The organism is Photobacterium angustum, assembly GCF_002954615.1.
GTDB classification, from domain to species: domain Bacteria; phylum Pseudomonadota; class Gammaproteobacteria; order Enterobacterales; family Vibrionaceae; genus Photobacterium; species Photobacterium angustum_A.
In genome coordinates, this window is the sequence record NZ_MSCJ01000002.1 from 173,015 (window position 1) to 230,685 (window position 57,671).

A 57,671-nucleotide genomic window follows, 5' to 3' on the forward strand; every position below is an offset into this window, starting at 1 on the left:
GAAGCTGAGTTAGCAACATTTGAACCCGACTTCGTGATTATGAATGGCTCGAAGTGCACTAACCCTAAATGGCAAGAGCACGGCATGAATTCAGAGAACTTCACGGTATTTAATCTCTCTGAAAAAATGCAACTTATTGGTGGTACATGGTATGGCGGCGAGATGAAAAAAGGAATGTTCGCAATGATGAACTACTTTTTACCTCTCAAAGGAATCGCCTCTATGCATTGCTCGGCCAATAAAGGAGAAAATGGTGATACCGCTATCTTTTTTGGCTTATCTGGTACAGGTAAAACAACCTTATCGACAGATCCTAAACGGGCATTAATTGGTGATGATGAGCATGGCTGGGACGATAATGGTGTGTTTAACTTTGAAGGTGGATGTTATGCAAAAACCATTAACCTTTCACAAGAAGCTGAACCTGATATTTACCATGCAATCCGCCGTGATGCGTTACTGGAAAACGTAACAGTACGTAATGATGGTTCTATCGATTTCAATGATAACTCAAAAACAGAAAACACCCGTGTCTCTTACCCGATTTATCATATCGATAATATTGTAAAACCTATCTCAAAAGGTGGTCATGCCAATAAGGTTATTTTCTTATCGGCAGATGCTTTTGGTGTATTACCTCCAGTATCCAAGCTAACACCCGAGCAAACCAAATATCACTTCTTGTCAGGTTTTACGGCAAAGCTCGCAGGGACGGAACGTGGTATTACAGAGCCGACCCCAACCTTCTCTGCGTGTTTTGGTAATGCCTTCCTTACTTTACACCCAACACAATATGCCGAAGTGTTAGTGAAACGTATGGAAGCAGCGGGAGCTGAAGCCTACTTAGTCAATACAGGCTGGAATGGCACAGGTAAACGTATTTCGATCCAAGATACTCGTGGCATTATCGATGCTATTTTAGATGGATCGATTGATAGCGCACCAACCAAACAAATTCCTATTTTTAATTTAACCGTACCGACGGCATTACCGGGTGTTGACTCTGAGATCCTAGATCCTCGTGATACCTATACCGACCCATTGCAATGGGAAAGTAAAGCCAAAGATCTTGCTAGTCGATTTATCGTAAACTTCGATAAATATACCGACACAGCAGAAGGCGAGTCTTTGGTTAAAGCAGGCCCGCAACTCGATTAACTCTCAAACAATCAAGCCCCTATTTATAGGGGCTTTTTTATATTTCTCATCACTAGGCTAGTGTCAATTCAATAACCATAGCGTGCCTCAAATCCGACTCACATACCTTGCCAAGTACTCATATTTGCGCCAATCTCGTCATATAGATAATAAAATGTGTTAATGGCTTTCAGGGAATGAATTATGCGTTGGGTTGCCAAACTTATTGCTTCTGTATTACTGCTTGGCGGACTGAGTATCGCGGCACTTATCGTCTTGCTGCAAACCCGCTACGCAACTCCCATACTCAACCATACCCTCGCCTTTTTCTCCCACTACCAGTTAGCTGAAACACAATTACACTATGATATAAAACAACCGCTACAAATAACGCTTCAACCGCTAACCGTAAAGAAGGCGGATAAAACCTTATTGTCAGTTCACAGTATCACTCTCGAACTTTCATCACGCTCATTACAAACACAACATCTAATTTTTTCTAACGTCATTATTGATGGGATCAATTTACATCATCAGCAATGGGATAAATTTGAACATCTCTCTGCATTTTCTATTAACCGTTTAGCGATTAATGATCTCTCCATAGCCACTCCAGCGATAACAATCAACCATGCGCAACTTCAAATCGATAATTGGCAATATAGTGATCGTCAACAACCTTGGTGGCAGCAATTTAGTGGACAGTTTCAATTAAGTGTTCCGCAAATAACATGGCGCAATCAAACGCTAGAAAATCTGTTATTAAACGGAACAAAACAAAAGCAACAGTGGCAACTGGCTGGGTTTTCAGGAAAATGGCAACGAGCGAACTTTAATGGCACGGCAAACTATAATAGTGACACCCAGTTATTAACGTTAGATCAACTCACTCTCACTGACCTTCGCATTCAGCAATCACAACCCTTGCAAACATTGCCACAATGGTTAGCTGATTCTACGCCCGTTCGTCATATCATGATTAAACGCGCAGACATTCTAGACAGCAGTATTGAACAACCTAGTTGGGCTGCTGATAATATTAATTTGTCATTAGAGAACTGGTCATGGCCTAACGGTTACTGGCAACAAGATAACGCCCATTTATCTGTCAGTGCCAGTAATGCGAAATGGCACGATATCGTATTTGAACAACCGATCGTTGAGCTGAATTTCATGCCGGAAAAGATCGACAGTCAGGGTATTTCGGCTCAGTTACTCAATGGCTATATGCATATGGATGGAGAAATTGCACCTGATAAGGTCACACTAAAAAAATTGTTGATCTCAGGTATAAAAGGCTTTCTTCCTCCACAGTGGTTCCAAACAACAAAAACATTAACCTCAGGGCTATCAGAGCTAACTATCGATAAGCTTGATATCAATAATATACAGTTAACATCAACAGACACTCAGCTACCGTTTCAACTCGCCGGGATTAATATTGACGGTAACAATGTGGTAGTAAAACATCAGCATCAATGGGGGTTATGGCAAGGCGATCTTGATACCAGCCTTGGCTTTGCTAGTATCAACCAAATTGTTTTTATCGATCCAATTGTAGAAATGAGCAGTTCCAATGGCGATTGGGCGATCAATAAATTTGTCTTACCTTTTACTGATGGCATGCTAACAGCTAATGCGAATATTCAATTAGCGCAACAAGGTCAACCTTGGTCTCTTTCTATCTCCAATGATAGTGTTCCCGCCGCTCTCATTTATCGTTGGTTCAAATTACCACTGCCATTAAACGGTAAAATTGACGGAACATTACACGCACAAGGATTAGCAAGTAACCGCCAAAGCTTCAATTACAGTTTATCTGGACAAACCGCTCTTACCTTTAGAGATATTCATTTAGATAATATTGCACCAACCCAATTACTCGATAATTGGAAAACGAAAAGAAAGTTACTCGGTACGGTATTAGATAACAACCATGAAAACAGCGATAGTACCCCCCAAGCATTAATACTATCACCTCTAAATATCACAGCTGAAAGAGGAAGAGTTACCATTCCTACTTGGCTCGCAAGCAATGATGATTTTAGCCTATCACTCACCAGTCATTGGGATCTAGCGATCCCAACACAACAACAACTGGAGTGGGTATTAAAAGAAAACTGCCAACAAGTCGATCGTCGTTGGCATGCAGATCAAATAGAAGTGAATTCGTTTTCAACGTGTAGCGGCAAGATCAAATAAGTACCGGTAAAACTAGAAGCAACTTTACCGCCACTATACACATTCACATCGACACTAATGCGACCTTTACGACCTTTCGCTAAGCGATCAATATCACCGCGTAAATTTTCTATGGTACTCACCGCTTTAGGTCGCTCTGTCACAGGGGCAGAATAACGAATGTGACTATCAACCAAAATGATATTGCCTTCTAACCCACGCTCTTTAAGCAATAACCAAATAAAGCCCCAGCCCGCTAAGGTTGCCATGGTAAAAATGCTACCCGCAAACATAAACTCATTGGGGTTTAAATTAGCATTAAACAGCGCACTCACTTCAAAGCGATAACCTGTGTATTGGTTGATTTTTATCCCCATTTTATCGCTGATCGGGATCTGTTGTTGCCACAGTGTTTGTAACTCCTGACACCATTCAGGATGACGCACAACTTCATTCAATGGCTCAAGATGTTTCAGCATTTGTTGGTGACGAACAGGGCCTCGCTCATCACTCAATTCACCTTCACTGGCAAAGCCATTTTTTAAATAAAACGGGATCGCATCTTCGCGAGCATTACACACCATGCGCTTAGCACCGTCTTGCCTTGCGAGTGATTCTAGAGCCATTAAAATTAAGCCACCTAAACCATGGTGACGAACATCAGGGTCAACCGCCATGTAACGTACTTGTCCTTCATTATCAGGCGTTAAATATAAACGCCCAATCGCTACCACCTGATCACGATTATTGATGATCATACGATGTTCACTCAGTTCATCATACGCATCACGTTCAGAGCCTTGCGGCATCTGCCAAGGTTCACGCAACATCCGCCAACGAAAATGGTAATAGCTCGCCAACTGCTCATCTGTTTGAGGCGTCACTAATCGAAACATGAATTCCCTCTCTTTCCATTCTCGGTTTATGGTGTATCTCTGATACTAATGTGATTTTCTAGACTTGTAGCCAGAACGTCACTGGACCATCGTTATTTAGTGCTACTTGCATATCGGCAGCAAAGATACCCGTTTCAGTTTGAATTTCTTTTACCTTACATTGTTCGACAAAATATTCATAAAGACGTTCAGCATCAACAGGTGCAGCCCCACTCGAAAAACCTGGGCGCATACCCTTTTTAGTATCCGCAGCTAATGTAAATTGCGATACAACCAATACACTGCCACCCGCCTGCTGTACGTTTAAATTCATTTTGCCATCGTCATCACTAAAGACACGGTAACCGAGCACTTTATCACGCAATTTTTGCGCTTTTGCTTCATCATCACCTTTTTCAACGCCTAACAGCACTAACAAGCCTTTGCCTATAGCGCCAGTGATCTGTCCATCTACCGTCACACTAGCCTCAGTAACTCGTTGGATCAGTGCAATCATTTTTCTTCCTCTTTCATATTCTGCGACGTGTCATCAGGTTTTTTCTCTGTCGGTAATGATAACTGATTCGCCTGCTCCCAAAAACCACGCTCACCTAAACTGGCCGTGATCTCTGCGCCCAGTAAAACAATGCACCAACATAAATAAATCCAGACAAATAAGATAGGAATTGCAGCTAAGGCGCCGTAAATCATCTGATAAGAATGAAAATGCGCGAGGTAAATCGCAAAACCTTTCTTACTTAGCTCAAATAAAATGCTCGCACTTAGACTACCAATCAGTGCATGACGGAACGTCACTTTACAATTCGGTACTAATAAGTAGAGCAATAAAAATGCCAAACTCGACATAAGAGAAGGAAACCAGCGTAAGGACTGCTGTAAAAGACCGTGTAATGCTTGATGTTCAAGTAATGCCAGTGAACCAAGGTAAGAGCTTACCGCAATACTAGAACCTAACAGGATCGGTCCTAACGTTAAAATCATCCAATAGATTGAAAACGAAATAATCCAACGACGTTTCTTTTTAATTCGCCAGATATAATTTAACGAGGTATCTATTGATGAAATCAACATCATGGCAACCACAAATAAAGCCGCAATACCGACAGCAGTCATTTTGCCAGCATTAGAAACAAACTCATTTAAGTAGGTTTTCACGACCGCGCCGGCCGCTGGTACGAAGTTCTCAATCACAAAATTTTGTAGTTGCTCACCAAGCCCAGCAAATACCGGCACTGCTGATAACGCCGAAATAACAACAGTGATAAGCGGCACAAGTGATAATAAAGTGACATAAGCCATTGAGCCTGCGGTAACCGTTAAACGATCATGATTCACTCGCTGGATTAAATACGAAAAATAATCCATCATCAGATGGATTTTGGGACCAAATTGCAACTTCGCCATTGGTTTGTTGTCAGCCTTATAACTTTGTTCTATTAATCTTATACACATTGTGAAAAGGCTTTCATTTTTTGCCTTCTCTCAACTCTTTATTTGCGTCTTATCAATCAATTCTCTCTTGTTAGAACAAACGTTAAGATTGATTTATTTCAGCGCAGCATGTCTTACTAGGAGCATAACATGCCTTATTTTCTTGCTATTTTACTTAGCGTTAGCTTACTTTCCGGCTGCCAATCAGCCTATTACTCAGCGATGGAGCAAGTCGGCGTCCATAAACGTGACATCATGGTTGATCGGGTAGAAGACGCCAACGCGGCCCAAAAAAATGCACAAGAGCAATTTACCAGTGCGCTTGAAGGGCTTAAAGCATTAAATAATTTCAATGGTGGTGAGTTAGAAGCCGCATACAACGACGTTAATGATCAATACAAAGACAGTGAAGCGGCAGTCAATAAAGTAAAAGATCGTATCGCTGCTATTGAAGATGTGGCTGATGCATTGTTTGAAGAATGGAATGACGAGCTTGCGCTTTATAAGAGTGCAACACTGAAACGTGATAGTGCAAACAAGCTACGAGCAACCAAAGTACAGTATCAAAAAATGCTATCTGCGATGAAACGTGCAGAGCAAAAAATGGAGCCTGTGTTAGATACTTTGCGTGATAACACGTTATACCTAAAGCATAATCTAAATGCAGCAGCAATTGGCTCGCTACAAGGTGAGTTCAACTCACTGCAACGCGAGATCCAACAAGCGATCCGCGATATGAACAGCGCCATTGCAGAATCTAACCGCTTTATTGGTCATCTAAAGAAATAAGCTATCGACAAGGTGAGTCAGCACCACGGCTCACCTTTTCTTTGCCCTAACCTCCCAGTCCGACACTTATCTTCAGCCATTCGCCACAATCCCCATATTTCCCCCTTCAGATACAACAATCCCCATATTTCCCCCTTCAGATACAACAATCCCCCGATTGTTACCAACCGAGGGATTGTTTAATAACTAATGAAATTAATCAGTAATTACTTTGCACGACCTGCACGCTTACGATCGTTTTCAGTAAGAAGTTTCTTACGAATACGGATGCTTAAAGGTGTAACTTCTACTAGCTCATCGTTATCGATGAATTCTAGTGCTTGCTCAAGTGTGTACTTGATAGCAGGAGAAAGAGTTTGCGCTTCGTCAGTACCAGAAGCACGAACGTTTGTAAGCTGCTTACCTTTCAGACAGTTAACTGTGAGGTCGTTAGAACGGTTATGAATACCGATGATCTGACCTTCGTAAACTTCGTCTGCGTGCTCAGTGAATAGACGGCCACGCTCTTGTAGGTTAAACAATGCATAAGTCAGTGCTTTACCTGTTGCGTTAGAAATCAATACACCGTTGTTACGTTGACCGATAGTACCGCCCTTGTGAGGACCGTAGTGATCAAACGTATGGTAAAGAAGACCTGAACCTGAAGTCAGTGTCATAAACTCAGTTTGGAAACCGATAAGACCACGAGAAGGCATCATGAAGTCCATGCGAACACGGCCCTTACCATCTGGTGCCATATCAGTTAGCTCACCTTTACGAAGACCGATGTTCTCCATGATACCGCCTTGGTGCTCTTCCACCACGTCGATAGTCACAGTTTCAAACGGTTCCATTAGCTGGCCGTCTTCTTCTTTGATGATAACTTCAGGACGTGATACTGCTAGCTCGTAGCCTTCACGACGCATGTTTTCGATCAGGATCGATAGGTGAAGTTCACCACGACCTGATACGCGGAATTTATCTGGGTCAGTTGTTTCTTCAACACGTAGTGCAACGTTGTGTACTAGTTCTTTTTGAAGACGCTCTAGGATGTTACGTGAAGTAACGAACTTACCTTCTTTACCAGCAAACGGAGAGTTGTTTACTTGGAAAGTCATGGTAACTGTTGGCTCATCAACAGAAAGCGGCGTTAGTGCTTCAACACAGTTCTGATCACAGATAGTGTCAGAAATCTTAAGCTCGCCAAGACCTGTGATTGCAATGATGTCGCCCGCTTTCGCTTCTTCAACTTCATGACGCTCAAGACCTAGGTAACCTAGAACTGTACCTACTTTACCGTTACGCTTAGAACCGTCAGCACCTACGATAGTTACTTGTTGGTTAGCTTTCACTGTACCACGAGTAATACGAGCAACACCGATAACACCAACGTAAGAGCTGTAATCTAGCTGAGAGATTTGCATCTGTAGTGGGCCATCAACGTCCACTGAAGGCGCTGCAACGTTATCAACGATAGATTGGAACAATGGTTCCATGTTCTCGCCAGTTTCGCCTTCTTCTAGTGTTGCCCAACCGTTTAGTGCTGATGCGTAAACCACTTGGAAGTCTAGCTGTTCGTCAGTTGCACCAAGGTTATCGAATAGGTCAAATACTTGATCCATAACCCACTCAGGACGTGCACCTGGACGGTCAATCTTGTTGATTACAACGATTGGCTTAAGACCGTATGCAAACGCTTTTTGCGTTACGAAACGTGTTTGAGGCATAGGGCCGTCAACTGCGTCAACGATAAGCAATACAGAGTCAACCATAGACATGATACGCTCTACTTCACCACCGAAATCGGCGTGTCCAGGGGTATCTACGATGTTGATGCGGTAGTCATTCCAGTTGATTGCTGTGTTCTTAGCAAGAATGGTAATGCCACGCTCTTTCTCGATATCGTTAGAATCCATCACACGTTCTTCGGCTTCGCCGCGACCCTCTAACGTGCCAGACTGCTGTAGAAGTTTATCAACCAGGGTAGTTTTACCGTGGTCAACGTGAGCAATAATTGCGATATTTCTTAATTTATCGATCGATTGATTAGACATTAGTTTCACATTCACTCAGAACATGCAGCATCTTCACTAGAGGCTACTTGATTAAAAAAACGGCTCATAATTTAACAGATTTTACGCCAAAACCCACGAAATATGTGATTTATATCACCAGCTTTTTTATGACCATGCTCTAGAGCCGCATTTTTACTCGCTTTTTGGCCTAATTTTATTTTTTTGAACCCTTCTATTCAGGCCATAAATACCCTCTTAACCTTGCTTTCTCACTCCTTACGGATAAAAAACATCATTAAAGGTACACAGCTCTCATTTAACAATAAAAAAACACTTTTTTAAGGATATTATGAATTGACAATAATTTTTAACATCGCGATAGTAAGCATGTTCTATTATTGTTAATGACACGCCACCGCACCAAAATGGTGCATACGTGCATCAAGATAGTGCAAAAATGGATTAATTAAGCTTTAGCAATGCGTAAAAACCGCATTTTTAAAGCTTTTAAAAATTGGCATGGTTTTCGCTTAAGAACATTCAGATCTGCTCATTCTCAGAAATGAGCAACACTAGATTTGCGGCCATGCCCTTATATAACACCGGAGGTTACTCAAGATGTCAGTAGAAAACGTACTAGCGCTGATCCAGGAAAATGAAGTTAAGTTTATTGACCTACGTTTTACCGATACAAAAGGTAAAGAACAGCATATCTCGATCCCATCTCATCAAATTGATGCTGATTTCTTCGAAGAAGGTAAAATGTTTGATGGCTCTTCAGTTGCAGGTTGGAAGGGTATCAACGAATCAGACATGGTAATGATGCCTGACGCGTCAAGCGCGGTACTAGACCCATTCACTGAAGATGCTACGCTAAATATCCGTTGTGATATTTTAGAGCCAGCAACAATGCAAGGTTACGACCGTGATCCTCGCTCTATCGCGAAGCGTGCAGAAGAGTTCATGCGTTCAACAGGTATCGCAGACACGGTTCTTATCGGTCCTGAGCCAGAATTCTTCCTATTTGACGATGTTAAGTTTAACACTGACATGTCAGGCTCTTTCTTCAAGATTGATGACGTAGAAGCAGCATGGAACACAGGTTCTGATTTCGAAGGCGGTAACAAAGGTCACCGTCCTGGCGTTAAAGGTGGTTACTTCCCAGTAGCACCTGTTGATTCATCACAAGACATCCGTTCTGCTATGTGTTTAATCATGGAAGAAATGGGTCTAGTTGTTGAAGCTCACCACCACGAAGTAGCAACAGCAGGTCAAAACGAAATCGCAACACGTTTCAACACGCTAACAACAAAAGCAGATGAAATTCAGATCTACAAGTATGTAGTTCATAACGTTGCACACGCATTTGGTAAAACAGCAACCTTTATGCCTAAGCCACTAGTAGGTGATAACGGTTCTGGTATGCACGTTCACCAATCACTAGCAAAAGACGGTGTAAACCTATTCTCTGGTGATAAGTACGGCGGCCTTTCTGAAATGGCACTTTACTACATCGGTGGTATTATCAAGCACGCACGTGCAATCAACGCATTTGCTAACCCAGCAACGAACTCATACAAGCGTCTAGTTCCAGGCTTTGAAGCTCCAGTAATGCTAGCTTACTCTGCACGTAACCGTTCAGCGTCGATCCGTATTCCTGTAGTACCAAGCCCTAAAGCACGTCGTATCGAAGTACGTTTCGGTGATCCAGCAGCTAACCCATACCTAGCATTTGCTGCAATGCTAATGGCTGGCCTTGACGGTATCCAGAACAAGATCCACCCAGGCGAAGCGATGGATAAAGACTTGTACGACCTACCAGCAGAAGAAGCGGCTGAAATCCCAACAGTTGCAGAATCGCTACAAGGCGCACTACAAGCACTAAGCGACGACCGTGAGTTCCTAACATCTGGCGGCGTATTCTCTGATGACTTCATCGATTCTTACATCGCACTGAAATCTCAAGACGTTGAGAAAGTAAACATGACAACTCACCCACTAGAGTTTGAACTTTACTACTCTGTTTAAGTAATCATTTAATTACTAAACATTAAATACTTAGGCCTGCTTCACAAGCAGGCCTTTTTGATCTTGTTGTTCGTCACAAAGCAACGACAATAAAGTTTCTTTGATCCCTCCGTCCAGTGCTATCAAACTTGGAGTTAATGGATGAAACTCTCTCGTTTTATAAAAGTAACACCCGCAACAATTGTGGCTATCATATGGGTCACATCAATACCGACACATGCTTCAACTATCTACTCATGGACAGATGAAAATGGCGTGGTGCACTTTACCGATCAACCTCAAACGCCCGATGCCACCGCTTACCCTTTAAGCGTGACAGAAGTCAGTGGCAATATTGAACAAACCGCAGATACTATTGACACTCAAACCACTGATATTACCGTGGTAGAAGAGCCAGCAAAAACCATTACAACCGTCAGTTTAGTTTCGCCAATGCATGAGCAAACCATCCGTAATAACGAAGGTATCATCAATATTCATGCGGTCACCAACAGCAAACTTAACAATCAAACCCAAGCGCAATTAGTATTAGATGGCGTGGTTAAAGGTGAACCTCAAACGGAACTCACTTGGACATTAGATAACATTGATCGTGGCAGCCACCAGCTACAAATTCAACTAGTTAAAGGCGGCAAGGTTATTGCATCGTCAGATAGTATTACCGTTTATCTGCATCGAGCCACAGTGAAGGCAAACAAGCCAAAGCCAGTACAGCCTCGCTAGTCCACAGTTTCATCAATTAACAGTGCCCGATCAGCAATAAACAGGTTACACTCAGATGCACCAATTTGGTGCATTTGACCTAAATAAGCCTATTGATGGTTTAGGTAATCAACAAGGATGCTGATTGTGACTACCGCTTTTACCCCTATAATTATTGATAACCTTGTTACTGCGGTCATACTACTGGATGAGCACTTAACGATTCGTTATGTCAATCCTGCCGCAGAACAACTGTTATCGTCGAGTAAGCGCCGTTTGCTGGGCATTACGTTACCTGAGTTATTACAGTACTCCTCACTTGATCTCGATGTAATCGCAGCTACGTTACAAAGTGGTCAAGGCCTAGCTGATAGTGATGTCGCTTTTGTGATTGATGAACAGCGCCACCTTCTCGCCTTAAATGCCAGCCCTATTTCATGGCAAAAAAATCTTTTCGTGATGCTGGAGCTTAAACCTATCGATCAACAACGTCGTATAAGCCAAGAGCTCTCCCAATTAGCTCAGCAGCAAGCAGCAAAAGAATTAGTACGAGGGTTAGCTCATGAGATAAAAAACCCACTAGGTGGCTTAAGAGGCGCTGCACAGCTACTTGAAAAAGCACTACCCGACCCTAGTTATGTCGAATATACCCAAATGATTATTGAGCAAGCCGACCGATTACGTAATTTGGTTGATAGGCTATTAGGCCCGCAACGCCCAGGCATCAGAAAAACCGATAATATTCATCTCGTATTAGAAAAAGTACGTCAGCTGATCATACTGGAAAACGACAGTAATCTTGTGATTGAGCGCGACTACGATCCAAGTCTGCCTGAGATTGAAATGGATACCGAACAACTCGAGCAAGCCTTACTCAATATTGTCAGTAACGCTGCTCATGTTCTAAAAAAGCAGAATGGCGGAATAATTAAGCTCAAAACCCGTACAGCTCATCAAGCCTTGATCCAAGGTAAATACGCCCGCATCGCCGCAAAAATTGAGATTATCGATAATGGTCCCGGGATCCCAGCCGCGATCCAAGACACCTTATTTTATCCAATGGTAACCGGTAATGCTGATGGTACAGGGTTAGGGCTATCGATCTCACAAAATTTAATAGACCAACATAATGGCAAAATTGAAGTGATTAGCTGGCCAGGACACACCAACTTTACGATCTATTTACCAATACAATAATAACGATTAGGAGAGTAACGTATGAGCAAAGGATTAATTTGGGTTGTCGATGACGACAGCTCTATTCGCTGGGTAATGGAAAAAACACTTATTACCGCTGGCATGAAATGTGAAACATTTGCCAATGCCGATAGTGTGCTTGAAGCGCTAGAGCGTAATGTCCCTGATGTATTGGTCTCTGATATTAAAATGCCGGGAACAGATGGCTTAACGTTACTAAAACTCTTACAACAAGATTACCCACTATTACCTGTGATAATCATGACGGCACATTCAGACTTAGATGCCGCTGTGAACGCCTATCAACGTGGGGCATTTGAATATCTCCCTAAGCCATTTGATATTGATGAAGCTGTGAGTCTTGTTGAGCGCGCGGTCAGTCATAGCCAAGAGCAGAAACGTCAACAACAACCAGAAACGGAAGTAAAAGCGGTACCTGAAATTATCGGTGAAGCCCCTGCCATGCAGGAAGTTTTCCGTGCTATTGGTCGCCTTTCTCGCTCATCCATCTCGGTGTTAATTAACGGCGAATCTGGCACAGGTAAAGAGCTTGTCGCCCACGCTTTACATCGCCATAGTCCACGCAGTAAAAATGCTTTTATTGCCCTGAATATGGCCGCTATTCCCAAAGACTTGATTGAATCAGAACTGTTTGGGCATGAAAAAGGCGCATTTACTGGCGCCAACAGTGTTCGTCAGGGACGATTTGAACAAGCCAACGGTGGAACACTGTTTCTCGATGAAATCGGTGATATGCCATTAGATATTCAAACCCGTTTACTGCGTGTCTTAGCTGATGGGCAGTTTTATCGTGTCGGTGGACACTCTCCCGTTAACGTCGATGTCCGTATTATTGCTGCAACGCACCAAAACCTAGAGCGTCTTGTCGCAAGTGGTGATTTTCGTGAGGATTTGTTTCACCGCTTAAACGTTATTCGGGTGCATTTACCGTCTCTAAAAGATCGTCGCCAAGATATCCCTCAACTGGCGCGCCACTTCCTACAACGCGCGTCGAACGAGTTAGGAGTAGAAGTCAAAACCCTGCACCCTAACACGACCGAACAGCTAGCTGCACTGGATTGGCCGGGTAATGTTCGCCAATTAGAAAATATTTGTCGCTGGCTTACTGTCATGGCAAGCAGCAGCGAGGTCTTACCTAGCGATCTCCCCCCTGAGTTACTTGAAAATACTCAAAACACTTTATCAACTCAGCAAGATAATCGACATTGGCAACAAGGCTTACAGCAATGGGCCAAGCAAGAATTACAGCAAGGTAATGAAAACTTATTGGCAGAAGCCCTACCTGAGTTTGAAAAAATCTTGCTAGAGACTGCGCTACAACATAGCCACGGTCATAAGCAAGAAGCGGCTCGATTATTAGGCTGGGGAAGAAATACCCTTACCAGAAAGCTCAAAGAGCTGGGTATTAACGACTAACTATCACAACATAAATCGGGTTGCAGGTGAAGACGATCACATTTAGCTGCAACGATTATGTTCACGTTATACACTTTGCTTATACTTAACGCTCAGTTTTCATCGGAATAATCATAATGATCAACAAGCATCTTCCTTTAACGGATCTACACCGTCACCTTGATGGCAATATTCGCCCTCAAACTATCTTAGAACTTGGCCAGCAATTTAATATGGCACTACCGGGCCATGATCTAGAAAGTTTACGCCCACACGTTCAGATCGTTGAAGCTGAGCCAAGTCTTGTGGCTTTTTTATCAAAGCTAGACTGGGGTGTTGCAGTATTAGGCGATCTCGATGCTTGTCGTCGTGTCGCTTATGAAAACGTTGAAGATGCCTTGAATGCACAAATTGATTATGCCGAGCTACGTTTCTCACCTTACTACATGGCAATGAAGCACAACTTACCGATCGCTGGTGTAGTTGAAGCCATTATTGATGGAGTAGAAGCTGGTTGTCGTGACTTTGGTATCAAAGCGAATTTGATCGGTATTATGAGTCGTACCTTTGGTGTTGAGGCTTGCCAGCAAGAGCTTGATGGCTTACTCGCTCACAAAGATAAATTGGTCGCTATCGATTTAGCCGGCGATGAATTAGGTCAGCCTGGCGCACAATTTAACGCACACTTTAAACAGGTTCGTGATGCGGGCTTACGTGTAACCGTTCATGCTGGTGAAGCAGCGGGCTCTGAAAGTATGTGGCAAGCCATTAATGAGCTTGGCGCAGTACGTATTGGTCACGGTGTAAAGGCAATTCAAGATCCAAAACTGATGGATTATCTCGCAGAGCATAAAATTGGTATTGAATCGTGCATTACCTCAAACATTCAAACCAGTACTATTAGCAATATCAAAGATCACCCTATCAAACCATTCCTCGAGCATGGTATTTTAGCCTGCCTCAATACTGATGATCCTGCCGTTGAAGGTATTGAATTACCTTACGAATATGAGGTGGCAGCACCCGCTGTTGGATTAAGCCAAGCGCAAATCGAACAAGCACAACGCAATGGCTTAGAGATCGCCTTCTTGAGTGAAAACGAGAAACAAGCTCTTCGCGAGATGGCAGCACAACGCAGCTAATCACTCACGCGATAAAAACCAGATAACAAAAAGCCCCATTCCAGCATTGCTCGAATGGGGCTTATTATTTAATCCAAGAAGATTAAATCACTCGTGAAAACTGCTGTTGGCGAGCGCGATCACGTAAGTATTTATCGAAACACATACAAATATTACGGATCAATAAACGTCCCTTCAGCTCAACGAAGATATATTGCTGATCCACCGATACTAACTCATCATCAATAAAGGTCTTTAAAAGCTCTAAATCTTCAGCAAAGTATTGATCAAAATTGATATTAAATTCCGCTTCAATCGCTTTCTTATCAAGCTGGAAATTACAAATGAGGGCTTTGATCACTTCACGACGCAGTAGGTCGTCCGCATCTAGCGAGACCCCTTTCCACAGTGCGTTTTGTTTTTCTTCAATATCACGGTAGTAATGCTTTAACTCTTTTTGGTTCTGCGCATAGCAATCACCAATCATAGAAATCGCTGATACACCCATTCCTAATAAATCACACTCACCTTGAGTGGTGTAACCTTGGAAATTACGGTGCAGAATCCCTTCACGCTGTGCAATTGCTAATTCATCATCCGGTTTTGCAAAGTGATCCATACCAATAAATTGGTATCCTGCTCCCGTCAACGTCGCAATTGTATCTTGTAAGATACCTAACTTTTCTTTGGCACTCGGTAATAGCTCTTCGCTGATCTTACGCTGTGCCGCAAACAATTTAGGCATGTGGGCGTAGTTAAACACCGATAAACGCCCCGGATTCATCGCCAGTACTTGCTCTAATGTTTTCGCAAACATTTCACGATTTTGTAGCGGTAAACCATAAATCAAATCAAGGTTCGTTGAACGGAATCCCAACTCACGTGCACGCTCAACCATCGCAAAGATAAACGCTTCGTCTTGCTCACGGTTAACCAGTTTTTGCACTTCTTTATTAAAATCTTGCACCCCGATACTTAAGCGATTAAAGCCTTCACTGCGAAGGTGATCAAGAATATCGAGTTCAATTTCACGCGGATCGACTTCAATGCTGATCTCAGCATCATCATCAAAATTAAACGCCGCACGCAAGCTATTCATTAAACGGCTGATCTGCGCTGCAGTAAGAAACGTGGGAGTACCACCGCCCCAGTGCAATTGACTCACTTGGCGATCGCCCAATAAAGTCGCACGTTGTTTAATTTCTTGTTCTAGCTTATCCAAGTAGTCATCCGCTTTATGCTGATGACGGGTAATGATTTTATTACAGCCACAGTAGTAACAAAGCTTATGACAAAATGGGATGTGAATATAAAGCGATAGCTTACGATCAGGGTATTGCTTACATGCCATCTCAAATTCAGCAGACGTGAACGCTTCATTAAACTCTAATGCAGTTGGGTAAGAGGTATAACGCGGACCTGAGTAGTTGTACTTTTCAATCAGGGCCTGATCCCAAATAATCTGCTCATTTGACATGACATATTTCCAATATTGTAGGGAGAATAAAGAGTTAAACGTGTAATGATAGTAAAACGAATAACACTTATAGTTTATAAGACAATACAGCCATCGCCTAATCAGATTAAACGATGACTGTAATAGTTCAGATCAAGTCATTAAGACTTCGTAGACAGGATAGCATCCAGCTCGACCGCAATAGCTTCTTGTAATCGAGTTTCAGCCTTCATTCGCTCCAGATCAAAGCGCATTCGAGCACGTTTCTCTGTTTGTTGACGCGCTTCACCGCGAGGCATATCTTTTACTACCTCATACAGCTCTGTAATAGCTGGATAAGTGGCTGCAAAATCAACACTCTTATCAGCCTGTAGCGCTTCCATCAACTTATACAAACGAATCGCCGCTTCAGACAAATCACATTGTCCTTGCTTGGTCGCTGCGGCAATCACATAAACGCTCTCTAAAATCGTATTATTACGCGTTTCTATCGCCTCTTTTTGCTGTTGTTCAGCACGGGCTAAAAAAACTTTATGGCGTTGATTTTGTTGGTATAGCTTAACAAGTAACGTTCCCGCATAAATACCAAGCGCGGTTACAATTGTGCCACCAATAACAAGCAGAAGCGTCAAATCCTGCAACGGTTACTCCTTACCGAATTTATCTAAATCCATCTTTTCAAATTGATCGAGTAAATCATCATCAGACTTAACCGCTGGGCGGTACTCATCTTCCTCGAACAATTCAACTTCATCTTCTTCCATCAAACCAAGCTGCTTCATAAGCTGCTCAATACGATCAAGTTTTTGGTCGACTTGTTTCTGCAAGCCTGCACCTAACTTTTCACCAGCATCTAAGCGATCAAGAAGAACCATCAGCTGCGCATCATTTTCAAGCATTGCTAATTCTTGCTCTGCTGACATACGACGTTGCTGTTTGGTCATTGGCTTTTTCGGCTCAACGATCAAAGGAATTGGTTTTTTACTACCAAGACGTGGGTCTTTTTTCTGCGCGGCATTACGCTGCTTAGTTTCTTCAACGGCAGAATGGCGACTACCAGTTTTTAAGCCTTTACGCTTTTTCGCTTTCTGGCGCTGGCGAGATTCGATCTCTAATTGGTTCGGCGTTTTATCACGGTATACCGCTGGGCCTTCAGAACCAATCTTACGGCCTCTTTTTTTACGGGTCATTACTGGGTTTTCCTCAGCAAAATCACATCATTTCCAACAAACTCAACTTCTAAGCCATCACGTTGCGCTAAAAAGCGGAACGTATCGCGACTAAAGAAACTGACGTGGGTTGGATCGTTCTTATAATGCCAACGTGTAAACGCTTCGGCATCGGTTGCTAGCTTTGTCATTAACCCTAGCCATCCGCCAGGTTTAATCATACTCAGCAGCAGCCCCCATTCCTTCGCAGGCTGATTAAAATGTTCTATGGCTTCGGTACACGTAACAAAGTCATATTGACGCGTTAATACACTAGGATCAGGTGCAAAATATGGATCATAGATCGCCATATTATATCCCATTTCCTCCAACATAATGGAAAGTGTTGGACCGGGACCGCTGCCAAAGTCTAAAGCATCTAATGGCCCAGCCGGTAAACGTTCCACTAATGGTGTCGCTAAACGACCTAAAAATTGGCGATAACCCATATCATCTGGATTATTTTGATGTTGATCATAAACGGCTTTTTCTTGCTCTGGTGATAACTGAGCCTCAGGATCAGCAAAAATTAACGCACATTGCTGACAACGAAAATAGCAGCGATTTTTATCTTCAACAAATACTCCATGCTGTTCACTATGGCACAGTGGACATGGCTGCATGATCACTTCTCCGGTGTTGCCGATTATTAGCAAAATCGGAACTGGTGTAAAATCGAGCGGGCTATTCTATACCCAATCGCGGTCAAGATGTAGTTTTGCCGACAAATTGTGCAAGTTTATCTGTAAATACGATAAAGATAGATAAAAGATCAACAAGTTAACTTGTTTATAATGCAGATAGAAAAAGAGGGGAAAAGAAAAAAGCGATAGGCTTGCACCTATCGCTCTATATGTAAGCCACTGGCTTATATTCTGTCTAGTCATCCTAACTAGCGTGTAACATCCCGGTTAAGCAACGTTCCCTTTGTTATTAGTGCTTTCCTTGCGAGCTTGTTGTTCGTCATCATCCTGATGAGTTTTGCTCTTCCGTGTTCTGTCCATAGCAATTCAACTCGTCCTGAGTTGGCGTTCCTTTCCGCTTACTATCATCCTGATAATAATGCCACCATCCTTGTGAGCACGTTATCCGTAACGTACCGCTTATTGCGTCGACATCATGTCGTTGCAAAATCTTATCCGTAAGTGTCTTCCTGACAATCCAATACGCTTCTTGCGTCAACCCTAGTCATCCTAACTAGACGTCCTGTGATCCTTCGAGCTCCTGCTCATGCTGTCCTAGCGCTTCCATCCATTGTCGCTCTCCCTGTCGACACGAGATAATCTACAGTAACCAAAGACTGAAACAATGTACCGATATCACATTTTTAAAAACACAAACCACCAATAACAATCAAGTCATTGTTATTAATGGTTATTATATTTTTAGCTACAAAATTTCGAGCTAAAACAACCCTCACAAATGGCAGATCTCTTACAAGCTGCTGAGCAAATAACACAGAAGTAAAAATAGTCTTGCTGAATGAAGAACCAAAAGATATAAAGCAATGATTGTTAGACAATAAAAAAGCAGCCTAAAGGCTGCTTTTTTCTATGGAGAGCGAACTATATTTAATGCAAACCGCCAACATATTGTGACAACGCATTAATTTCATCATCACTTAATTTTGCAGCAACCGAGCGCATCATTGCGTTCATATCATTAGCACGAGCACTTGAACGGAATTCTTCAAGTTGAAGTTTTACGTATTCCGCATTTTGACCAGAGATTTTAGGGAATCCAGATAAACTCGTACCATTGCCACGAGGGCCATGACACGCAATACAGGCAGCGATACCACGTTCAGTATCACCAAAACGGTAAAGTTGTTGCGCGACTTCAACGGATTCTTTTGGGGAAGTATTATCTGAAATAGGCAGGGAAGCATAATATACTGCGATATCTGCTATATCTTGGTCAGAAAGAGCCATGGCCATTCCTCCCATAACAGGATTATTACGTCCTTGTTTTCCGCCGGTAGCCATTGCCAGTTTGTATTCTTTTAATTGCTTTTCAAGATATTTAGGGTGCTGTCCAGCAAGCTTAGGATATTGCTGCATCAACGCTGCATTGCCATCTGTACCATGGCAGGCGGCACATGTTGCAGCTTTCAATTTACCTGCTTCGATGTTGCCTTCTTCAGCCGTGGTCGAATAACTAGCAAGAAGGCTTAATATTAATATTAATTTCTTCATGACATTCCATTTATAATTATAGGGCTTCCACTACCACAAGTAATGCTCACTTACATAGTATACAATACGATCCCAAACCGAGCTCGGTTTAACATATTTTATACATCTTCACATAAAAGCAATCAGTCGACTACTTGAAGACTAGACGGAGTTAACAGTGAATCAACCTCTCAACTACAGAAATACAAGTTTTATCACAAGTGCGCCAGATATTCGTCACTTGCCGCAAGATGCAGGCGTTGAGATTGCATTTGCTGGTCGCTCTAACGCGGGTAAGTCGAGTGCCCTAAACCGCTTAACCGATCAAAAAGGGTTAGCGCGTACTTCAAAAACGCCTGGTCGTACTCAGCTGATCAATATGTTTGAAGTGGTTCAAGGCTGTAACCTTATCGATTTACCGGGTTATGGCTTTGCACAAGTCCCTCTTGAAATGAAATTAAAATGGCAGAAGTCGCTAGGAGAATACCTTCAGCGTCGAGAGTGCTTACAAGGCCTTGTGGTATTAATGGATATCCGTCATCCGATGAAAGATCTTGACCAACAAATGATTAATTGGGCACTTGAAAGCCGTTTACCTGTTCTGGTCTTACTAACTAAAGCTGATAAGCTAAAAAGTGGCGCTCGTAAAGCACAGGTATTAAAAATCCGTCAGATGACTAAAGAGTTAGAAGGTGACGTACAGGTTGAAGCTTTCTCTTCGTTAAAAGGTATTGGCGTCGATCAAGTTCGCCGTAAATTAGATGAGTGGTACGCGCCAGAGCTAGAGCGTCAACGCGTGCTTGCCGGTGGTGATGATGCTTTCCCTGAGCAAGTAGAAGAAGACAACGAGTAAAATACGTTGTTTATATAGCTCTAAGGATTGGAGCTATAAAAGTTCCCCACCATCTCGGTGGGGCAAATTAAGAGAGAAACAGGAGGTATTTTAGTTTTGTGCAACAAACAATAATGATTTCTACTCTTAGCGCAATCCCTTCCCCTTTACATGACTAGATTTACATATTTTTTTGCGACTCCCGACCATATTTCCCTCTAAATGCCGATATAAATATTACTTATCCCTGACTTGCTCAGCACATTATTTCTTTAACAAAATAACAACATAAAATGTTAATAAACCATGTTTCGTTCTGGAAGTTTATTACAACCACATTTAACTAAAAAAGAGCAAAAAAAAACCACTCCCAATAGTTTAGGAATGGTTATTTCATGGATTTGTTGAACGGCTAATAATGTCATCAGCACTGACAGCAAATATGAACAAGAAGCTATTTTTAGTATAGCGGCTGTTTTAATTTTTTAAAGTATTTACTCTAAAAAATAACGTCTAAAGAGAAAATAAAGAGAAAATAAAGAGAAAAACAGGCCAACAGATAGGCCAAAAAGATCAAATAGACCAATGAACGACCATAATTTGATTAGTAATTAGCTAAATAGAGAGAAAACGAAATAAATAATCAACAGATAAAGAGAAAGGTATAAACGGAGAGAAAAAATTTGCTAGCGCACAATAAAAAACGCCCCGGTCCAAAGTGAGACCAGGGCGGCTGAATCAGCCAAATCCAATAACGTGAAACAAAAGGTCTGAAAGATAGAACATCTTACCTCTGTACCCTACACCTGTAACTGTATATCAAACGTTCAGTTTTTGGAACCCCTAAATGTAGTTTTTTTTCACTTTGTTGTAAGTAAATTTTACATATTGGTTTTTATTTGTCGCTTATTTTTAACAAAAAAAATAGCCAGCATCGTGCTGACTATTTATTATTATTCTTATTATTACCAATAAAAATTAGTGCGCTTGATCCCAGTTATCACCGTAACCAGTATCTGCGATAAGCGGTACATCCAGCGTCGCTGCTTGTTCCATTAATGCTTTAACTGATGCTGTTACTGTTTCAAGTGCTGATTCTTTCACTTCAAACACTAATTCATCGTGTACTTGCATTAATAAACGCACATCACCTTCCGGTTGTTGCTGTACCCAACCATCAACCGCAATCATCGCCAGCTTGATGATATCAGCCGCAGTTCCTTGCATTGGCGCATTGATTGCTGCACGCTCCGCTGCTTTTCGACGTAAACCATTACGTGATTTAATGTCTGGAAGATATAGGCGACGGCCAAAGAGAGTTTCAACGTAACCTTGCTCTGAAGCCGCATTACGCGTGCTTTCCATGTATTCTAAAACACCTGGATAACGCTCAAAATACACATTCATGTAGTTTTGCGCTTCATTACGTCCCATATCTAGCTGCTTTGCTAAACCAAACGCACTCATACCATAGATCAAGCCAAAGTTAATCGCTTTAGCACGGCGACGCTGCTCACTGCTCACCTCTTCAATATCCAAACTGAGAATTTCAGCGGCCGTTGCTGCGTGGATATCTTTACCATGACGGAAAGCATCTAATAATGCTTTATCACCAGATAAATGCGCCATAATACGTAGTTCAATTTGAGAGTAATCGACCGCAAGGATCTTATAGCCGCTTTGCGCGACAAACGCTTGGCGAATACGACGACCTTCTTCATTACGTACTGGAATATTCTGCAAATTTGGATCGCTTGATGATAGACGTCCGGTTGCAGTCACGGCCTGATGGTAAGAAGTATGGACTCGACCCGTTGCAGGATTTACCATCTTAGGCAACTTATCGGTGTAAGTAGATTTCAGTTTTGCAAGTCCACGATATTCCAAGAGTAACTTAGGCAGTGGGTAATCAAGCGCAAGCTCTTGCAATACTTCTTCATTCGTTGACGGTGTACCAGATGGCGTTTTCTTTAAAACAGGTAATCCCATTTTTTCAAATAGGATCGCTTGAAGCTGTTTTGGCGAGCTTAAATTAAATTCTTGCTCCGCAATTTCAAACGCTTTTTTCTCAATTTCATCAAGTCGAGCAGCGATCTCTGTTGATTGTGCGCCAAGCAACATACTGTCGACATAAACACCCGTGCGTTCCATACGTGAAAGTACTGGCACTAATGGCATTTCGATAGTTTCAAAGACATGCTTAAGTTTGTCGTCAGCTTCTACTTTAGGATACAACGTATTGTGCAAACGCAAAGTAATGTCAGCATCTTCAGCAGCATAAGGGCCAGCTTGCTCTAAATCGATTTGATTGAACGTTAGCTGTTTTTTACCTTTACCTGCAACTTCTTCAAAGCTGATATTCTTATGCTCTAAATAACGTAGGGCAAGGCTATCCATATCATGACGCCCAATAACGCTATTAAATACATAAGATTCAAGCATTGTATCGAACACAATACCCTGCATTTCAATGCCATAACGAGCAACAATACTGGCATCAAACTTAAGGTTTTGACCAATTTTCGCTTGTTTTGGATCTTCAAGTAGCGGCTTTAACTGCTCTAGCACCCAATCACGGTCAAGCTGCGCTGGCGCATCAAGATAATCGTGAGCCACAGGGACGTAAGCCGCTTTACCTTCTTCAATCGCAAAAGACACACCGACGACATTCGCCGTCATGTAATCTAAACCATCGGTTTCGGTATCAAAGGCAAACGCCTCTGCCGCTTTTAATTGCTCAAGCCATGTTGCAAAACTTTCTTTATCTAAAACCGTTTCATACCCACTACGATCAATCGTTGGTGCAACGGCTTTTTTTTCAGCTGGCACATCACCTGATTTTTCGTCAGCAACAATACGGCCATCGCTTCCATCAAGCATTTCAGTTAACCAACGACGGAACTGTAACTTACCAAAAAGCTCGGTGAGAGCATCTGTATCAGGCACACCTTTACGCAGTTCATCAGGTGTTACATCTAGCTCAACATCCAATTTAATGGTGGCAAGCTTATATGACATGTAAGCCGCTTCTTTATTATCAATCAGCTTTTTCGCCATGGTTTTTGAACCACGGAAACCGAGAGCAGCAATATCATCTAAATTATCGTATAAAGCATCTAACCCACCGATACCGGTCAGCAATGCTTTTGCTGTTTTCTCACCAACCCCAGGTACACCTGGAATGTTATCTACTTTATCGCCCATCAGAGCAAGGTAGTCGATGATCAACTCAGGACCAATCCCAAACTTATCCACAACACCGGCGGGATCCATCACAACATCAGTCATGGTATTGATCAAAGTAACATTTTGATCCACCAGCTGTGCCATATCTTTATCACCTGTACTGATAAGTACAGGCATACCTTGTTGTGATGCTTGTGTGGATAACGTGCCAATCACATCATCCGCTTCAACGCCAGAGATCGCGATCAATGGTAGCCCCATCGCTTTGATCACCGCATGCAATGGTTCGATCTGACTGCGAAGATCGTCCGGCATCGGTGGACGATTGGCTTTATATTCAGGATACATATCATCACGGAAGGTTTTCCCTTTCGCATCAAAGATCACTGCGATATGTTCGGTTGAAAATTGACGTAACATGCTACGTAGCATGTTTACAACACCATAAATTGCGCCTGTCGGCTCACCGTCAGAATTAGTGAAATTCGGTGCAGCATGGTAAGCGCGATACAGGTAAGAGGATCCATCAATCAGGATCAATGGATTTTCTGGAATAGTTGCCATAGGGTTATTCTTATATCCAAGCGTTTGTCGTTCAGGTTAGTAGCTCTATTATCGACCATATTAGGCGTTGAGCGACAGGAAAAATGCAATAACCATAGAATGCCACGCCCTGTCGCAAGTGTTAACCAATGTTTTATTCTATTCTCACTTTTTCTGTGGATAACTTTGTTAGTATTTAATTTACGCCAGTTGATCGTTTTTTGGGTAATTTGGCAAATAAGAAACTATTACAAACACAATCAATAACTTAACTATAAACCTTAATTTCGATCCTCGATCCCTATTTGATCATTAATTGTGGAAAACCTCATAGTGATAAAGCCAAATGCGGTAATAACACCATAAAAATCAGACGATTTGTTTAGTATCAAAACCAAAAATAACTAAACTGCGGTAATTTTAGCCGCTTCTACGCTATTTAATGACAGAGATACCTATCAGTGAAAATTTATCTTCGATAAAAAACTGAAGCATAGAAAGTTGATCTCTTTTTTATCTTAATATTGATCAATAAAGACGCTTCGATCGTCGCATAGTAAAATCACACATAAAGACTATGCATGCCATCGTGAAGGCAATAGAAAAAATAAACGGCTTAACGATAACGGAGCAATGGAGGATAAGAATAAAAAAGGCAGATTTTAAAAAAGAAAAAGCGACGCTACGATGAGTAGCGTCGCTCAGCAGAAGTGGTGTTCGGTTATTAGCCCTACACTAATAACACGCAACCGGAGCTGTAGTACACTGGAAGCAATGTGAGCAATGTCGTGCCATCAAGACGATATGATTATGTTTCATCCCTATCGCCTGAGCGCCTGTTAATAATAACCATTCTCACTTGAGATGCAAGCACTTTATTGAGAATAATTGTCATTTAAAAGATATTTTTTAACCAACTCTTTACGAAAATGTAAACGATAATCCAGCACCCTCTCTTTTTTCTCAATATCTTCAATAAGATAGCCATTGCGCATTAATAATCTCACCATTGCAGGAAAGCGGTTTCTCGATTTAACCGTTAGTCGTTGATAGCCCTGATCAATAACCCACGCTTCTTGCGCTTCTAACAATGCTTGTGCCACCCCGTGACCACGCCCGGCAGGTAATACACCATCGAGCCAGCTATAAAATGTTTGCTTATCTAGCGCATAGCCTATTCTAACTGTTGCTGGTTTTCAGCAACTAAGATCAAAGCAGGCTTGATTGCTAAACGCGCAGTTAACGCCGCCAAAGAAATAGGGGCGGCAAATTCCACAATACGATGGAGCACCTCAAGGGCTTCTTCGAGGTTTGCTTTTCTTATCTGTAGATCCATGTTGTTCTTCTCCATCATTGAGGTGAAAAAAAGCCGATCATGCGATCGGCTATATTATCTTTATTTCATCCCAACCATTATTGATTGGTTTTCGCTGCCACTAACGTTTGCGGTGATAACGTTGTCAGCTTATCAATTAAGTAATTAAGTAATACGCCATAAATAGGCACAAATAGTCCGAGACTAATAATTAACTTAAAGCTGTAATCCACCAACGCAATTTCCGTCCAATTTGCTGCCATAAACGGGTCGGGACTGTGGTAAAACGCAATACCAAAGAACGCAATGGTATCAATCGCATTACCAAAAATAGTGGAGGCCGTTGGGGCTATCCACCATTGTTTTAATTGGCGTAGGCGGTTGAATACCGACACATCTAAAATTTGCCCTAGCAAGTAAGCCATAAAACTGGCAATCGCAATACGAGCAACAAACAAATTAAATTCCGTTAAATGTCCTAGCCCTTGGTATTCACCTTGGAAGAACAAGACCGATAATAAATACGATACGAGCAGCGCAGGCATCATGACACGGAAAATAATTTTACGCGCCATTCCAGCCCCAAAAATACGCACGGTAAGATCGGTAGCTAAAAATATAAACGGAAAAGTAAACGCTCCCCAGGTGGTGTGATAACCAAACACGGTAAAAGGTAACTGTACTAAATAGTTACTCGATGCAATCACGAGTAAATGAAATAGCACTAAATAACCTAGGGCTTTACGTTGCTGTTGCGGAGTAAAAGAGGGTGAAGCTATAGCATTAGATTGAGATAAAGCAGTCGTCATGTGAGACCTTTTTGTCAATGGGGGGAGGGAACCCAAAAATATATGTTGCTCGCCATTTTATATGCCAACAACAACCAGGTCGGCGATTATACAGAAATTCACTTTGTTGCCTAGCTCTTGATAAATCTCAATCTCAATTTAATAAGCCTGCGACAAATGCCAATGTATCAAGATCATCCTCACTCATAGCCTCTAACCATAACGTGCTACTGTAATGTTCACCTTTGAGCAACAAGCGACAACCTTCAAAATCGACTAACCAAATATGCAGATCAGCACTGCACTCTTTTTCAATCACAGTAGCATCGAGTGTCTTTAAAAGTTGTAAAGCAACTGAACCAAAACTATCAAAGTCAAAATCAGGGCTAATAATGGATAAGTAACGTGCATTGAGATCGAGTTGACGAACGCTAAATGGTTGGCTTTCAAGTGGGGTCATTGTCATTCCTTTTTATAACCGGAAGGATAAATAGCGCTTACTCACACCATGATGTAAGTAAGTGTTAATTAAGATTACAAAGATTTAGTACACGCTAGTATTTCGTATTCCATCATGGTTTTATTAGCTCGCTATCAAAGACGTTATCGTGAGTCCCGTCGCGTTAACTTGATGGTCGGTGAAATGAATATTCCACCAAATACGCAAGCTGTTTTGTCGTGGCAAACTCCATAATGGTGTTTCTTAACGCATTCTATACCGAGCTTACCATGAGCTCGGTTTTTTTATATCTATACTAAAATTGCTAGCTTTATATATTAATGCTGCTCTTCAATTGCCAATAAATGATCACGGATCAAGCCTAAAAAAACCTCTCCGTATTTTTCTAGTTTACGCTGCCCTACTCCGTTCACCGCAAGAAAGTCGCCATTTGACGTCGGTAATCGCTCTGCCATTTCCATTAAGCTAGCATCGTTAAACACCACATAAGGCGGTAGATCTTCTTCATCAGCAATCGCTTTTCGCAACTTACGTAACTTGGCAAACAATTTTTTATCGTACTGGCGATTCGCGAGTTTATTCACTTTCATGTTACGGGCAATATTATCAAGTCGTGGAACAGCAAGTTCTAAACCAATTTCAGCACGTAATAGTGGGCGGGCTTTTTCTGTTAATTGCAGCACGGAATTGCGGCTAATATTCTGGGTTAAGTACCCCAAATGAATTAACTGCCGTAATACACTCACCCAATATTCATGACTGTATTCACGCCCAATACCATAAGTACTCAATTTATCATGTCCATGCTCGCGGATACGTTGGTTTTGCATCCCACGAAGTACTTCAACGATATAGGTAATACCGAAACTTTGGTTAACACGGTAGACACAAGACAAGGCTTTTTGCGCGACTTCGACCGCATTAAAACGCTGCGGCGGATCTAAACACACATCGCAATTACCACATGCCTCATCACGGTGCTCACCAAAGTAATGCAACAATACCTGACGACGACAGGTTTGTGCTTCAGCAAACGCACCCATCGCATGCAATTTATGACGTTCGACATCCTTTTGCTGCCCTTCTTCTTTTTCATCTAAACAACGGCGAAGCCATGCTAAATCAGAAGGATCGTAAAACATTACCGCCTCAGCAGGTAAACCATCACGCCCTGCTCGACCGGTTTCTTGGTAATACGATTCAATGTTACGAGGAATATCAAAATGCACGACATAACGCACATTGGGTTTATTGATCCCCATACCAAAGGCAACAGTGGCAACCACGATATGAATATCATCACGTTGAAATGCCTCTTGTACATTGGCTCGCTCAATATGATCTAACCCCGCATGATAGGCCTCTGCACGTATGCCTTTATCTCGCAGTTTTTCACTGATCTGTTCTACTTTCTTACGGCTATTGCAATAAATAATACCGCACTGCCCACGCATACCTTCAACATAACGAATAATTTGTGTTAGCGGTTTATGCTTTTCCCACAACGTATAACGAATATTCGGACGATCAAAACTGCCTAGATACTCATGAGGGGTCTGCAATCCTAGACGGCTAACAATATCATGGCGGGTTGTTTCATCTGCCGTTGCGGTTAATGCCATTATCGGTAGATTTTCAAACGACTGCTTCAATCGTCCTAACGCGGCATATTCTGGTCTAAAGTCATGTCCCCATTGCGAAATACAATGCGCTTCATCAACCGCGACCATCGCCAGCGGTACGTCACGTAAACGATCAATAAAATCATACGTTAATACGCGCTCTGGCGAGACATAAACTAGCTTCACCGTGGCATCTTTCATCGCATCAAACACGGCGAGGATCTCATCACGTTCCATCGTCGAGTTGATATAGGCGGCAGCAACACCATTGGCTTTAAGCTGATCTACCTGATCTTTCATCAATGAAATAAGCGGTGAAATAACTAGCGTGATCCCTTCTTTCAACAAAGCAGGGATCTGATAACACAATGACTTACCACCACCCGTTGGCATAATCACCAAACAATCTTCGTCACGATTGACGGCATCAATCACATCCAGTTGCCCTATACGAAATTGCTGATAACCGAAAACTTCCTGTAAAACAGACTCGCTCGTAGACGCTGATAATACAGAACTGGGTCCATGATGGCAGACGGATGACATGATAAGTCTCTTGGCTAAACGGGGCGTTCATTCTATACCTAAAGCCCCCTTTGATGCGAGGTAGTAACTTGGCTATCAATTAAAAACTCGATGCTCTCACTTTGCACCTTATCTTCAGCGATAAAATAAAGACTGGTAAATCAAACCATCTTATTTATATACTGCCATAGAATAAAAATTAACCAATGTTAGATTTGGAGTTTCATGGAAGATAACAACAATCTCGCTAAACGTGGGATCATTCTCGCTATTTCTGCCTATACCATGTGGGGAATTGCGCCGCTCTACTTCAAATCCATTGCCAGCGTTCCTCCGCTCGAAATATTGAGTCATCGCGTGATTTGGTCGTTTTTCTTCCTTGCACTCATTATTGCATTCAGCCGCCAGTGGGTGCGTGTCAAAGCCGTTTTCACTCAACCAAAAACACTTTTACTACTTACTATCTCTGCGCTACTTGTCGGTTGTAATTGGCTTATTTTCATCTGGGCAGTCAATAACAATCACCTTTTGGATGCCAGTTTAGGCTACTACATTAACCCTTTGTTAAATGTGCTATTAGGCATGCTGTTACTGGGTGAGAGACTACGTCGTTTACAGTGGGGGGCGGTTTTAATCGCTGCGGTCGGTGTTATTGCCGAGCTCATTCAATTTGGGTCATTACCTTGGATTGCCTTTGCACTTGCGACCAGCTTTGGGTTTTATGGCCTATTACGAAAAAAAATCAATATTGATGCTCAAACTGGCTTATTTATTGAAACTTTTGTGTTGTTACCGTTAGCCGCTATTTATCTATTTTTTATCAGTAGCAGCCCTACGGCTAACCTGACGGATAATTCCTTCGATCTCAATTTACTGTTAGTCGCTGCAGGTATTGTCACGACCTTGCCTTTACTGTGTTTTACGGGTGCCGCAACGAAATTAAAGCTGTCTACCTTAGGTTTTCTTCAATATATCGGTCCTAGTTTGATGTTCATATTAGCGACTCTTATTTATAAAGAGCCGTTTAAATTAGAACATGGCATTACCTTTGGCTGTATTTGGTTAGCGCTGTTGTTATTTAGTATTGATGGGATCCGAACTCATCAGCAATCATCGAATAATAAAAATTAGCAGCTAACTTGTTTGCCTTTAGATAATCATTCGACATGTATGATAGAACTCTCATTTTTATTATCTAACTCAAGCAAATAAAAGTATAAAATAGCGTTCAGTTAACGACATTACTCCACTCATAAGGATTGACGATGCCAAGGTTTACCTCCGCTACAGCCTTTTTATTGAGTGTTTGTTGTTTTTCATTTCCAGCACTAGCCAATGAAGTTCAACAAGCCTCTGATCATATTGAACCTGAGCCGAGTATTAACCAACAATCACAACAGTTGGTTTCAGGTACAGAGTGGATGATCGCCACAGCCAATACCTATGCCAGTCAAGCAGGAGCTGATATTTTACGTCAGGGTGGCAGTGCTGTTGATGCAATGATCACCGCGCAGCTAATATTAGGCTTAGTTGAGCCACAATCATCAGGGATCGGTGGTGGCGGATTTTTGGTGTATTGGGATAATGACAATAACCAAATGACGACATTTGATGGTCGAGAAACGGCTCCTTTTGCTGTGACTCCCCGTTTGTTTCAAGATAATCAAGGTCAGCCGCTAAAATTCTATGATGCCGTTGTCGGTGGACGATCTGTAGGTACACCGGGGACGATTAAACTGCTTTGGCGCAGTCATCAGCAATACGGAAAATTGCCGTGGAAAACGCTGTTTCTTCCTGCGATCAAATTAGCCAAAGAAGGGTTCATCGTCAGCCCACGGCTCGCTGCAATGGTTCAAAACGATGCAGAAAATCTTCGTCGCTACCCTACGACTAAAGCCTACTTTTTTGACTCACAAGGCAAACCACTTCAAGCAGGAAGTAAGTTAGTTAATAACGCTTATTCAAACACCTTACGTCAAGTTGCTGATTATGGCCCCAAAGCCTTTTATCAAGGTGATATTGCGCGAGATATTGTTAATACCGTACAGAGCGCAGAAGGTAATCCTGGGGTATTAAACACGATGGATCTCGCAAGCTACAGCGTTAAACAACGTGAGCCTATTTGTGCCCCCTACCGTCAATATCAAATTTGTGGAATGGGACCACCCAGCTCTGGCGCATTAACCTTGGGGCAAATATTAGCCATGCTCAATCATTATCCCTTGGATAAGCTCGGTGCCGATAACGTCAAAAGTTGGCAGTTAATTGGTGATGCCTCACGGTTAGCTTTTGCTGATCGCGGTCGCTATATGGCAGACAGTGATTATGTGCCAATGCCTGTCCGTGGCTTACTCGATCCGAACTACCTTGCCGAGCGTGCTAAATTACTCGATGGACAAAAAGCATTAACCCACGTAAAACCGGGGACACCACCTTGGAATCATGCCAATAACCGCGCCAGTGATGAAGCTATCGAACTGCCTTCCACCAGCCATTTATCCATTGTAGATAAAGAAGGTAATGTGGTCTCACTCACCTCGACGATTGAAAACAGTTTTGGTTCACGGTTAATGGTCAGGGGATTTTTACTCAATAATGAATTAACGGACTTTTCATTCCGTAGCCAAATTGATGGTATTCCTGTTGCTAACCGAATAGAGCCAGGTAAACGACCTCGCTCATCAATGACACCCACGATTGTGATGAAAAACAACCAGCCAGTGCTAACCATCGGCTCACCCGGAGGAAGTCAGATCATTGGTTATCTCGCAAAAACCTTAGTCGCGTATATTGATTGGGGGATGGATTTACAACAAGCGATCAACTTACCGAATATGAATAATCGCTTCGGTACCTTTGAACTTGAAAAAAACACGCCCGCGGCAGAGTGGGCGCCAAAGCTTGAGAAGCTGGGCTATAAAATCCAAATCAAAGATCTGAATTCAGGTATTCAAGCGATAAGTATTGCGCCAAATCAGCTTATTGGGGCAGCCGATCCTCGTCGAGAAGGTAAAGTGATCAGCCAATAACCGCGCTAATACGCAGACAAAAGCAAAAAGCCCAGCACTCAAGATGATTGCTGGGGTTTATTTTTAAGTATTACGATCAATTAAGAATGCATGCAATTACATTGGTGTAAGCTTGGCGTACTGAGTCACCAACCACTTAATACCTTCACCATTAAACGCTACTTGCACACGACTTTGTGCGCCACTGCCTTCAAAGTTAATGATGGTGCCTTCACCAAATTTTGGATGTTCAACACGCTGACCTAGGTTAAAACCTGTCTCATTAAAGTTGTTATTCACCTGTGTTTGGCTAAAACGACCACTGCTTGCTGGACGTGACACTTGCGCTTTCATGCGGACTTCTTCGACGAACTGGTCGGGAATTTCGCGGATAAAGCGTGAAGGTTTGTGGAAGTTATCTTTACCGTATAAACGACGCATTTCAGCATACGTGATATACAGTTTTTGCATTGCACGGGTCATCCCCACGTAACACAAACGACGCTCTTCTTCTAAACGTCCCACTTCCTCTGTGGTACGTGAGCTAGGGAACATCCCCTCTTCTACACCCACCATAAATACTACCGGGAATTCTAGACCTTTAGCACTGTGCATCGTCATCAGCTGCACCGCATCTTCAAAGTCATCCGCCTGACCATCACCCGCTTCTAATGCCGCATGGGCTAAGAAGGCCGCAAGTGGCGTCATGCTTTCTGCTTCTTCTGGGATCTCAAACTGGCGAGTCGCTGTGACCAATTCTTCTAAGTTTTCAATACGGGCTTGGGCTTTTTCGCCTTTTTCTTGCTCGTACATTGCACGTAAACCAGAATTTCGAATGACTTCATCGGTCTGCTGATACATTGGCAAGTCGGCGGTATCATCTTCAAGAGCATTAATCAGCTCGATAAAACGGCGTAATGAATTCGCCGCACGGCCTGCTAAAACTTGCTCTTCAAGCAAGGCAATACTCGATTGCCACATGGTTAAACCACGATCGCGAGCAGCTAAACGAATCGTCTCTAACGTGCGATCGCCCAAACCGCGCGTCGGGGTATTTACCACACGCTCAAACGAGGCATCATCATTACGATTGGAGATTAAGCGCATGTAAGACAACGCATCTTTTATCTCTTGGCGCTCGAAGAATCGCATACCGCCGTAAATTCGGTACGGCAACCCAGCTTGAATTAATGCTTCTTCTAATACGCGTGATTGGGCGTTACTACGGTACAAGAAAGCCGTTTCGTTGAGGCTGCCACCTTGATCGCGCCATTCTTTGATTTTACCCACCGCAAAACGTGCTTCATCGAGCTCGTTAAACGCAGAATAAAGCGAAATCGGCTCTCCTTCACCGCCGTCAGTCCAAAGTTTCTTGCCCATACGTTCGTTGTTATTGGCAATCAACTCATTGGCTGCATTTAGAATATTGCCGGTCGAACGGTAATTTTGCTCAAGGAAAATCGACGATGCATCTTTAAATTCATTTAAGAAACGCTGAATATTTTCGATTTTTGCCCCACGCCAGCCATAAATAGACTGGTCGTCATCACCCACGATCATCACATGGCAATCAGGCCCTGCCATTAAGCGTAACCACGCAAACTGAATACTGTTGGTATCTTGAAACTCGTCGACCAAAATGTGCTTAAAGCGTGCTTGGTAATGTTCACGAATATGCTTGTTATCACGCAATAACTCGTAAGAACGCAGCAATAACTCCGCAAAATCGACCATTCCCGCACGATCGCACGCTTCTTGGTAGGCAGTGTAAATACGCAGCCAAGTTTGTTCTACAGGATCGCTATAGGTTTCAACGTGTTTAGGACGTAAGCCTTCATCTTTCTTGGCATTGATATACCAAGCAGCCTGACGAGCGGGCCAATGCTTTTCATCTAGATTCTGCGCTTTGATCAAGCGACGCAATAAACGCATCTGATCATCAGAATCTAAAATATTAAAATCTTCCGGCAAACGCGCATCAAGGTAATGAGCACGTAGCATGCGGTGACATAGTCCGTGGAAAGTACCGTTCCACATCCCCGCACTTGAGCCGTGCATTAACTCATTAATACGCCCACGCATTTCTGCGGCCGCTTTGTTGGTAAAGGTCACCGACATGATCGAATACGGTGATGCTTGCTCTACCGATAACAACCAAGCAATGCGATGAACCAGCACTCGTGTCTTACCACTACCGGCGCCAGCCAGTACGAGGTGGTTACCCAACGGCGCTGCCACCGCTTCTCTTTGTTTATCATTGAGCCCGTCTAATAGGAGTGAAACGTCCATCGCTATCTACTGGTTATTTATACAATGGTGATGATTATAACAGCACGAAAAAAGATTGCCTCGATATCTTCATCTTTCCTTGGTGCAGAAAATTGTTTTAATTTTAATCATTTTTTTTCGCAATAAATATCAGCCTTCCCCTTTCCTATTAAACAGAGCGTTTTAACGCCACATAAAAATCAGCCAACTAAGTTATATCTCAAGAGGATTTCATCATGAACAACGTAAACAAACTTGCACTCGCATCAGCCATGACAGGTCTTATCGCATTAGCAGGTACAGTAGTCTCAACTTCTGCCGTTGCTGGCGAAGCAAAAGAAAAATGTTATGGGGTGGCGAAAGCAGGAAAAAATGACTGCGCAACGAAAACAACATCATGTGCAGGCTCAGCCAAAGAAGATGGTCAAAAAGATGCCTTCATTGCGATGCCTAAAGGGCTTTGCGATCGCCTTCATGGTGGTTCAACAGAGTCTGCATAATGAGCTATCCATTATTAACGGATATGGTTGGGGTGGGTTTACGCTCACCTCATCACCAACCGATTATCGCGCAACGTCCAGATATTGGCTGGCTTGAAATTCACAGTGAAAACTATTTCAACCGCCATGCGCCTCAATATCAACAACTGTTAGCCATCATCGAGCATTACCCGATGAGTTGTCATGGTATTGGGCTATCCCTTGGCTCAGTCGATCCGATTAACCGTGAGCATTTAAAGCAACTGAAACAACTCATTGACGTTGTTAATCCTTTTGCGGTTTCAGATCACCTCAGTTGGAGTTCAGTTAACGGTCAATACTTTAACGATTTACTGCCTCTGCCTTATACCGAAGAAGCGCTTGATGTTTTCTGTACGCATGTCGAACAAGTGCAAGATTACCTCAACAGACAATTATTAATTGAAAACCCATCGAGCTATCTCAGTTTTAAGCACTCAGTTATACCGGAATGGGAGTTTCTAACTGCCGTTCAACAACGCACAGGATGTGGCTTGTTATTAGATTTAAACAATCTTTACGTCAATAGCTTTAACCATCAGTTTGATTGCCAAACTTATTTAGATGCCATCAATCCCGATACGGTAAAAGAGATCCACCTTGCAGGCTTTACGGTGAAACAATTCCCTGAAGGGGAAATATGGATTGATACCCATAGTAAGCCGGTAAGTGAGCCTGTATGGCAACTTTATCGTCAATGGATACAGCAAAATGGTAAGCATACTCCAACCTTAATAGAGTGGGATGCAGAGTTACCATCATTAGAGATACTCCTTGCTGAAGCGGCTAAAGCGAACGCGTTCCTTCAACGAGAACATCACCATGAAATATGCTGTCAACAATGAACTGCACCAACTCCAAAGCGCCTTTTCCGATGCGCTGCAATATAAACACAGCTATGCGTCTACGACGATAAAAGCCACCACTTTTAGTGCCGAGCAACACCTACAAATTTATCGAAATAATTTTATTTTGAGTTTAACCGATATTCTTTCGGCAACGTATCCCGCAGTTCTGGCGATGATCGGCCATGACTGCTTTGTTCAACTGGCGCGATTACACATACTGCATTCTCCCTTAACGCAAGGCGATGTAAGCCATTACGGTGAAGGGTTTCATCGCACCATTGCAAATAATGAAACCATCAACAAAGCCTTACCGTATTTATCAGATCTCGCTCAACTCGAATGGTACCGAGATATTGTCAGCCGCATGCCGTCACAACAACACGGTTTTCCATTTGAAAAATTACAACACCTTCAAAATTCAGAAAATGCCGATGCCTTTGGACAAAGCTATTTTCATATTCCTACGGCAACCTATGTTTTGACCAGCCAGTATAGTGTCGGGGATTTGTGGCATATTGTAGATGGTGAAAGGCTCAACCATCACGCATCAGAGTTTTCTAGCGCTGATGATCCATTGGCAACACTTGATATTGATCAGCCACAAACCGTGGTTATTCAATTACGTGGAAACGAAATATTAACGCAGGTCATCTCTTCAGATCTCAAGGCGTTAATCATTCACTGCAAACAACAAAAATCACTTCAACAAGCCTCTCCACAGATGCTTGAACAACTACCTTTATTATTTGAATATCAACTCACCGACGATATCGTGGAGGCAAACGATGGATAGTTTTATTCGCCGTATCGACCCTTTTTTCTCACGGCTAACCACCCCTTTTATCCCGCTTGTGTTGCTCTTTACTCGCCTCTGGGTTGCATGGGTATTTTTTCAATCTGGCATGATCAAATACTCAAGTTGGGACAGTACCTTATACCTTTTTGAATACGAGTATCATGTACCTTTATTACCATGGCACTGGGCGGCATATATTGGTACTGCGGTTGAAGTGTTTATCCCTATTTTTCTCACTCTGGGGCTATTTACTCGTCCGATGGCATTCGTACTTTTTGGGTTTAACATCATGGCAGTCGTTTCCTATCCAGCACTTTGGGAAAAAGGATTTTATGATCACCAACTGTGGGGAATGATGCTACTCACTAATGTGATATGGGGGGCGGGAAGTCTCTCTTTTGATCACTTCTTTAATCGTAGACACCTTCATCATTCTTACTGAATATCGATTAAGGCTTAATATGCTATACACAATAAAAAAGCGACCCATGGTCGCTTTTTTTAATTCTCTAATCCGACAATATCAAGCAGCTGCGCCAATTGCGTAATTTCTACATCGGGTAAGATCAACGCCTTCGATTGCTGCTGAATCAATTTTTGTTGATCGTTAAACCAACACGCTTGAAAGCCATGCTGTTTCGCGCCTTTTACATCGGTAATAAGATGATCACCAACATGTAAGATTGTCGCAGCTGGTAAATTTAGGGTATTAACCGCAAGGTTAAATAAATCTGCCTCAGGTTTTGCTAAACCATCTTTACCCGCTTGAAACACCTCGATAAAATATGGCGCTAAGCCAATTTTTTCTGCATCAACATTACCATTGGTGAGCCCGACTAGCGGAAAATGGTCACTTAATTGTTTTAATACTCGATGCGTTTCTGCAGGAACATCGACTTGGTTGCGAACAGCCAGTACAGTATCTACCCCCTGCTGCGCTAAAATTTCTGCCTCTGATAAACGAAACCCTAGCTGCATTAAACCTATTTTAATGGTTTCATATCGCCACGAACTGACATCATGTTTAAGCATTGGATCTAGCATCGCTAATTGCGATTTAAGCGATGACCAAACGGTTTTATCAATCATGATACGTGACGGTAAGATCTGCGTTAACCAGTCAAACATTGCTTGTTCAGCACGAACAATCACCGGACGGTTATCGTATAAGGTATCGTCAAGATCAAAGGTTAAGGCAATAATTGGCGTTAATTGGCGATAAAAATGCATAATCTCTCTGTATTAATACGTCGCAGTCAATGTTATTTATTACGCTTAGCACGAGGATGTGCTTCATCATACACTTTCGCTAAATGCTGAAAATCCAAATGGGTATAGATTTGGGTTGTCGATAAATTCGCGTGACCTAAAAGCTCTTGTACTGCACGTAAATCACCGCTCGACTCCAACATATGTGTCGCAAAACTATGACGTAGTTTATGGGGGTTAATGTGGCTTGATACCGCCTGTTTTTGTCCCCATTCCGCCATTCTTTTCTGTACATTTCGAGTAGAAATACGCGTGCCTAATTTAGACACAAACAGTGCAGGCTCTTCTGCTTGAGCAATATTGTCCCGTAACTTCAGCCATTTCGCTACCCATTCACGAGCAAGGCCAGAGAAAGGAACCACCCTTTCTTTATCGCCCTTACCAATTACCCGTAAGTCGCCTTTGCTTAAACTGATATGACGCACATCAATACCAACCAACTCGGCTAAACGTAACCCTGCACCGTACATCAGCTCCATCATTGCGCGATCACGAATTGCTAATGGATCATCATCGTTAACATCCAGCAATTGATTCATTTCATCCACATCCAAATTCTTGGGTAATGGACGTGCTTTTCGTGGCGCCGCAACGCCTTTTGCTGGGTTGGCTTTTAAAACATTTTGATGGACTAAAAAATCAAAAAAGCTTCGCAAGGCTGATAAGCGCATCGCAAGGCTACTCGCCTTTAAGCCATCTCGCATCCCTTTACTGGCGATTTGACGTACCCAACCGGCATCCACTTGCTGCCAATTATCGACGCTCAATTCGACCAATTGTTCTGCAACACGAGTTAACTGACGCTTATAGTTTTGCTGAGTATGTAAGCTTAGCTCACGTTCACTACGTAAATATTCATAGAAACGTTCAAGTGGTTGTTCCAAGCTGCGGGGCAACATATTAGTCAATAACCTCACGGGTATATTGCCAATGCTCTATCAAGTAACTAATGGTTGTCGCTAACTGCTCAACAAACAAGGTGTCCATTTCTGGTTGAAAGTGTCCACCATCTGCGCTCGCAAAACTCAATACACCATTGGCTGCCGAACGACCTAATGGCAACACAATAAATGATCCTAGCTGTGGCGGATGGGTATATAACAATTCAGCTTCAGGGCGACGTAGACGACCTAAATACGGACGATCTTGAGTTAAACGAGAACGATAAAAATCGTTAAATTGACGACGTTCGAGGTATAACAACTTGTCTTCGCTATCAAACAAACGAAGACAAACGGAAAGATCCAATTGCGCCGCTAAGGCATCAATAATCGTCAGTACCTGATAAATATTATGGCATTGTAATAATTGTACTTGAGCATTAGAGAACAATACTGATAACTCACCACTTTTGGTTGCATTGGCGAGTAACGTGGCATGTTGTTGCTCAAGCTCGGCGATCCGTAGTCGTAGTCTCTCTAATTGAATATCAACCAAAGAGACGGTACCACGCTCTTGATGAGGGATCCGCACGTCACTCAACCACTCCGATTGACGTGAAAAAAAAGTGGGATTATTGCGCAAGTAAGTTACAACTGCTTGCTCATTCAGCACCTCATTCAAGTCATCCCCTGATGAACAAGTTTGCTGAGAATGTGTTGTCATTGAATAAATTGTCCGTCAAAAACGTGAGCGGCAGGGCCGGTCATAAATAATGGCTTACCTTCACCCGCCCAACGAATATATAAATCACCACCAGGTAGAGAAACTTTTACATTTTCATCCAGCAAACCTTGAACTCGCCCAATCGCAACCGCTGCACAGGCACCGCTACCACAAGCTTGCGTTTCACCCGCACCACGCTCATAAACACGCAAACGTACATTATTGCGATCGAGTACTTGCATAAAGCCTGCATTAACACGCTCAGGAAAACGTTCATGGGATTCTAATAACGGGCCTAATGTATCGACATCGGCAGTATCAACATCATCAACCACCGTTACACAATGCGGATTCCCCATACTTGCCGCGCCACAGAAAAGCGTTTGCTCACCTGCGCGTAAGATATAAGTTTTTTCAGCCTGCTTTGCTTTCATTGGGATCTTATTTGGTTCAAAGATCGGCACGCCCATATTCACTGTTACCTGATTATCATTTTCAAGTTTCAGCAGCATTTTTCCCGCTTTGGTACTCACCGAAATATGGTATTTATTGGTTAACCCTTTCATTGAAACAAAACGGGCAAAACAACGGGCACCGTTACCACATTGTTCGACTTCACTACCATCAGCATTAAAAATACGGTAATGAAAATCCGTTTCAGGATCATAAGGCGGTTCAACCACTAACAATTGGTCAAAGCCGATACCACGATGTCGATCCGCCAAACGGCGGATCGCATCAGGTGAAAAAAATACATTTTGTGTCACGCAGTCAACAACAACAAAGTCATTGCCTAACCCATGCATTTTGGAAAAGTTAATCTGCATGATGTTCCTTAATTTTTTTCATTTCATCGCAGCCATGATCACTGAATAATCTGTTCTAGTTGCCACAGTTGCGTTAGTGTTTCTCGCTCACGAACAACATGAGCCTGTTCACCGTCGACCATAATTTCAGCCGCACGAGCACGGGTATTGTAGTTCGATGCCATCACAAAGCCATAAGCGCCTGCTGAACGAACTGCTAATAGATCACCTTGCGCTAAACATAAACTGCGATCTTTACCGATAAAGTCACCGGTTTCACAAATAGGTCCAACTAAATCGTAGACATGTGCTTCACCCTGACGCGGGCTAACCGGCACAATGTCTTGCCACGCTGAATATAACGTCGGACGAATTAAATCATTCATTGCCGCATCAACAATGGCGAAGTTTTTATGTTCAGTATGCTTTAGAAACTCAACTTTTGTCAGTAATACACCCGCATTCGCAGCAATAGCGCGTCCTGGCTCAAAAATCAGCTCTAAATCAGGGTAATTTTCTAACCGCGCGAGTAATGCCGAAGCATAATCTGCAGGTTGTGGTGGTTGCTCATCATTGTAAGTCACCCCAAGACCGCCGCCTAAATCAAGGTGCTGAATATGAATACCTTCGGCTTTTAACTCATCAACCAACGCCAATAAACGATCGGTGGCATCAATAAATGGAGTAATATCAGTTAGCTGAGAACCGATATGACAATCCATACCAACAACCTGTAAATGTGGCAAGCTATGCGCTAGGCGATACACTTCCACCGCGCGATCAAACACAATACCGAACTTATTATCACGTAATCCTGTTGAGATGTAAGGATGCGTTTTCGCATCAACATCAGGGTTAATACGCAATGAAATAGGCGCTGTAACGCCTAGCTCTTCAGCAACAGCATTGAGACGCTCTAATTCAGGTTCAGACTCAACATTGAAGCATTTGATCCCAAGCTCTAGTGCACGCTTCATTTCAGCTGCCGTTTTACCGACACCAGAGAACACCACTTTTGCCGGATCACCACCAGCGGCAATCACACGCTCTAATTCACCTTGTGACACAATGTCAAAGCCAGAGCCAAGACGAGCAAGGACATTTAGTACCCCAAGGTTAGAATTCGCTTTAACGGCATAACAAATTAAATGAGGGTGAGTCGCAACCGCCTCATCAAATGCTCTCCAGTGGCGCTCTAACGTTGCACGTGAATACACATACAAAGGTGTACCGTATTGCTCAGCCAATTGTGCTAATGGCACATTTTCAGCCCATAATTGATTATTTTGCTGGTAGTTAAAGTAATCCAATGTTTTTCTTCCCTGTTAAGTAGCTGCTTTCAATGGCGACACTGTTTAAATCAGTGTTTATTTTTACTTTGCTTGCTCTTGCTGTGGTGCATCTTTTGGCATGTAGAGAGCACCACTCTGTCCACATCCCGCTAATGTTAGGGTACCTAACACAAAAATTGCTAATAAACCTTTACGCATAATTCAAAGCCAGTGATTATCAAACCAATGCCCTCTATAATCGCACCAAGAACAGGAAAAGCAATAGGACACAATAAGATGAATGACACTGAATTTCACCAATTAGCTGATTTAGCACTAATGCAAATCGAAGAAGGTATCGATGAATCCGGTGCTGACATTGAGCCAGAGACAACGGGTAATGTATTAACACTCGAGTTTGCTAACCGCAGTCAGATCGTAATAAACCGCCAAGAGCCATTACATGAACTCTGGTTAGCTTCAAAGTCAGGCGGTTATCATTTCAAATATAATGGCACGGAATGGCGCTGTACCCGCAGTGATGAAGAGCTATTTTCACTACTTAAAAAAGAATGCAGCCTTCATGCCGGTGAAGCGGTTGAATGGTAATTAAGATATTTATTGTCATGAACTACCGATAAAAAAAGCCTTCATTTTCTGAAGGCTTTTTATTGTCATGTCAAAACACGGTATTAACTGTTGAGCATCCCAGTTGAATTAGGATCGATATCAGGCTTTGGACGCGGCATTTGACCACTCTTAAATGGCAACACCTGTAATTTACCGTTGTCGCAGTGCACGATATCGTAGAACTGAGGTAAATTAAAGTTGATGAAGTTGGTCGCACTAAAACGGTCTTGAGCCGAAGTATAAAAACGATTAACCCCATGTACCATCTCATCTTTATTACCACTACATTGACGGTACACTTCCATCTGGTTGGTTTCATCTAAGATATAGATGTTGTAGCCCTGCTCGCAATCTTCAAAGAAGAACTGGATCAAACCTTCACTCGCATAAGCATCGACAATTTGTGGAGGGTGAGGTTCATCCATCTTACCCATCACAACATGAGGCACTTCACTGACTTTATTCGATGAAATGCAACTGTAGAAATCAACTGGGTTTTCTAACCGTTGAACAGAAACACCACGACGTTCAAAGAACAAGCCAAAGGTTTCTTCAGCAATGCGGATCGCTTTAAATCGGCGACGCTTTTCTTCTTCAACCGGTTTTAAGCGCATTTCAATACATTCAGCCACTAGCTGATACACCAAATTACGGATCAAACCACGCATGTGCTTGCTATAACAGAATACATCAACCGCTTCAGGTGGGATCGCATCATGGTGCATCTTCCCAAGCATAGTTTTCAGTGCGTCTAACATGGCGTTATCGCCACTAAAGTTAAGCGTACGCACTTCATTCCACGAGTTGCGATAAATCAAATCCACACTGCCAACTAAACATTTCTGTTCTGGGCCGTAACTGAAAATATCGGTAGTTTTAAAATCAAATCGTACCGAGCGGTTTTTCAACTCATTGGTTGGGTCATTTTCTAAGTTAATGAATAACCCTAACTGACGAATTTCACACGGGCTCGATAACGCTTGTAAACTTGGATTCGGACGGCGAATTGGGAAGGTATTTCGAATATCACTTACCAATTGATAGAGCTTATCTAAGTCAAAATCTGCATCACGTACCACAGTATGAAGGTGCGTTGATTCTGTTAATAAACCATTAAAATAGCTCCAAGCAACTAACTTAGATAAGTAACGGTTATGCTCTAGAGGCGGTTGCCCCATAATTAACAAGGGATCGATGGGCTGTTTATAAAGATACCAACCAGCAGCATTAGTACGCCCCTCAGGCACCTGAATAAAGGTGATATCTTCTTCATGTAAATCAGGTGAGATCTGTGGATTAAGTAAGGTGACTTTACCGGGAAGTACCTCAAATGCCGCGTATAACTTACGCGCCAAAATACTGATATCTTCAGGACTGATCGCAGAGGTAATGTTATTACGACGCGCAAAACGGATTAAGTTACGATAACTTAGCATTAACGCATCTAATAATTCGTTATGTGCCTCTTTAACTTGTGCCACTTTCCAATCACGACGATGATCAAGCTCATTAATCACCGAGTCTGTCCATTGCCACTGCTCAGTTAAGTGCTTGAGAACACGACGACGCCAAGGTACAGAGCCTGCACTTGGTTCACGAGATAACTTTTCATGGGTTTTTAAATAGAAGCAACGACGCACTAAATCAAGACGACGATGATCATCAATTCGTTCAAGATAGCGCGTGACCTTTTCCAACATTAAATAGTACGCATCCATACAGTATTCACTGCGATCTTCAGCAAAGAAGCGACGCTTACCATCAAGGCTTAAAAGTTGGGTATGCGGGTATTCCCATGAGTAGGCTTCAAGCAAAATGGCTTTGAGCACTGACTTATACGGTGAATCGATACTTTTATATAACTGCCATAAACTTGAACCGAAATACTCTTCGGCTGGAATACGCGTTAGACCACCAAAGTCAATCCACTCATCAAGATTAATGTAATCTTCATCAATTAAGTACGCCATATATTGGTCATAGCACTCTTCCATTTCTGGCGGCACCATAAACCACAATAATGGCAACCCTGCCAAACAAACGGCAGAGCGATAAAATTCATCTAATAATAATAAATGCTGGCTAGAACCACAGTTCTCACCGGTCATCGCTTCAGAGAAGTTATGACGGAATCGATTCTCATCAATAAGAAAGAAATTCGCTTCAACCCCTTGCTCCATTGCCCACTGCGACACTAGGCTACACTTGCTATCAAGTGCACTACGTTCTTCTGGTGTTAATGAAGTTCGAATACAAACCCAGATATCAAGATCACTGGTCAGGCTTTGTCCCATTGATGAGGTACTTCCCATGGCATACAAGCCAGTAATTGGGCAGTCATTTATCTCAAGCAATAGGGGGTCGACCGAGAGTTCGGCAGAATGGGCGCAATCGTCAACGAATTGTTGCTGGACATCAGTCACAACAAATTTCGCGATCCCTTGAGATACCGGTTGGTCAAGATAACCCGGTAAAGCAGGGTGATTGTAATGAAGTAAGACAGGCAACAAGTCAAACACTTGTACTGATTGAGCATTCATCGCTAACCGTGCTCGTTCGATACGAAGCTCAGTCAATGAATCTAGCCTGCCTTTCAGCGTCTTAATATAATTTTGCAAATTACTCTTCCAAGAGCTAACAGAGTTGAAGCACCCCAAATATCACCCTTAGGATCATTTGAGCTGTGTTAAATATGAGCAAAAACGTGATCAATGTAACACTTTTAATACCCTTGGTAAAGATAATGCCAAGTCAGGTAATGCGACAATTCTGTGTGATTCATCCTTAAACTATTACCTCAAATTAGTACAATGATGAATAACCGCCAGTTGCCAGCGCAATCATCATTCTATCATTTAAGGTCGATGTGATTAATATCACATTTTTTTAAACTATTAGCAACATGATCATATGCATATACTCAAATGATTAAGCAAATTATCATCCAGACGATGCTAATGGTACGATGTGCTTAATAGAAAATAGAATCTTCACCATGGATCCCCAATACTTATGAGTAATCAACTAATCCGTATTGCAACACGTAAAAGCCCACTCGCTATGTGGCAAGCTGAATTCGTAAAAGCAGAGCTAGAACAGGCGCATCCTGGCATTACTGTCGAGCTTGTTCCTATGATCACAAAAGGCGATATCATTTTAGATACTCCGCTGGCTAAAGTGGGTGGTAAAGGGCTATTCGTAAAAGAGCTTGAAGTCGCTATGCTTGAAGGTCGTGCAGATATCGCGGTTCACTCAATGAAAGATGTACCCGTTGAGTTTCCTGAAGGTCTAGGTCTTGTGACTATCTGTGAACGTGAAGATCCTCGTGACGCGTTTGTCTCAAATAAATACAACAATATTGATGAGCTACCTCAAGGCGCTATTGTGGGTACTTCTAGCTTACGTCGTCAGTGTCAATTACGCGCCCAACGCCCTGATCTTATCGTCAACGATCTACGCGGTAACGTTAATACCCGCTTACGTAAGATGGATGAAGGTCAATACGATGCGATTATTCTTGCCTGTGCTGGTCTTAAACGTCTAAAAATGGAAGACCGTATTCGTAGCGAGATCCCACCAGAAGTGAGTTTACCGGCAGTAGGTCAAGGCGCCGTGGGTATTGAGTGTCGTCTCGATGACACACGAGTTCGTCAGTTATTAGAAGCGCTAAGCGATCAAGCGACAACAACACGCGTATTGTGTGAGCGCGCAATGAATAACTACTTACAAGGTGGCTGTCAGGTGCCAATTGGTAGTTACGCAGAACTTGAAGGTGACCAAATCTGGCTACGCGCATTAGTTGGCGAGCCTGATGGCAGTAAGATTGTACGCGCTGAAATTCGCGGACCAATCGAGCAAGCAGAGCAATTGGGAGAAACTCTCGCAGAGCAACTGCTTAACGATGGTGCTCGCGATATTTTAGACCGTTTATACGGTAACGCGTAATGACAGTGCTGATCACCCGCCCTGCCCCCGATTGTTATCAATTGGCAGAGCAACTTAATGCTGCGGCGATCAGCGCAATAGCCCAACCGCTACTAACCTTAAAAGCTGGTGATGGACTTTCTTCATTATTGCTACAAATCAATGCATTAAAAGCCGGTGATTATATTATTGCCGTGAGTCATCATGCAGTAACATTTGCGCACGATTACTTGATATCTCAAGGTGCAGCATGGCCAAAAAACGTGCATTATATAGCTGTTGGTCATAAAACTGCTGCAACATTGACAAAATTGAGCGGACAGAAAGTATTATCACCAGAACATCGCTGTGATAGCGAAGGGTTATTAGCCTTACCCGAACTTGCGCATGTTAAAGATTGTAACATACTGATCTTAAGAGGGAATGGTGGCAGAGAACTGATCCATCAAGCATTAACGGCACGCCACGCAGTAGTCAACTATTGCGAAACTTATCAGCGATGTTGGCTTGATCTCGATGGCGAGAAATTAGCGACACAATGGCAACATCAACAATTGGATACTCTTGTTATTACCAGTGCTGAACAGCTAGTATTTTTAACAACAAGGATCCCAGCTCAATATTTGACTTGGTTTCTCAATTGCCACCTTCTCGTCCCAAGTCAAAGAGTGGCAGAGCAAGCAATAACGCTTGGCTTTGTGAATATTTCCACCGTGGGCAGTGCCTCCAATCATGCACTCTTCACGTTCCTAAGCAACTTTAGCTAAACGGAATAATTAGGATGACAGAAAAATCTAACAACAATAACGCAGCAGAACAGCCAAAGCAGGACAAGCCAACCACGGCAGCAACGTCTACTCCGGCTAAAGAAGCGCCAAAAAAAGCAACCAAAGAGCAACCTAAAGCACCAGTAAAAACAGAGAAATCTGAAAAAAAATCAGGGAGCAAAACAGGGTTGGTTGCGATTGCATTAGTTATCGCACTCGGTGGTGGGCTTTACTATCACGGTCATCAGCAAGGATTGCAGCAGCAACAACATATTGATGCGCTCCAACAACAAATTGCTAGCATGAAAGCAGCGATGCAAAACGATCAAAAAGAAACCATTACTCTTATTAATGGCGGATTACGCAGTGCTGAAGTTAGCCTAAGCCAACAGCAAAAATCGATTGCAGCTCTGCAGACTACAGTCACTGAGCTTAAAGGCAATAGTCCGAATGATTGGCTATTAGCCGAAGCGGATTACCTAGTGAAAATGGCGGGACGTAAACTCTGGTTAGAGCATGATGTCACCAGTGCAACGTTATTGCTTGAGTCTGCCGATCATCGTATCGCAGAACTGAATGATCCAAGCTTGAAGAACCTACGCCAAGCAATGAGCAATGACATCACAACCTTAAAATCACTGACTAATGTTGACCGTGATGGCATAGTGCTACGCTTAACGAGTCTAGAAAATAGTGTTGATAACTTGCCTTTAGCTAATGCTATTTTGCCAAAAGCAGAAGAAGAACCCCAATCACAAACCGTGAGTCAATCGGTGAATGATTGGAAAGATAATTTGATGACATCGTTGAAAAACTTTGGCGAACACTTCATTACTTATCGTAAACGTGATGGTAATGTTGTTCCCCTGCTTTCACCACAACAAGATTTCTACTTACAGCAAAATATCAAAAACAAGTTAGAAGTAGCAATTGATGCAGTTTACCGAGAGCAAGGTGATGTTTATAAGATCTCTCTTGATACCGCGAAGAAGTGGGCTGAACAATATTACGATATGTCTTCACCGCTAACGCAAAGCTTTATTAAAAGCCTTGAACAATTAGCCCAACAGCAAATCACGGTGAACTACCCAGATAAGCTGCAATCTCAGGCGTTAATTACTAAGCTCGTCAATCAAGTGCTACGTAATAAAATGGCGACATTAGGTGATACGCAGGCACAACCTGTAAAGCAGACCAAGCCAGCAGTAAAACCTACACCGAAAACAGAAGCGCCAGCAGTAGAAAAAAAGCCAGCCCAAGCGAAACTTGAAACAACAGTAACGCAACCCGCTGAAACATCTATTAAAGGCGAGAATAACGCGACAGTCACTTACAACACGGTAACCACTGTGGAGGCCAAATAATGATTAAATTATTGTTATTGGTACTGGCACTGATCGCCGGTATTATTGTTGGCCCCGAACTCGCAGGTAACCAAGGTTATGTGTTGATCTCAACGGCAAATCAAACTATTGAGATGAGTCTAACTACACTTATTGTACTAATCGTTGCGTTGTTTGCCGTATTCTTATTACTTGAATTTATTCTAAAACGCGTCTTTTCAATCAGCAGTTCAACCCGCGGTTGGTTTAGTGGACGTAAAGTGCGCAAAGCACGTATCCAAACTTCGGCAGGCCTATTGAAAGTAACAGAAGGTGATTGGAAACCTGCTGAAAAGCTATTAACTAAATCGGCTAAATTCAGCGATGCACCACTTCTTAACTACCTTGCTGCTGCAGAGGCGGCTCAAGGACTAGGTAAAACCGAGCAACGTGATGAATACTTGAAACAAGCTGCTGAGCTTGATAGCCAAAACCTTGCGGTTGCACTCACCCGTGCCAAGCTTCAAATCCGCCAACAGCAATTTGAACAAGCACTGGCAACATTACAAGAAGTACAACAAGATCATGCACGCAATCCTATTGTGTTAGGTCTACTTCAAGAGTGCTACTTAAAGCTAGAGGATTGGAAATCACTGCTAACTTTACTACCACAGCTAACGAAAGCTGGTGTGATCAGCCAAGAAGAAGCGGCAGCCCTTGATGAACAAGCGCAATGTGGCCAAATGCAACACCTTGGTCAGCAAAATGGTACTGATGGCTTAGTGGGTTACTGGAATAACATGGGGCGTAAAGATAAGCAGAATCCAGCGCTCGTGGCATGCTTCATCAAACAAATGATGGCACGTCATGCCGATAGCGATGCTTACCCAATTTTACGAGATGCGCTTAAGAAGAGCCAAGATGAGCGTTTGATCAGCCTTGTACCTCAGTTAAATTTACCCGATCGTCACCCTGCAATTGTAAAACTACAAGAGCTATTGCGCCAAGACGGTAATAATGCAGTCACGCACAGTGCATTGGGGCAAATGTTAATGGCTGAAGGTAACTGGCAAGAAGCAAAAGAGCATTTTGAAAGAGCCGTTGCAGTTCGTCCTGATATGACAGACTACGCTCACTTAGTCGCAACGCTAGAGCAGTTAGATGACAAGCAAGGTGCTGCTGCAGCTTCTCGTCAAGCACTCGAATTAGCACAGCCAAGTAAGCAAGCTTAATCAGCTAAATAACCGAAAAAGCGCCCCTCTGTGGGCGCTTTTTTTTCGTCAAATACAAGATAAATAACACTTTTAACAATAAAGTGTTTCAAGGTGTAAACAGCCATTTCAAGGTATATCCAAGCCATTGCTCCAATCGCATAAACACGCTTCAATAGCCTCTCGATTTCCTTAACATTTGGATAACTAAGCTATGGATATGCTTCCTTGGTTAATTGTTTCTGGTATCGTAGTTTCAGTAATTGTATGCGTAATGACCGCAGTACTAATTAAAAACGCTGACTAATACGAAACCAAAAAAAGCCTCCAATTTGGAGGCTTTTTTATTTTATTGCATTCATCACAATCCAAGCGCGAGTTTTGCTTTCTTCAATTGTTTTTCAAATTTCTTAACTGTTTTCGCCGCTTTCTTTAATTGCTTATTTTTCTTTTTCGCCAGTTTCTTCAGCTTCTTAGCTTGCTTTAACTTTAAGCTATCAGGCGCTAATGCTTCTTCTTCGACCACCGCAACCATTTCGATATGGCTTTGCCCCACAGCAGTAGGGGCTGGCAAATTATGCACATTCGGTGTTTTCATTGCCATAATTGGCTGAGGCTCTGGCGGAATCGATAATTTCGCAATACGAGGAGCAGCCTTAACCGCATTGGTTAATCGGCTTGGCTTACACAAATACTCTTTGTTACTTGCGACTCTCGTACAACTTGAACACATGAAATTTGGTTCGCTTACAATCTTACTAATTGTCGCAAACTGATCGACAATTTCTGCTCGGCGATATTTACACAAGGTCTTAGCCATGAATACTCCTCTAGCCAACAACGAACCTTTTTATCAACATTAAACGATAATGATTCGTAATTCCAGAAAAGCAATAAGATTTTATTGACCCTATTTGTAACTATTTATTTGCAACAACCACTTAGGCCTTCATTGCCGCTTTTACATAAATATCAAATCGGTTCTTTTTAGTTTCAATCGCCATTGAGGGCTTCGCTTGGGCAAGAAATTCGGCATAATCGGGACGCTTAACCACGACTCGTTTGGTTGCCAGCGCATATGCAGGCTCAAATAAACCATCAGCATCTAAATCTGCCCCCACTAAGGTTTGAAAAACGCGCATTTCTTTTTTAACTAAAGCCGACTTTTTCTTATGTGGATACATTGGATCAAGGTACACCACATCCGGTGCGACAAAATCAGGATCATCGGCTAAATTGACCAAAGCATCATGACTCGAAGCATGGAGCAATTGCATACGCTCACTTACCCAACCGCCAATTTCAGGATCGGCTTTTGCTCGTGCTAAGCCATCATCTAATAATGCAGCCACCACAGGATGACGCTCAACCAACTGAACTTTACAACCGAGTGTTGCCAAGACAAAAGCATCTCGACCAAGACCTGCTGTCGCATCTAAGACGGTAGGACTAATACCGCCTTTGAGTCCAACTGCTTTTGCTATTGCTTGGCCTCGACCACCACCAAATTTACGGCGATGAGCGACAGCACCGCTAACTAAATCGACAGAAACTGCACCGAGCTTAGGTTCATCAAGCTTACGAAGCTCTAATTGCTCAGCGGTAAGGACTAAAGCAAAGCTGCTATTTTCATCATGGCTTAAGCCCCAACGAGCGGCTAATTGATCTAATTCAGGCTGACGTTCAGGAACTTCACAAACTAAGGCAAGCTGCACAGCAATCTCCGATATAAAAACAACATCTGGGTGTGACATTTCACATCCGATCATAGGGCGCGGATTATAGCACTACAAATCATCCTTTGCTCTGGTATCACACCATCAGATAAGTATAAGATACAGCGATAAAAATGAATCCCTCGCATAGTAAAAGGACCACCTATGACACCATCCATTCGTATCGACGACTTAGATCGCGATATCCTTAATGCCTTAATGAATGATGCTCGTATTCCTTACGCTGAAATGGCGAAGCGATTTAATGTCAGTCCTGCTACCGTGCACGTACGGGTAGAAAAAATGCGGGCAGCAGAAATTATAACGGGTACGGAAGTGATCATTAACCCTAAGTTATTGGGCTATGACGTTTGCTGTTTTATTGGTATTAATTTGAATGCCGCCCGTGATTATCATTCTGCATTAGCAAAACTAAATGAGCTTGATGAAGTGGTTGAAGCTTATTACACCACAGGGGCATACAACATTTTTGTCAAATTGATGTGCCATTCCATTGAAGAGCTGCAATACGTGCTCATTGATAAGCTCCAAGCCATTGATGAAGTGCAATCCACTGAAACGCTTATCTCATTACAAAACCCAATCAACCGCAATGTTAAACCCTGATAGGTGTTTTACTGATATTAAAAAAGCGAGCATGGCGCTCGCTTTTACTTTTTAGTCAATATTACGACTTACTCAGGCTTTTGCTGTAAACATTCAGCGCGCTCAGCAGCATCTTGAGCTAACCATTCAGCGACGGTTTTCGCAAAGTAAGTTAATACCCCATCAGCACCTGCACGCTTAAAACACAATAGTGATTCCATAATGGTTTCACGCTCTTTTAGCCAACCATTTTGAATCGCAGCCATGTGCATCGCATACTCACCAGACACTTGGTAAGCATACGTTGGTACTTGCAACTCACTCTTCACACGGCGAACTATATCAAGATATGGCATACCCGGTTTTACCATTACCATATCTGCGCCTTCATTGATGTCCATTGCCACTTCGTGCAAAGCTTCATCACTGTTCGCAGGATCCATTTGGTAAGTTTTCTTATCGCCGCCTTTTAAGTTGCCAGATGAACCGACAGCGTCACGGAATGGGCCATAGTAATTCGATGCATATTTAGCAGAGTACGCCATGATTTGGGTATTGATATAACCTGCATTTTCCAATGCTTCACGAATCGCACCAATACGACCATCCATCATGTCAGACGGGGCAACGATATCAGCACCAGCTTCAGCATGAGATAGCGCCTGCTTGATTAAAATATCTGTCGTAATATCATTTAAAACATAGCCTTCATCATCAATGATACCGTCTTGACCATGAATGGTGAACGGATCTAATGCTACATCGGTAATAACACCAAGCTCAGGCACATGCGATTTAAGTGCACGCACCGCCGTTTGTACTAAGCCTTCTGGATTATAAGCTTCTTCTGCTAACTCTGATTTAAACTCTTGAGACACAACAGGGAATAAGGCAATCGCAGGAATACCTAGTTTCGCAAGATATGCCGCCTCTTCAAGTAACAAATCAATAGATAAGCGCTCAATACCCGGCATTGAGTCAACCGTTTCACGACGATTTTTACCCATCAAAACAAACATCGGATAAATCAAATCATTCACAGATAATTGATTTTCTGACATTAGACGACGACTAAAATCATGCTTACGGATCCGACGCATACGACGACCAGGAAACGCACCTTGAATAGATACTGACACGACAAACTCCTTGCTAAAAAATAGGATTAGATAATATCACTCAGACTAACCAATGTGGCTTAAATCGAAAAAAAAGCCTGACTATTCGCCTCTGACTGCGTCATAACTTGCTCAGGTGTTTCACCACGGCACTCAGCAATCACCGCGGCAATATGCGGTAAAAACTTGGGTTCATTGCGACTCGATTTTGGCTTCGGACGATAGTCACGAGGCAATAAGTATGGGCAATCGGTTTCAATCATTAAGCGGTTCGCGGGAATATGACGCACGACTTCACGTAGCTCTTGACCACGACGCTCATCACATACCCACCCCGTAATACCAATGTGTAAATCTAGCGCTAAGCATGCTTTTAGCTCTTGCTCAGAGCCAGTAAAACAATGCAGCACTACCGCCGGTAATTTATCTCGCCAAGGGGTAAGGATTTCAATGAAACGCTCATGCGCATCTCGGCAATGCATAAAAACGGGTAATTGTAACTCTGCCGCTAAGGCTAATTGTGCTTCAAATACTGCTTCTTGCTGTGGACGAGGAGAAAAGTCGCGGTTGAAGTCGAGCCCACATTCGCCAATCGCTACCACTTCAGGCTCTGCTGCTAGTGCACGAATTTCTGGTAACAAAAGATCGGAGACAGATTTTGCATCATGCGGATGAACGCCTGCGGTTGAGTAACAGTAGTTCGGCCATTGCTGCGCCATTTGTTGCGCTTCAATGCTCTCTTCAATACTGGTGCCCGTAATAATTAAATGCTTCACTCCCGCTTCTTGAGCACGCGTGATCACGTCCGCACGATCTTTATCAAAACGGTTATTTGTTAAGTTAACACCAATATCTATCATCTGTTTATCCATTCTCTACACAGCACTATGTGTCACTCAGTATATCGAGCAGATCCATTCTGCGCCAAACCCATATTCAAGATATAAAAAAACCGACGATTAGGTCGGTTTTTTTCATCATCACATAGTACAAAGTACTATTTACTGCTGCTCTTCGTGCTCACTATCATCCAGCTCATCATTATCACGTACATAAAAACGTGAGAAGAATAAGCCAACTTCAAACAATAAACACATAGGTACAGCCAACAAGGTCTGAGAAACAATATCAGGCGGTGTTAACAGCATACCAACGACAAACGCACCTACAATAATGTAAGGACGTTTACTACGTAGAGATTCCGGATCGGTCGCACCAGTCCAACACAACAGAATAATAGCAACAGGAATTTCAAAAGCGATGCCAAACGCCATAAATAGCGCGAGGACGAAATCGAGATAGTTCGAAATATCTGTTGCCACCTCTACCCCTTGAGGGGCGACACTGGTGAAGAACTTAAAGACCAATGGAAACACAACGTAATAAGCAAATGCGACACCGGCGTAAAACAGCAATGAGCTGGAAAACAACAATGGCATAATTAGCTTGCGTTCATGCTTGTATAAACCTGGTGCAATAAAGCCCCAGACTTGATACAAAATCATTGGCACAGCAATAAACACTGAGGTTACTAAGGTCAGTTTTATCGGTGTAAAGAACGGTGAGGCAACGTCTGTTGCGATCATAGTTGCACCAGCAGGCATTCGCTCTACTAATGGTGCAGCTAAGAAGGCATAGATATCATTGGAAAACCATACTAAACATAGAAAAACCACCAGTACACTTATGATAGAACGCAAAAGTCGCGTACGTAGTTCAAGTAAATGACTAAATAGCGGCTGCGTATCTTCGACTTTTGACATAGTGATGTAATTTATTCCTGCTTTTGTGAAGTCGTTGCTGAGGTTTGCTCGTTTTTATCAGCATAGGGACGCTGAACATCTGAAGCCGCTTTTTTAAGCTCATCAACAGAGTCTTGCAATTCAGGCGCTAAGTCCTTCATTCCCATTTGCTCGGCTTTCTTTAAATTGGCTTGCAGTTCCTGAATTTTCAGTTCTTGAGACAATTCATCTTTCACCGAGTTTGCCATATTACGAGCAGCACCTATCCACTGCGACACCGTACGAATCGCAACGGGTAGACGTTCTGGCCCCAGTACTACTAATCCCACCACGGAGATCAGTACTAACTCCCAGAACCCGATATCAAACACGTCTTAAACCTGCTCTTTGTCTTTTTGATTAGTTGTCGTCTGATCCGCTGGCTTTTGTTCGTCAGCAATTTTCTTTTGTTCAAAGTCAGCATCATTGTCTGACTCTTTTTTCGCAGCAGGTGCTGCTGCAGCTGCTTCATCATCGCTGATTGCTTTTTTGAAACCTTTAACTGCAGAACCTAGGTCGCCGCCTAGAGTACGAAGTTTTTTTGTTCCGAACAAAAGAACAATGATCAGTGCAATGATTAACAATTGCCAAATACTGATACCACCCATGCTTGTTTTACCTCAGCTTTATGTGGTTAATAACGAAAGTGCGTTTATTAACGCAACTATAAGTATAGGCGAAAGCCCAACCGATTATTTTCGGCAGGTACGCCATCCTAGCAACCAAAATAGGCTTCCTACACCAACAGAAACTGCAGGGTACGTTGCTACTTGATCACCAAAAAGTATTGCAGCACACACCATAAAGGTGGCACCGATACCAAAATAGAACCTTGCCTGGTTATGAGTACGTCGATTTTCCATGAAGTTATCATAGAGTTTATCAATACGTTGGTTCATTACCTTGCCTTGGCGCAAACTGTCGTAAAGTAATTCAGGCAATTCAGGCAATTTTTCAGCCCAAAAAGGTGCTTTACTTTTTATTGCATCAAGAATGCCTTGCGGGCCTACCTGATGTGACATCCAGTTTTCCAAGAACGGCTTGGCTGTTGCCCACAAATCAAGTTGTGGATACAACTGGCGTCCTAAGCCTTCAACATACAACAAGGTCTTTTGTAACAAGACCAGCTGCGGTTGCACTTCCATATTAAAACGGCGAGCAGTATTAAATAAATTTAACAATACATGGCCGAATGATATTTCACACAGTGGCTTTTCAAAAATAGGTTCACACACTGTACGAATAGCAAATTCAAACTCATCCACGTTGGTATCATGAGGAACCCAGCCAGAATCAACGTGTAATTCTGCAACCTTACGATAATCACGATTAAAGAAAGCCAATAAGTTTTCCGCTAGGTATCGTTTATCTTCTCGGTTAAGTGTCCCTACAATGCCGCAATCTAGCGCAATCCATTGTGGATTTTCCGGATGCTCATAGGAGACAAAAATATTTCCTGGATGCATATCGGCATGGAAAAAGCTGTCACGAAATACCTGAGTAAAAAAGATATTAACTGCGTTTTCCGATAATAGTTTTAAATTCGTACCATTGGCTTTCAAGCCTTCAATATTAGAAACTTGAATACCATAGATGCGTTCCATTACAAGAAGATTAATACTACTATAATCAGTATAAACTTCTGGTACATATAAGGTGTCATCACCATCGAAGTTACGACGAAGCTGAATACTATTCGCCGCTTCGCGCATTAAATCGAGCTCATCAAGCAAGGTTTTTTCGTATTCGCGAACCACTTCAACAGGACGTAAACGGCGCGCTTCTGGCTGGAGACGAGAAACTATCTCGGCCATCCTGTACATCAGCTTAATGTCAGCTTCAATAATCGGCTTAATATCAGGACGAATAACTTTAAAAACAATCTCTTTGCCGTTTTCTTTTAAAGTTGCAGTATGCACTTGAGCAATCGATGCTGACGCCAATGCAACTTCATCAAAGTCGTCAAACCACTGCTCTAACGGCCCGCCTAAAGATTCTTCAATGGTACGTTTTGCTAATTTGCCATCGAAAGGTTCAACTTGGTCTTGTAATAATGCCAGCTGATCTGCAATGTGCGGTGGAAAAAGATCGCGGCGCGTTGACATCATTTGACCAAACTTAATCCATACCGGACCAAGTTCTTGCAACGCTAAACGTAAACGCTCACCCAATGGCACATCGGGGTATTCATTTTTGATCCAAAATAGCGATTTACGTAATTTTTTAGGAAGTTCGGTACGTGGATCAACCGGAATAAAGTCATCCAACCCATAGCGCAGTTGTACTTGAATAATACGGTACAACCGTTTTATTTCTGAATAGCTCATCATTGCCAATTTATCGCTCAAGTAGCTGGTTCAAACGGGCCTCAAAACGAGCAACATCCGATTTCAAGTCATCCACTTGATCGTAAAAATGCACCATTTCTAAAGGCTGTGGTAATAGTTGCCATTCTTCAGTGATCACTTCCGCTAAATCGCGTTGGCGATTCTTTACCCCTTGGCGAATAAATCGACTCCCCGACTTTACACTACTGACTAAAGTATGAGCAACTACATCACCCGTATATTGCGATAATTTTTCTTCGACATCGGGCTTTAAACCACTTAGTAAAGTGGAAAAATGCTGAGCCAATTGTAGATCGCCATCGAGTGCTAACTTATCCGCTTTAATTAGCTGCGTTAAGTTAGCTTGTTGTCGTAGCTCGGGTAACACCGTAAGGTTTAAAGCTAATTGGCAATCCACCTCGCCTTCAAATCCAGCAAGAACATCAATTTGATGACTGAAAACAAAGTACAAGGTTTTGTTAAATTCATTTAGCGTAACGCTAATGACTTTACCGCGTAAACGAGCAAGACGACGCTGACTATCAGCATCGTCTTTGAGTAATTGATTCAGTGATGTTTCAACCGCACCGGTAACAAAAGCATCTAACGGCATAGAGTCATCCTCAGAACTTATAACCACGGTGTAAGGCAACAATACCGCCCGTTAAGTTGTAATAACTGGTTTGATCAAATCCGGCTTCATCCATCATACCTTTCAAAGTTTCTTGATCAGGATGCATACGGATAGATTCAGCAAGGTAACGATAGCTTTCTGCATCATTGGCGATAAGTTCACCCATTTTTGGTAATAGGTGGAATGAGTACGCATCGTAAACTTTTGATAATGGTTCTAGTGACGGCTTTGAAAACTCTAACACTA

Annotated in this window: 53 protein-coding genes and 1 pseudogene (2 of these 54 running past the window's edge); 21 read left to right on the forward strand and 33 right to left on the reverse strand. The window is 42.6% G+C overall.

Annotated elements, in window-relative coordinates:
* Both pckA and BTO08_RS14490 read left to right on the forward strand, forming a co-directional pair.
* Positions 1–1,158, forward strand: the 3' portion of a protein-coding gene (gene pckA / locus BTO08_RS14485; RefSeq protein ID WP_105061439.1) for a phosphoenolpyruvate carboxykinase (ATP). The gene continues 474 nt to the left of window position 1, outside the view; 1,158 of the gene's 1,632 nt are visible here — the last part of the coding sequence; its start codon lies beyond the left edge, outside the window; it ends in the stop codon at positions 1,156–1,158.
* A 183-nt stretch (positions 1,159–1,341) separates the two neighbouring features.
* On the forward strand, positions 1,342–3,339 hold the full coding sequence (locus BTO08_RS14490) for an AsmA family protein (RefSeq protein ID WP_105061440.1): 1,998 nt from the start codon (positions 1,342–1,344) through the stop codon (positions 3,337–3,339).
* Here BTO08_RS14490 and BTO08_RS14495 read toward each other — a convergent pair.
* The 3 genes from BTO08_RS14495 to BTO08_RS14505 are packed head-to-tail and all read right to left on the reverse strand — an operon-like array spanning position 3,291 to position 5,618.
* Positions 3,291–4,214 (reverse strand): bifunctional GNAT family N-acetyltransferase/hotdog fold thioesterase, encoded by a 924-nt coding sequence (locus tag BTO08_RS14495; protein WP_105061441.1) that lies wholly within the window; start codon positions 4,212–4,214, stop codon positions 3,291–3,293. The genes BTO08_RS14490 and BTO08_RS14495 overlap by 49 nt on opposite strands.
* A gap of 58 nt (positions 4,215–4,272) precedes the next feature.
* Positions 4,273–4,710, reverse strand: a complete 438-nt coding sequence (gene dtd, locus BTO08_RS14500) for a D-aminoacyl-tRNA deacylase (protein WP_045084559.1) — start codon at positions 4,708–4,710, stop codon at positions 4,273–4,275.
* Positions 4,707–5,618, reverse strand: coding sequence for a virulence factor BrkB family protein (locus BTO08_RS14505; protein ID WP_105061442.1), 912 nt, complete (start codon positions 5,616–5,618; stop codon positions 4,707–4,709). Before BTO08_RS14505 ends, dtd begins: the two co-directional genes overlap by 4 nt.
* Positions 5,619–5,795: 177 nt before the next feature.
* On the opposite strand from BTO08_RS14505, the gene BTO08_RS14510 reads away from it, so the two are divergent.
* Positions 5,796–6,434, forward strand: a complete 639-nt coding sequence (locus tag BTO08_RS14510) for a DUF2959 domain-containing protein (RefSeq protein WP_105061443.1) — start codon at positions 5,796–5,798, stop codon at positions 6,432–6,434.
* Positions 6,435–6,640: 206 nt separating this feature from the next.
* Here the strand turns inward: BTO08_RS14510 and typA are convergent, their stop codons facing one another.
* Positions 6,641–8,467 carry a translational GTPase TypA gene (gene typA / locus BTO08_RS14515; RefSeq protein WP_105061444.1) on the reverse strand — a complete coding sequence of 609 codons (1,827 nt, stop codon included), beginning with the start codon at positions 8,465–8,467 and terminating at the stop codon, positions 6,641–6,643.
* Between the two features lie 579 nt (positions 8,468–9,046).
* On the opposite strand from typA, the gene glnA reads away from it, so the two are divergent.
* From glnA to add, 5 genes are all read left to right on the forward strand, one after another.
* Positions 9,047–10,456, forward strand: coding sequence for a glutamate--ammonia ligase (glnA, locus tag BTO08_RS14520; RefSeq protein WP_005372511.1), 1,410 nt, complete (start codon positions 9,047–9,049; stop codon positions 10,454–10,456).
* 141 nt (positions 10,457–10,597) lie between these two features.
* Complete coding sequence (locus tag BTO08_RS14525) at positions 10,598–11,179, forward strand: DUF4124 domain-containing protein (protein WP_105061445.1); 582 nt, start codon at positions 10,598–10,600, stop codon at positions 11,177–11,179.
* A 126-nt stretch (positions 11,180–11,305) separates the two neighbouring features.
* Complete coding sequence (glnL, locus tag BTO08_RS14530; protein WP_105061491.1) at positions 11,306–12,355, forward strand: nitrogen regulation protein NR(II); 1,050 nt, start codon at positions 11,306–11,308, stop codon at positions 12,353–12,355.
* A 21-nt stretch (positions 12,356–12,376) separates the two neighbouring features.
* The gene (gene glnG / locus BTO08_RS14535; protein ID WP_105061446.1) at positions 12,377–13,792 is read left to right on the forward strand and encodes a nitrogen regulation protein NR(I); all 1,416 of its coding nucleotides are present in this window, start codon (positions 12,377–12,379) and stop codon (positions 13,790–13,792) included.
* Positions 13,793–13,908: 116 nt separating this feature from the next.
* Positions 13,909–14,913 (forward strand): adenosine deaminase, encoded by a 1,005-nt coding sequence (gene add / locus BTO08_RS14540; RefSeq protein ID WP_105061447.1) that lies wholly within the window; start codon positions 13,909–13,911, stop codon positions 14,911–14,913.
* Between the two features lie 82 nt (positions 14,914–14,995).
* Here the strand turns inward: add and hemN are convergent, their stop codons facing one another.
* From hemN to BTO08_RS14565, 5 genes are all read right to left on the reverse strand, one after another.
* On the reverse strand, positions 14,996–16,369 hold the full coding sequence (gene hemN, locus BTO08_RS14545; protein WP_105061448.1) for an oxygen-independent coproporphyrinogen III oxidase: 1,374 nt from the start codon (positions 16,367–16,369) through the stop codon (positions 14,996–14,998).
* A 140-nt stretch (positions 16,370–16,509) separates the two neighbouring features.
* The gene (locus BTO08_RS14550) at positions 16,510–16,989 is read right to left on the reverse strand and encodes a DUF2489 domain-containing protein (RefSeq protein ID WP_005372498.1); all 480 of its coding nucleotides are present in this window, start codon (positions 16,987–16,989) and stop codon (positions 16,510–16,512) included.
* 3 nt (positions 16,990–16,992) lie between these two features.
* Entirely contained in the window at positions 16,993–17,538 is a 546-nt protein-coding gene (gene yihI / locus BTO08_RS14555) for a Der GTPase-activating protein YihI (RefSeq protein WP_045084567.1), read from the reverse strand.
* Positions 17,538–18,179, reverse strand: a complete 642-nt coding sequence (locus BTO08_RS14560; protein WP_105061449.1) for a class I SAM-dependent methyltransferase — start codon at positions 18,177–18,179, stop codon at positions 17,538–17,540. Before BTO08_RS14560 ends, yihI begins: the two co-directional genes overlap by 1 nt.
* Before the next feature lie 948 nt (positions 18,180–19,127).
* On the reverse strand, positions 19,128–19,751 hold the full coding sequence (locus BTO08_RS14565) for a c-type cytochrome (RefSeq protein ID WP_105061450.1): 624 nt from the start codon (positions 19,749–19,751) through the stop codon (positions 19,128–19,130).
* 157 nt (positions 19,752–19,908) lie between these two features.
* On the opposite strand from BTO08_RS14565, the gene yihA reads away from it, so the two are divergent.
* Positions 19,909–20,583 (forward strand): ribosome biogenesis GTP-binding protein YihA/YsxC, encoded by a 675-nt coding sequence (yihA, locus tag BTO08_RS14570; RefSeq protein WP_105061451.1) that lies wholly within the window; start codon positions 19,909–19,911, stop codon positions 20,581–20,583.
* A 957-nt stretch (positions 20,584–21,540) separates the two neighbouring features.
* On the opposite strand, the gene polA is transcribed toward yihA, so the two are convergent.
* The 5 genes and pseudogenes from polA to recQ all read right to left on the reverse strand — a co-directional run bounded on the left by polA (position 21,541) and on the right by recQ (position 29,022).
* Positions 21,541–24,312, reverse strand: a complete 2,772-nt coding sequence (gene polA, locus BTO08_RS14575; protein ID WP_105061452.1) for a DNA polymerase I — start codon at positions 24,310–24,312, stop codon at positions 21,541–21,543.
* Positions 24,313–25,166: 854 nt separating this feature from the next.
* A pseudogene (locus tag BTO08_RS14580) lies at positions 25,167–25,627 on the reverse strand (N-acetyltransferase family protein).
* Positions 25,628–25,704: 77 nt separating this feature from the next.
* The gene (locus BTO08_RS14585) at positions 25,705–26,415 is read right to left on the reverse strand and encodes a 7-cyano-7-deazaguanine/7-aminomethyl-7-deazaguanine transporter (protein WP_105061453.1); all 711 of its coding nucleotides are present in this window, start codon (positions 26,413–26,415) and stop codon (positions 25,705–25,707) included.
* A gap of 133 nt (positions 26,416–26,548) precedes the next feature.
* A complete protein-coding gene (locus BTO08_RS14590; RefSeq protein WP_105061454.1) occupies positions 26,549–26,854 on the reverse strand; it encodes a DUF3630 family protein in 306 nt (101 codons plus the stop codon).
* 317 nt (positions 26,855–27,171) lie between these two features.
* A complete protein-coding gene (gene recQ, locus BTO08_RS14595; protein WP_105061455.1) occupies positions 27,172–29,022 on the reverse strand; it encodes an ATP-dependent DNA helicase RecQ in 1,851 nt (616 codons plus the stop codon).
* 204 nt (positions 29,023–29,226) lie between these two features.
* Here recQ and rarD point away from each other — a divergent pair, with 204 nt between their 5' ends.
* Positions 29,227–30,132, forward strand: coding sequence for an EamA family transporter RarD (gene rarD, locus BTO08_RS14600; protein ID WP_105061456.1), 906 nt, complete (start codon positions 29,227–29,229; stop codon positions 30,130–30,132).
* A gap of 134 nt (positions 30,133–30,266) precedes the next feature.
* Positions 30,267–32,030: a gamma-glutamyltransferase gene (gene ggt, locus BTO08_RS14605; RefSeq protein ID WP_105061457.1), complete on the forward strand. Its 1,764-nt coding sequence runs from the start codon at positions 30,267–30,269 to the stop codon at positions 32,028–32,030.
* Positions 32,031–32,126: 96 nt separating this feature from the next.
* Here the strand turns inward: ggt and uvrD are convergent, their stop codons facing one another.
* Positions 32,127–34,298, reverse strand: a complete 2,172-nt coding sequence (gene uvrD, locus BTO08_RS14610) for a DNA helicase II (RefSeq protein ID WP_005372483.1) — start codon at positions 34,296–34,298, stop codon at positions 32,127–32,129.
* Between the two features lie 215 nt (positions 34,299–34,513).
* Between uvrD and BTO08_RS14615 the strand changes: the two genes are divergently transcribed.
* Genes BTO08_RS14615 through BTO08_RS14630 form a run of 4 tightly spaced genes read left to right on the forward strand, consistent with a single transcriptional unit; the run spans position 34,514 to position 36,881 of the window.
* Positions 34,514–34,777 (forward strand): BufA1 family periplasmic bufferin-type metallophore, encoded by a 264-nt coding sequence (locus tag BTO08_RS14615; protein WP_105061458.1) that lies wholly within the window; start codon positions 34,514–34,516, stop codon positions 34,775–34,777.
* The gene (bufB, locus tag BTO08_RS14620) at positions 34,777–35,640 is read left to right on the forward strand and encodes an MNIO family bufferin maturase (RefSeq protein ID WP_105061459.1); all 864 of its coding nucleotides are present in this window, start codon (positions 34,777–34,779) and stop codon (positions 35,638–35,640) included. The genes BTO08_RS14615 and bufB overlap by 1 nt, the downstream gene beginning before the upstream one ends.
* On the forward strand, positions 35,618–36,436 hold the full coding sequence (locus tag BTO08_RS14625) for an HvfC/BufC N-terminal domain-containing protein (protein ID WP_105061460.1): 819 nt from the start codon (positions 35,618–35,620) through the stop codon (positions 36,434–36,436). Before bufB ends, BTO08_RS14625 begins: the two co-directional genes overlap by 23 nt.
* A complete protein-coding gene (locus BTO08_RS14630) occupies positions 36,429–36,881 on the forward strand; it encodes a DoxX family protein (RefSeq protein ID WP_105061461.1) in 453 nt (150 codons plus the stop codon). The genes BTO08_RS14625 and BTO08_RS14630 overlap by 8 nt, the downstream gene beginning before the upstream one ends.
* Before the next feature lie 59 nt (positions 36,882–36,940).
* On the opposite strand, the gene yigB is transcribed toward BTO08_RS14630, so the two are convergent.
* From yigB to lptM, 6 genes are all read right to left on the reverse strand, one after another.
* Positions 36,941–37,669 (reverse strand): 5-amino-6-(5-phospho-D-ribitylamino)uracil phosphatase YigB, encoded by a 729-nt coding sequence (yigB, locus tag BTO08_RS14635; RefSeq protein ID WP_105061462.1) that lies wholly within the window; start codon positions 37,667–37,669, stop codon positions 36,941–36,943.
* A 32-nt stretch (positions 37,670–37,701) separates the two neighbouring features.
* Positions 37,702–38,607 carry a tyrosine recombinase XerC gene (gene xerC, locus BTO08_RS14640; RefSeq protein ID WP_045128846.1) on the reverse strand — a complete coding sequence of 302 codons (906 nt, stop codon included), beginning with the start codon at positions 38,605–38,607 and terminating at the stop codon, positions 37,702–37,704.
* Between the two features lies 1 nt (position 38,608).
* Entirely contained in the window at positions 38,609–39,313 is a 705-nt protein-coding gene (locus BTO08_RS14645) for a DUF484 family protein (protein ID WP_005372471.1), read from the reverse strand.
* On the reverse strand, positions 39,310–40,140 hold the full coding sequence (dapF, locus tag BTO08_RS14650) for a diaminopimelate epimerase (RefSeq protein WP_005372470.1): 831 nt from the start codon (positions 40,138–40,140) through the stop codon (positions 39,310–39,312). Before dapF ends, BTO08_RS14645 begins: the two co-directional genes overlap by 4 nt.
* A gap of 38 nt (positions 40,141–40,178) precedes the next feature.
* Positions 40,179–41,429 (reverse strand): diaminopimelate decarboxylase, encoded by a 1,251-nt coding sequence (lysA, locus tag BTO08_RS14655; protein WP_105061463.1) that lies wholly within the window; start codon positions 41,427–41,429, stop codon positions 40,179–40,181.
* A 63-nt stretch (positions 41,430–41,492) separates the two neighbouring features.
* Positions 41,493–41,609, reverse strand: coding sequence for an LPS translocon maturation chaperone LptM (lptM, locus tag BTO08_RS14660; RefSeq protein WP_005372467.1), 117 nt, complete (start codon positions 41,607–41,609; stop codon positions 41,493–41,495).
* A 78-nt stretch (positions 41,610–41,687) separates the two neighbouring features.
* On the opposite strand from lptM, the gene cyaY reads away from it, so the two are divergent.
* Positions 41,688–41,999, forward strand: a complete 312-nt coding sequence (gene cyaY, locus BTO08_RS14665) for an iron donor protein CyaY (protein ID WP_005372465.1) — start codon at positions 41,688–41,690, stop codon at positions 41,997–41,999.
* An 83-nt stretch (positions 42,000–42,082) separates the two neighbouring features.
* Here the strand turns inward: cyaY and BTO08_RS14670 are convergent, their stop codons facing one another.
* Positions 42,083–44,638: a class I adenylate cyclase gene (locus BTO08_RS14670; RefSeq protein ID WP_105061464.1), complete on the reverse strand. Its 2,556-nt coding sequence runs from the start codon at positions 44,636–44,638 to the stop codon at positions 42,083–42,085.
* Positions 44,639–45,032: 394 nt separating this feature from the next.
* Here BTO08_RS14670 and hemC point away from each other — a divergent pair, with 394 nt between their 5' ends.
* From hemC to BTO08_RS14690, 4 genes are read left to right on the forward strand one after another with little or no spacing between them, the layout of a single operon-like run.
* Positions 45,033–45,965 (forward strand): hydroxymethylbilane synthase, encoded by a 933-nt coding sequence (gene hemC, locus BTO08_RS14675; RefSeq protein WP_105061465.1) that lies wholly within the window; start codon positions 45,033–45,035, stop codon positions 45,963–45,965.
* On the forward strand, positions 45,965–46,711 hold the full coding sequence (locus BTO08_RS14680; protein ID WP_105061466.1) for a uroporphyrinogen-III synthase: 747 nt from the start codon (positions 45,965–45,967) through the stop codon (positions 46,709–46,711). The genes hemC and BTO08_RS14680 overlap by 1 nt, the downstream gene beginning before the upstream one ends.
* Positions 46,712–46,725: 14 nt before the next feature.
* A complete protein-coding gene (gene hemX, locus BTO08_RS14685; protein ID WP_105061467.1) occupies positions 46,726–48,075 on the forward strand; it encodes a uroporphyrinogen-III C-methyltransferase in 1,350 nt (449 codons plus the stop codon).
* On the forward strand, positions 48,075–49,265 hold the full coding sequence (locus tag BTO08_RS14690) for a heme biosynthesis protein HemY (RefSeq protein ID WP_105061468.1): 1,191 nt from the start codon (positions 48,075–48,077) through the stop codon (positions 49,263–49,265). The genes hemX and BTO08_RS14690 overlap by 1 nt, the downstream gene beginning before the upstream one ends.
* On the opposite strand, the gene BTO08_RS22355 is transcribed toward BTO08_RS14690, so the two are convergent.
* From BTO08_RS22355 to BTO08_RS14700, 3 genes are all read right to left on the reverse strand, one after another.
* Positions 49,262–49,420, reverse strand: coding sequence for a hypothetical protein (locus BTO08_RS22355; protein WP_198038482.1), 159 nt, complete (start codon positions 49,418–49,420; stop codon positions 49,262–49,264). The genes BTO08_RS14690 and BTO08_RS22355 overlap by 4 nt on opposite strands.
* 185 nt (positions 49,421–49,605) lie before the next feature.
* Complete coding sequence (locus BTO08_RS14695; protein WP_105061469.1) at positions 49,606–50,064, reverse strand: hypothetical protein; 459 nt, start codon at positions 50,062–50,064, stop codon at positions 49,606–49,608.
* Between the two features lie 121 nt (positions 50,065–50,185).
* Entirely contained in the window at positions 50,186–50,959 is a 774-nt protein-coding gene (locus BTO08_RS14700) for a class I SAM-dependent methyltransferase (RefSeq protein WP_045084598.1), read from the reverse strand.
* 165 nt (positions 50,960–51,124) lie between these two features.
* Between BTO08_RS14700 and asnC the strand changes: the two genes are divergently transcribed.
* A complete protein-coding gene (asnC, locus tag BTO08_RS14705; RefSeq protein WP_005372443.1) occupies positions 51,125–51,586 on the forward strand; it encodes a transcriptional regulator AsnC in 462 nt (153 codons plus the stop codon).
* A 68-nt stretch (positions 51,587–51,654) separates the two neighbouring features.
* On the opposite strand, the gene hemB is transcribed toward asnC, so the two are convergent.
* The 8 genes from hemB to ubiE all read right to left on the reverse strand — a co-directional run.
* Positions 51,655–52,704, reverse strand: coding sequence for a porphobilinogen synthase (gene hemB / locus BTO08_RS14710; protein ID WP_005372441.1), 1,050 nt, complete (start codon positions 52,702–52,704; stop codon positions 51,655–51,657).
* A 59-nt stretch (positions 52,705–52,763) separates the two neighbouring features.
* The gene (gene tatD, locus BTO08_RS14715; RefSeq protein WP_198038474.1) at positions 52,764–53,543 is read right to left on the reverse strand and encodes a 3'-5' ssDNA/RNA exonuclease TatD; all 780 of its coding nucleotides are present in this window, start codon (positions 53,541–53,543) and stop codon (positions 52,764–52,766) included.
* Positions 53,544–53,684: 141 nt separating this feature from the next.
* Positions 53,685–54,446 (reverse strand): Sec-independent protein translocase subunit TatC, encoded by a 762-nt coding sequence (gene tatC, locus BTO08_RS14720; RefSeq protein WP_105061471.1) that lies wholly within the window; start codon positions 54,444–54,446, stop codon positions 53,685–53,687.
* An 11-nt stretch (positions 54,447–54,457) separates the two neighbouring features.
* Positions 54,458–54,796 (reverse strand): Sec-independent protein translocase protein TatB, encoded by a 339-nt coding sequence (gene tatB / locus BTO08_RS14725; protein WP_005372435.1) that lies wholly within the window; start codon positions 54,794–54,796, stop codon positions 54,458–54,460.
* A 3-nt stretch (positions 54,797–54,799) separates the two neighbouring features.
* Positions 54,800–55,072, reverse strand: coding sequence for a Sec-independent protein translocase subunit TatA (gene tatA, locus BTO08_RS14730; RefSeq protein WP_045084591.1), 273 nt, complete (start codon positions 55,070–55,072; stop codon positions 54,800–54,802).
* A gap of 84 nt (positions 55,073–55,156) precedes the next feature.
* On the reverse strand, positions 55,157–56,794 hold the full coding sequence (ubiB, locus tag BTO08_RS14735; RefSeq protein ID WP_198038475.1) for a ubiquinone biosynthesis regulatory protein kinase UbiB: 1,638 nt from the start codon (positions 56,792–56,794) through the stop codon (positions 55,157–55,159).
* Positions 56,795–56,801: 7 nt separating this feature from the next.
* Positions 56,802–57,404, reverse strand: a complete 603-nt coding sequence (locus BTO08_RS14740) for a ubiquinone biosynthesis accessory factor UbiJ (RefSeq protein WP_005372428.1) — start codon at positions 57,402–57,404, stop codon at positions 56,802–56,804.
* Between the two features lie 10 nt (positions 57,405–57,414).
* A protein-coding gene (ubiE, locus tag BTO08_RS14745; RefSeq protein WP_105061472.1) for a bifunctional demethylmenaquinone methyltransferase/2-methoxy-6-polyprenyl-1,4-benzoquinol methylase UbiE crosses the window boundary here: on the reverse strand, positions 57,415–57,671 show its 3' end. Its footprint extends 499 nt past the window's final position; the window shows 257 of its 756 coding nt (coding positions 500–756); its start codon lies off the right edge, out of view; it ends in the stop codon at positions 57,415–57,417.

What these genes read in the sequence shown, in the direction of transcription:
- lptM (WP_005372467.1), bottom strand. Translation starts at nt 41,609, where the DNA reads ATGCGTAAAGGTTTATTAGCAATTTTTGTGTTAGGTACCCTAACATTA.
- asnC (WP_005372443.1), top strand. Translation starts at nt 51,125, where the DNA reads ATGACACCATCCATTCGTATCGACGACTTAGATCGCGATATCCTTAAT.
- BTO08_RS14510 (WP_105061443.1), top strand. Translation starts at nt 5,796, where the DNA reads ATGCCTTATTTTCTTGCTATTTTACTTAGCGTTAGCTTACTTTCCGGC.
- hemX (WP_105061467.1), top strand. Translation starts at nt 46,726, where the DNA reads ATGACAGAAAAATCTAACAACAATAACGCAGCAGAACAGCCAAAGCAG.
- rarD (WP_105061456.1), top strand. Translation starts at nt 29,227, where the DNA reads ATGGAAGATAACAACAATCTCGCTAAACGTGGGATCATTCTCGCTATT.
- BTO08_RS14630 (WP_105061461.1), top strand. Translation starts at nt 36,429, where the DNA reads ATGGATAGTTTTATTCGCCGTATCGACCCTTTTTTCTCACGGCTAACC.
- BTO08_RS14565 (WP_105061450.1), bottom strand. Translation starts at nt 19,751, where the DNA reads ATGAAGAAATTAATATTAATATTAAGCCTTCTTGCTAGTTATTCGACC.
- hemN (WP_105061448.1), bottom strand. Translation starts at nt 16,369, where the DNA reads ATGTCAAATGAGCAGATTATTTGGGATCAGGCCCTGATTGAAAAGTAC.
- typA (WP_105061444.1), bottom strand. Translation starts at nt 8,467, where the DNA reads ATGTCTAATCAATCGATCGATAAATTAAGAAATATCGCAATTATTGCT.
- BTO08_RS14740 (WP_005372428.1), bottom strand. Translation starts at nt 57,404, where the DNA reads ATGCCGTTAGATGCTTTTGTTACCGGTGCGGTTGAAACATCACTGAAT.
- BTO08_RS14505 (WP_105061442.1), bottom strand. Translation starts at nt 5,618, where the DNA reads ATGGCGAAGTTGCAATTTGGTCCCAAAATCCATCTGATGATGGATTAT.
- tatA (WP_045084591.1), bottom strand. Translation starts at nt 55,072, where the DNA reads ATGGGTGGTATCAGTATTTGGCAATTGTTAATCATTGCACTGATCATT.
- recQ (WP_105061455.1), bottom strand. Translation starts at nt 29,022, where the DNA reads ATGTCATCCGTCTGCCATCATGGACCCAGTTCTGTATTATCAGCGTCT.
- BTO08_RS14590 (WP_105061454.1), bottom strand. Translation starts at nt 26,854, where the DNA reads ATGACCCCACTTGAAAGCCAACCATTTAGCGTTCGTCAACTCGATCTC.
- BTO08_RS14525 (WP_105061445.1), top strand. Translation starts at nt 10,598, where the DNA reads ATGAAACTCTCTCGTTTTATAAAAGTAACACCCGCAACAATTGTGGCT.
- add (WP_105061447.1), top strand. Translation starts at nt 13,909, where the DNA reads ATGATCAACAAGCATCTTCCTTTAACGGATCTACACCGTCACCTTGAT.
- polA (WP_105061452.1), bottom strand. Translation starts at nt 24,312, where the DNA reads ATGGCAACTATTCCAGAAAATCCATTGATCCTGATTGATGGATCCTCT.
- BTO08_RS14690 (WP_105061468.1), top strand. Translation starts at nt 48,075, where the DNA reads ATGATTAAATTATTGTTATTGGTACTGGCACTGATCGCCGGTATTATT.
- dapF (WP_005372470.1), bottom strand. Translation starts at nt 40,140, where the DNA reads ATGCAGATTAACTTTTCCAAAATGCATGGGTTAGGCAATGACTTTGTT.
- BTO08_RS14680 (WP_105061466.1), top strand. Translation starts at nt 45,965, where the DNA reads ATGACAGTGCTGATCACCCGCCCTGCCCCCGATTGTTATCAATTGGCA.
- dtd (WP_045084559.1), bottom strand. Translation starts at nt 4,710, where the DNA reads ATGATTGCACTGATCCAACGAGTTACTGAGGCTAGTGTGACGGTAGAT.
- ubiB (WP_198038475.1), bottom strand. Translation starts at nt 56,794, where the DNA reads ATGATGAGCTATTCAGAAATAAAACGGTTGTACCGTATTATTCAAGTA.
- uvrD (WP_005372483.1), bottom strand. Translation starts at nt 34,298, where the DNA reads ATGGACGTTTCACTCCTATTAGACGGGCTCAATGATAAACAAAGAGAA.
- hemC (WP_105061465.1), top strand. Translation starts at nt 45,033, where the DNA reads ATGAGTAATCAACTAATCCGTATTGCAACACGTAAAAGCCCACTCGCT.
- BTO08_RS14615 (WP_105061458.1), top strand. Translation starts at nt 34,514, where the DNA reads ATGAACAACGTAAACAAACTTGCACTCGCATCAGCCATGACAGGTCTT.
- BTO08_RS14625 (WP_105061460.1), top strand. Translation starts at nt 35,618, where the DNA reads ATGAAATATGCTGTCAACAATGAACTGCACCAACTCCAAAGCGCCTTT.
- BTO08_RS14695 (WP_105061469.1), bottom strand. Translation starts at nt 50,064, where the DNA reads ATGGCTAAGACCTTGTGTAAATATCGCCGAGCAGAAATTGTCGATCAG.
- BTO08_RS14495 (WP_105061441.1), bottom strand. Translation starts at nt 4,214, where the DNA reads ATGTTTCGATTAGTGACGCCTCAAACAGATGAGCAGTTGGCGAGCTAT.
- tatD (WP_198038474.1), bottom strand. Translation starts at nt 53,543, where the DNA reads ATGATAGATATTGGTGTTAACTTAACAAATAACCGTTTTGATAAAGAT.
- bufB (WP_105061459.1), top strand. Translation starts at nt 34,777, where the DNA reads ATGAGCTATCCATTATTAACGGATATGGTTGGGGTGGGTTTACGCTCA.
- BTO08_RS14560 (WP_105061449.1), bottom strand. Translation starts at nt 18,179, where the DNA reads ATGCAGCCATGTCCACTGTGCCATAGTGAACAGCATGGAGTATTTGTT.
- ggt (WP_105061457.1), top strand. Translation starts at nt 30,267, where the DNA reads ATGCCAAGGTTTACCTCCGCTACAGCCTTTTTATTGAGTGTTTGTTGT.
- cyaY (WP_005372465.1), top strand. Translation starts at nt 41,688, where the DNA reads ATGAATGACACTGAATTTCACCAATTAGCTGATTTAGCACTAATGCAA.
- BTO08_RS14490 (WP_105061440.1), top strand. Translation starts at nt 1,342, where the DNA reads ATGCGTTGGGTTGCCAAACTTATTGCTTCTGTATTACTGCTTGGCGGA.
- xerC (WP_045128846.1), bottom strand. Translation starts at nt 38,607, where the DNA reads ATGTTGCCCCGCAGCTTGGAACAACCACTTGAACGTTTCTATGAATAT.
- BTO08_RS14585 (WP_105061453.1), bottom strand. Translation starts at nt 26,415, where the DNA reads ATGACGACTGCTTTATCTCAATCTAATGCTATAGCTTCACCCTCTTTT.
- BTO08_RS14645 (WP_005372471.1), bottom strand. Translation starts at nt 39,313, where the DNA reads ATGACAACACATTCTCAGCAAACTTGTTCATCAGGGGATGACTTGAAT.
- tatC (WP_105061471.1), bottom strand. Translation starts at nt 54,446, where the DNA reads ATGTCAAAAGTCGAAGATACGCAGCCGCTATTTAGTCATTTACTTGAA.
- yihI (WP_045084567.1), bottom strand. Translation starts at nt 17,538, where the DNA reads ATGACCCGTAAAAAAAGAGGCCGTAAGATTGGTTCTGAAGGCCCAGCG.
- glnG (WP_105061446.1), top strand. Translation starts at nt 12,377, where the DNA reads ATGAGCAAAGGATTAATTTGGGTTGTCGATGACGACAGCTCTATTCGC.
- yigB (WP_105061462.1), bottom strand. Translation starts at nt 37,669, where the DNA reads ATGCATTTTTATCGCCAATTAACGCCAATTATTGCCTTAACCTTTGAT.
- glnA (WP_005372511.1), top strand. Translation starts at nt 9,047, where the DNA reads ATGTCAGTAGAAAACGTACTAGCGCTGATCCAGGAAAATGAAGTTAAG.